The sequence below is a fragment of the Streptococcus sp. HCA-5024 genome, assembly GCF_037890265.1.
Classification (GTDB): Bacteria; Bacillota; Bacilli; order Lactobacillales; family Streptococcaceae; genus Streptococcus; species Streptococcus lingualis.
Genome location: NZ_JBBKBR010000005.1, coordinates 57672 through 105951 on the forward strand (window position 1 = coordinate 57672; position 48280 = coordinate 105951).

At 42.1% G+C, this 48280-nt stretch carries 41 protein-coding genes and 5 tRNA genes (1 of these 46 running past the window's edge); 10 read left to right on the plus strand and 36 right to left on the minus strand.

The annotated features are described in order from the left end of the window. From WKT08_RS08205 to pbp1b, 8 genes are all read right to left on the minus strand, one after another. Nucleotides 1-235 carry the 5' portion of a glycosyl hydrolase family 8 gene (locus WKT08_RS08205; RefSeq protein WP_049472876.1) on the minus strand. It extends 869 nt beyond the left edge of the window, so 235 of the gene's 1104 nt are visible here — the first part of the coding sequence; its start codon is at nucleotides 233-235; the stop codon falls past the left edge of the window. 8 nt (nucleotides 236-243) lie between these two features. After that, complete coding sequence (locus tag WKT08_RS08210) at nucleotides 244-1554, minus strand: glycosyltransferase family 2 protein (protein ID WP_045758996.1); 1311 nt, start codon at nucleotides 1552-1554, stop codon at nucleotides 244-246. Beyond that, nucleotides 1547-1687, minus strand: a complete 141-nt coding sequence (locus tag WKT08_RS08215; RefSeq protein WP_003009749.1) for a hypothetical protein — start codon at nucleotides 1685-1687, stop codon at nucleotides 1547-1549. Before WKT08_RS08215 ends, WKT08_RS08210 begins: the two co-directional genes overlap by 8 nt. Before the next feature lie 9 nt (nucleotides 1688-1696). Beyond that, nucleotides 1697-2485 carry a hypothetical protein gene (locus tag WKT08_RS08220; RefSeq protein WP_155168051.1) on the minus strand — a complete coding sequence of 263 codons (789 nt, stop codon included), beginning with the start codon at nucleotides 2483-2485 and terminating at the stop codon, nucleotides 1697-1699. Further along, the gene (wecB, locus tag WKT08_RS08225) at nucleotides 2486-3640 is read right to left on the minus strand and encodes a non-hydrolyzing UDP-N-acetylglucosamine 2-epimerase (protein ID WP_340281329.1); all 1155 of its coding nucleotides are present in this window, start codon (nucleotides 3638-3640) and stop codon (nucleotides 2486-2488) included. Between the two features lie 321 nt (nucleotides 3641-3961). After that, on the minus strand, nucleotides 3962-7615 hold the full coding sequence (gene rpoC / locus WKT08_RS08230) for a DNA-directed RNA polymerase subunit beta' (protein WP_340281331.1): 3654 nt from the start codon (nucleotides 7613-7615) through the stop codon (nucleotides 3962-3964). Between the two features lie 159 nt (nucleotides 7616-7774). After that, nucleotides 7775-11344 (minus strand): DNA-directed RNA polymerase subunit beta, encoded by a 3570-nt coding sequence (gene rpoB, locus WKT08_RS08235; protein WP_201087783.1) that lies wholly within the window; start codon nucleotides 11342-11344, stop codon nucleotides 7775-7777. A gap of 351 nt (nucleotides 11345-11695) precedes the next feature. Then, nucleotides 11696-14152, minus strand: coding sequence for a penicillin-binding protein PBP1B (gene pbp1b / locus WKT08_RS08240; protein ID WP_182448482.1), 2457 nt, complete (start codon nucleotides 14150-14152; stop codon nucleotides 11696-11698). 182 nt (nucleotides 14153-14334) lie between these two features. Between pbp1b and tyrS the strand changes: the two genes are divergently transcribed. Continuing rightward, nucleotides 14335-15591 (plus strand): tyrosine--tRNA ligase, encoded by a 1257-nt coding sequence (gene tyrS / locus WKT08_RS08245; protein WP_003004779.1) that lies wholly within the window; start codon nucleotides 14335-14337, stop codon nucleotides 15589-15591. Between the two features lie 62 nt (nucleotides 15592-15653). Here tyrS and WKT08_RS08250 read toward each other — a convergent pair whose 3' ends face one another. From WKT08_RS08250 to WKT08_RS08270, 5 genes are all read right to left on the minus strand, one after another. Then, nucleotides 15654-16067 (minus strand): DUF3021 domain-containing protein, encoded by a 414-nt coding sequence (locus tag WKT08_RS08250; RefSeq protein WP_070448823.1) that lies wholly within the window; start codon nucleotides 16065-16067, stop codon nucleotides 15654-15656. Between the two features lie 9 nt (nucleotides 16068-16076). Then, complete coding sequence (locus tag WKT08_RS08255) at nucleotides 16077-16532, minus strand: LytTR family DNA-binding domain-containing protein (protein WP_070589762.1); 456 nt, start codon at nucleotides 16530-16532, stop codon at nucleotides 16077-16079. Nucleotides 16533-16550: 18 nt separating this feature from the next. Next, complete coding sequence (locus WKT08_RS08260) at nucleotides 16551-17393, minus strand: ABC transporter permease (RefSeq protein WP_070589760.1); 843 nt, start codon at nucleotides 17391-17393, stop codon at nucleotides 16551-16553. Further along, nucleotides 17393-18259 (minus strand): ABC transporter ATP-binding protein, encoded by an 867-nt coding sequence (locus tag WKT08_RS08265; protein ID WP_003009725.1) that lies wholly within the window; start codon nucleotides 18257-18259, stop codon nucleotides 17393-17395. Before WKT08_RS08265 ends, WKT08_RS08260 begins: the two co-directional genes overlap by 1 nt. A 124-nt stretch (nucleotides 18260-18383) precedes the next feature. Continuing rightward, nucleotides 18384-18701, minus strand: a complete 318-nt coding sequence (locus WKT08_RS08270; RefSeq protein WP_150905136.1) for a winged helix-turn-helix transcriptional regulator — start codon at nucleotides 18699-18701, stop codon at nucleotides 18384-18386. A gap of 87 nt (nucleotides 18702-18788) precedes the next feature. Between WKT08_RS08270 and WKT08_RS08275 the strand changes: the two genes are divergently transcribed. Further along, nucleotides 18789-19106, plus strand: coding sequence for a YciI family protein (locus WKT08_RS08275; protein ID WP_150905134.1), 318 nt, complete (start codon nucleotides 18789-18791; stop codon nucleotides 19104-19106). A gap of 107 nt (nucleotides 19107-19213) precedes the next feature. Further along, nucleotides 19214-20068: a putative RNA methyltransferase gene (locus tag WKT08_RS08280; RefSeq protein WP_155199245.1), complete on the plus strand. Its 855-nt coding sequence runs from the start codon at nucleotides 19214-19216 to the stop codon at nucleotides 20066-20068. 84 nt (nucleotides 20069-20152) lie between these two features. On the opposite strand, the gene WKT08_RS08285 is transcribed toward WKT08_RS08280, so the two are convergent. The 12 genes from WKT08_RS08285 to WKT08_RS08340 form a co-directional block, all read right to left on the minus strand. Continuing rightward, entirely contained in the window at nucleotides 20153-20716 is a 564-nt protein-coding gene (locus WKT08_RS08285) for an NAD(P)H-dependent oxidoreductase (protein ID WP_014712763.1), read from the minus strand. Next, complete coding sequence (locus tag WKT08_RS08290) at nucleotides 20716-21309, minus strand: TetR/AcrR family transcriptional regulator (protein WP_340281343.1); 594 nt, start codon at nucleotides 21307-21309, stop codon at nucleotides 20716-20718. The genes WKT08_RS08285 and WKT08_RS08290 overlap by 1 nt, the downstream gene beginning before the upstream one ends. 197 nt (nucleotides 21310-21506) lie before the next feature. After that, complete coding sequence (locus tag WKT08_RS08295) at nucleotides 21507-22811, minus strand: response regulator transcription factor (RefSeq protein WP_201090018.1); 1305 nt, start codon at nucleotides 22809-22811, stop codon at nucleotides 21507-21509. Nucleotides 22812-22821: 10 nt separating this feature from the next. Next, a complete protein-coding gene (locus WKT08_RS08300) occupies nucleotides 22822-24468 on the minus strand; it encodes a sensor histidine kinase (protein ID WP_340281346.1) in 1647 nt (548 codons plus the stop codon). Nucleotides 24469-24470: 2 nt separating this feature from the next. Then, nucleotides 24471-25082: a YesL family protein gene (locus WKT08_RS08305; RefSeq protein ID WP_021154271.1), complete on the minus strand. Its 612-nt coding sequence runs from the start codon at nucleotides 25080-25082 to the stop codon at nucleotides 24471-24473. 171 nt (nucleotides 25083-25253) lie between these two features. Continuing rightward, nucleotides 25254-26735: an ABC transporter substrate-binding protein gene (locus tag WKT08_RS08310; protein ID WP_003009706.1), complete on the minus strand. Its 1482-nt coding sequence runs from the start codon at nucleotides 26733-26735 to the stop codon at nucleotides 25254-25256. 79 nt (nucleotides 26736-26814) lie between these two features. Beyond that, the gene (locus tag WKT08_RS08315; RefSeq protein ID WP_003004100.1) at nucleotides 26815-27747 is read right to left on the minus strand and encodes a carbohydrate ABC transporter permease; all 933 of its coding nucleotides are present in this window, start codon (nucleotides 27745-27747) and stop codon (nucleotides 26815-26817) included. A gap of 13 nt (nucleotides 27748-27760) precedes the next feature. Continuing rightward, the gene (locus WKT08_RS08320) at nucleotides 27761-28690 is read right to left on the minus strand and encodes an ABC transporter permease (protein WP_003009701.1); all 930 of its coding nucleotides are present in this window, start codon (nucleotides 28688-28690) and stop codon (nucleotides 27761-27763) included. 227 nt (nucleotides 28691-28917) lie between these two features. Then, nucleotides 28918-30798 carry a beta-N-acetylhexosaminidase gene (locus WKT08_RS08325; RefSeq protein ID WP_151190953.1) on the minus strand — a complete coding sequence of 627 codons (1881 nt, stop codon included), beginning with the start codon at nucleotides 30796-30798 and terminating at the stop codon, nucleotides 28918-28920. Beyond that, nucleotides 30792-31661, minus strand: coding sequence for an ROK family protein (locus WKT08_RS08330; RefSeq protein ID WP_049503820.1), 870 nt, complete (start codon nucleotides 31659-31661; stop codon nucleotides 30792-30794). The genes WKT08_RS08325 and WKT08_RS08330 overlap by 7 nt, the downstream gene beginning before the upstream one ends. Nucleotides 31662-31747: 86 nt before the next feature. Beyond that, a complete protein-coding gene (locus WKT08_RS08335; RefSeq protein ID WP_340281352.1) occupies nucleotides 31748-34393 on the minus strand; it encodes an alpha-mannosidase in 2646 nt (881 codons plus the stop codon). A 76-nt stretch (nucleotides 34394-34469) separates the two neighbouring features. Continuing rightward, the gene (locus WKT08_RS08340; RefSeq protein ID WP_340281354.1) at nucleotides 34470-35750 is read right to left on the minus strand and encodes a glycoside hydrolase family 125 protein; all 1281 of its coding nucleotides are present in this window, start codon (nucleotides 35748-35750) and stop codon (nucleotides 34470-34472) included. A 215-nt stretch (nucleotides 35751-35965) separates the two neighbouring features. Between WKT08_RS08340 and WKT08_RS08345 the strand changes: the two genes are divergently transcribed. Then, nucleotides 35966-38041, plus strand: a complete 2076-nt coding sequence (locus WKT08_RS08345) for a GH92 family glycosyl hydrolase (RefSeq protein WP_340281356.1) — start codon at nucleotides 35966-35968, stop codon at nucleotides 38039-38041. Nucleotides 38042-38230: 189 nt separating this feature from the next. Here WKT08_RS08345 and WKT08_RS08350 read toward each other — a convergent pair whose 3' ends face one another. The 5 genes from WKT08_RS08350 to WKT08_RS08370 all read right to left on the minus strand — a co-directional run bounded on the left by WKT08_RS08350 (nucleotide 38231) and on the right by WKT08_RS08370 (nucleotide 42374). Further along, nucleotides 38231-38788 (minus strand): DUF6287 domain-containing protein, encoded by a 558-nt coding sequence (locus WKT08_RS08350; protein WP_151191539.1) that lies wholly within the window; start codon nucleotides 38786-38788, stop codon nucleotides 38231-38233. Nucleotides 38789-38926: 138 nt separating this feature from the next. Further along, nucleotides 38927-40432 carry a zinc ABC transporter substrate-binding protein AdcA gene (locus WKT08_RS08355; protein ID WP_340281359.1) on the minus strand — a complete coding sequence of 502 codons (1506 nt, stop codon included), beginning with the start codon at nucleotides 40430-40432 and terminating at the stop codon, nucleotides 38927-38929. 2 nt (nucleotides 40433-40434) lie between these two features. Beyond that, entirely contained in the window at nucleotides 40435-41238 is an 804-nt protein-coding gene (locus WKT08_RS08360; RefSeq protein ID WP_003009676.1) for a metal ABC transporter permease, read from the minus strand. After that, nucleotides 41231-41935, minus strand: coding sequence for a metal ABC transporter ATP-binding protein (locus WKT08_RS08365; protein ID WP_003013743.1), 705 nt, complete (start codon nucleotides 41933-41935; stop codon nucleotides 41231-41233). The genes WKT08_RS08360 and WKT08_RS08365 overlap by 8 nt, the downstream gene beginning before the upstream one ends. A gap of 1 nt (nucleotide 41936) precedes the next feature. Further along, entirely contained in the window at nucleotides 41937-42374 is a 438-nt protein-coding gene (locus WKT08_RS08370; RefSeq protein WP_003004547.1) for a zinc-dependent MarR family transcriptional regulator, read from the minus strand. A 647-nt stretch (nucleotides 42375-43021) separates the two neighbouring features. Here WKT08_RS08370 and WKT08_RS08375 point away from each other — a divergent pair. Continuing rightward, entirely contained in the window at nucleotides 43022-43348 is a 327-nt protein-coding gene (locus WKT08_RS08375; RefSeq protein WP_049510269.1) for a DMT family transporter, read from the plus strand. 163 nt (nucleotides 43349-43511) lie between these two features. Here the strand turns inward: WKT08_RS08375 and WKT08_RS08380 are convergent, their stop codons facing one another. Further along, nucleotides 43512-43958: a helix-turn-helix transcriptional regulator gene (locus tag WKT08_RS08380; protein WP_000287814.1), complete on the minus strand. Its 447-nt coding sequence runs from the start codon at nucleotides 43956-43958 to the stop codon at nucleotides 43512-43514. Between the two features lie 319 nt (nucleotides 43959-44277). Between WKT08_RS08380 and WKT08_RS08385 the strand changes: the two genes are divergently transcribed. From WKT08_RS08385 to WKT08_RS08405, 5 genes are read left to right on the plus strand one after another with little or no spacing between them, the layout of a single operon-like run. Further along, nucleotides 44278-44751 carry a hypothetical protein gene (locus tag WKT08_RS08385; protein WP_000182279.1) on the plus strand — a complete coding sequence of 158 codons (474 nt, stop codon included), beginning with the start codon at nucleotides 44278-44280 and terminating at the stop codon, nucleotides 44749-44751. Between the two features lie 40 nt (nucleotides 44752-44791). Continuing rightward, nucleotides 44792-45988 (plus strand): replication initiation factor domain-containing protein, encoded by a 1197-nt coding sequence (locus WKT08_RS08390; RefSeq protein ID WP_004182182.1) that lies wholly within the window; start codon nucleotides 44792-44794, stop codon nucleotides 45986-45988. 2 nt (nucleotides 45989-45990) lie between these two features. Then, a complete protein-coding gene (locus WKT08_RS08395) occupies nucleotides 45991-46377 on the plus strand; it encodes a hypothetical protein (RefSeq protein WP_001096844.1) in 387 nt (128 codons plus the stop codon). A 59-nt stretch (nucleotides 46378-46436) separates the two neighbouring features. Further along, nucleotides 46437-46631: a DUF3173 domain-containing protein gene (locus WKT08_RS08400; RefSeq protein WP_000598356.1), complete on the plus strand. Its 195-nt coding sequence runs from the start codon at nucleotides 46437-46439 to the stop codon at nucleotides 46629-46631. Nucleotides 46632-46634: 3 nt separating this feature from the next. Further along, a complete protein-coding gene (locus WKT08_RS08405; RefSeq protein ID WP_004182166.1) occupies nucleotides 46635-47768 on the plus strand; it encodes a tyrosine-type recombinase/integrase in 1134 nt (377 codons plus the stop codon). 73 nt (nucleotides 47769-47841) lie between these two features. On the opposite strand, the gene WKT08_RS08410 is transcribed toward WKT08_RS08405, so the two are convergent. The 5 genes from WKT08_RS08410 to WKT08_RS08430 form a co-directional block, all read right to left on the minus strand. Continuing rightward, nucleotides 47842-47925: transfer RNA gene (locus tag WKT08_RS08410), tRNA-Leu, on the minus strand. 10 nt (nucleotides 47926-47935) lie between these two features. Next, nucleotides 47936-48007 (minus strand) — tRNA-Gln (locus WKT08_RS08415). A gap of 16 nt (nucleotides 48008-48023) precedes the next feature. Beyond that, nucleotides 48024-48096, minus strand: a tRNA-His gene (locus WKT08_RS08420). 12 nt (nucleotides 48097-48108) lie between these two features. Then, a tRNA-Trp gene (locus WKT08_RS08425) sits at nucleotides 48109-48179 on the minus strand. A gap of 6 nt (nucleotides 48180-48185) precedes the next feature. Beyond that, nucleotides 48186-48266 (minus strand) — tRNA-Tyr (locus WKT08_RS08430). Between the last annotated feature and the right edge of the window lie 14 nt (nucleotides 48267-48280).

Genomic DNA, 48280 nt, shown 5'->3' on the forward strand with positions numbered 1-48280 from the left:
CAGTAATGAGCATTCCATAACTTTGTGCCTCGGATAACACTACTGTTTGATTGCTATCATTGGTGGTTCGAACATAGGATTCTTTCCCTTTTGAAACAACAAAATGCTCATTCCACTGATGATAAATTCGATTTCGCATCTCCACTTTACTTCTCGTTCTCGCTAAAAACAAGGTCAAACAGAAAATGCAAAGGATGACTAGAAACCATACATATCTCATCTTTTTCGTTTTCATAATTTCTCCTATCCTGCGAATCGTTTTGTTTTAACCCATTTGGTTTCTTTCCGGTGCAATAGTTTATCCATCACAATCGAAGAGATGGCATCAATCGACACAATGATAAACAGTTGAGAATAGGTGAAATAGGCAGCCAAGGCCAACCAAATTTGCTTGGTAGTGGCTTGACCAAATTGTGAGGCAAGAGCCACATTAATCTGAAGCAGATAAAGCCCAATCATCAAGATCCAATTGAAGAGCATCAATTGCGCAATGTAGATATTTTCAGAATCAAAGGCAAATGGAATTTGCACACCTGGCACCACTGTATGGATACACATGGCCAGAATATTGGCAAAAAAGATCAAGTCCGATAAGACGATGGCCGCATTAAACCAGAAGAAGACACAGGAATAGTTGGTCACTTCCAACTTCACGCGCCAATTTCCCTTACCAAATAAATGCTTGAAGTTGGAAAGAACCACTTCATAATTCCCTTTGGCCCAACGTTTCCGTTGCATATAGTAACTCTTCAGAGTCTCTGGCTCTTGTTGGAAAGCTTCTGAATTATAGGCTAGCGCAATCAACTTCCCACTTTGCATAATCTTGAAGGAAATATCCGTATCCTCAGTCAAGGCACCGTTTTTCCATCCTCCAATACTCTTGACAAATTCGGTTTGAATAATGAAGTTAGTTCCTGGAATCCGTCCAATCTTAAAGAGATGCCACATGCCCACATGATGAACCCGTTGGGTGACAACAATCTCTTGGTTGATACAGCGGGTCAAAAAGTTTTGATTGGCATTCCGCGTTTTATTGCGGCCGAAAGAAGCCACATGACGTTCTGGATCTTTGAGGACTTCTTTCACAAGGAAATAAAGGGCGTTCTTTTCAGGCATGGCATCTGCATCATAAACACAGATATAGTCTCCAGTCGCCATCGCCAAAGCGTCATTTAGCACACCGGCTTTCCCACCTGTCCCACTTCGATTGATAATGGTCAAATCACGTCCTGCATACTCTGGCAATGCTTTAACCGCCAAACACTCTTCATAGGTGCGATCGGAACAATTATCCGCAAAGAGCAGTAATTCAACACGATCATGTGGGTAGTTCATATCAAGGATCGCTTTAGCTGTTTGTGCAATGACCACATCCTCATTATGGGCGGGCACGACAATGGTCACTTTTGGATAATAAGGAAGCGGATCCGTATTGACACGAAAATCACTGTGTTTAAACCAAAAATGAACGGCTGAAAAGAGGATTACTAAGCCCCAGGCTAAGGACAACCAAATCGAAATCAAGGCAATAATCATCACAATTTGACTAATCATGGTCCACCGCCTTAAAGTTTTTATTGACACGGTGGTAAATCACCGTATAAGCTACAAATAATACAATAAAGCACAAGGCAAAAAATACACTAATGCCTACAGCTATATTAAAAAATATATTTGTAAGAGACATGTTTTCCTCCTAATATTCCACAATAATATCTGTTTCAAGTTGACGTTTTAAGTAACGAATCATTTCTTTATAGCGATGGTATTTGGTTCGATTGGATTGATCCACTACAAGAAATCCTGACTGAAATTGGATGCCCTGAACCCCATCTTCTCCTTGGAAAACCAGTCCTTCCAACTGTGGTTTTAAGACCGTCATATAATCGCTCTTCAGATCCCGCTCGCTATCAGAAGATAAGATCAAGAAATTACCGTCTGATACATAATACAAGCTTTCATTTGGCTTCAGATGATGCGTTAACAAATAGTTGATTTGGTTTAAGGTCCGATTGTACTCTCTCGGTTGCAATTGGAAGAACAATTCCTCGTGCGACCAGTGAATGAGCAAGGCCTGAATCGTATCATTGGTTTGTCCGCCATAAGAAGCGATGCGGTTGCGGTAATCTGCGTAAGCTTCTGCCTCTTGATCCTTCACTTTTGCAATCTCTTTAAAGAGGTGATAGCGAATTCGGGTCAAGATTCCAATCAAGATCGGAAAACTAAAGAGCAAGAGCAAGGCTTGATGAAATGGGATATAGACAACACCCGCCACCAAAAAGACAATCCCAAGGGCAAATGACAACAGGATGGTCCATGTCAACAATAAATCCGATAAAACAATAGCAGCAAATAATCCTAAAACAAAGAATAATCCTTCTTCAATCAGAATCTCTCTTGCAAAAAACAAGCAGTAAAGTAAAAGAAGTACTTCGAAAACAATCAAAATCAGCAACCATCTACTTAACTTTTCCGTTTTTTTCATTTATTCTTTCTCTCCCTCATGAAATTCTTCGGCAGCCTCTCCCTGGCCAAAGTAATGTTTAATGGCTTGTACGATTCGCTCAGAAGCTCTTCCATCCCCATAAGGATTTCGCGCATTCGCCATTTCTAGATAAAGATGTTCATTGGTTAAGAGCTCTGTCATCGTCGTTTTGACGACATCAGGATCCGTTCCAACTAATTTCAAAGTTCCCGCTTTGACCCCTTCTGGGCGTTCCGTTGTATCGCGTAATACCAATACCGGTTTTCCTAATGATGGCGCCTCCTCTTGCACCCCACCTGAATCCGACATGATAAAGTAACTTCTCGAAGCTAAGTTGTGGAAATCTAGTACATCTAGAGGCTCAATGAGGTGGATCCGATCATGATCTCCTAATAGATCGTTTGCCGCCTCTTGGACCGCTGGACTAAGATGCACTGGGTAAACCACTTCAATAGTCGGTTCTTGATCCACCATTTCTCTCAGAGCCCCAAAGACCGCTCGCATAGGTTGGCCTTGATTTTCTCTTCGATGCATGGTGACCAGGATGACTTTTTTAGCTGGATCCAATTGATCCAGTACTTCGTGGTGATAGTCCTCTTGAACCGTTAGTTTCAGCGCATCAATAGCAGTATTTCCTGTCACCACAATAGAGGATTCCGGATGATTTTCTTTTAAGAGATTGGCCTTACTTTCGCCCGTCGGCGCAAAATACAGATCCGCTAAATCATCCGTCATTTGACGGTTCATCTCTTCTGGATACGGAGAATATTTATCAAAGGTTCTCAAACCAGCTTCGACGTGACCAATGCGGACTTGATTGTAAAAGGCAACCAGACTCGCCGCAAAGGTAGTAGTCGTATCTCCATGGACGAGCACCATATCCGGCTTTTCTTTTTTGATAACTGGATCTAATTGATTCAGAATTTTAGAGGTAATGTCTAATAAGGTCTGACTTTTCCCCATAATATCCAAATCGTAATCAGGTACGATGTTAAAGGTTTCTAAAACCTGGTCCAACATTTGACGGTGCTGAGCAGTGACCACTGTGATGGTCTCAATAACCTCCTTTTGTTTTTGTAACTCCAGCACCAAAGGGGACATCTTGATGGCCTCCGGTCGCGTCCCAAACACAACCATAATTTTCAATTTTCCCATAAACTTCTCCCGTTGACATGCATGTAATTCAACATTTTTTTAAATTGTGTACATCTTTTTTCATTCTACCGCCAATGACTTTAAATGTCAAACCGATTTTGGGTTTTATAAAGAAATTACTAATAGTTAGTCATTTTATTATTTTGGTGTTTAGAATACATATCCATATAATCACTAATTGTAAGTATTTACAGCACGACTTTTACCGGGCTAATATTTTTGGTAAAAAAATAATTCAATAATTATACAATTATTTTTCAAATAATAAATTTTTATAATTTTTTCAAAAAAAGCCGGAACTTGTAGTTCCGACTTATTTTCTTATTTTTCTACGACTTCAGCTGTTTGAACTTCATCGACTGTTCCATCTGTTAATGGCACTTCTTCGATGATTTCAACTTCATTGACTGCTTGTGGTTCCAAGTTACGGTAACGAGCCATACCTGTACCTGCAGGAATAATCTTACCAATGATAACATTTTCCTTAAGTCCAAGGAGATGGTCTTTCTTACCACGGATCGCTGCGTCAGTAAGGACACGAGTTGTTTCCTGGAAGGAAGCCGCTGACAAGAAACTGTTGGTTTCAAGAGAGGCTTTGGTGATTCCCATAAGGACTGGACGTGCAGTCGCAGGAACTCCACCAGAGATAAGGACATCCTTATTAGCATCTGTAAAGTCTGTGATATCCATGAGCGTACCCATGAGAAGGTCTGTATCTCCTGGATCCATGACACGTACTTTACGAATCATTTGACGCACCATTACCTCGATGTGTTTGTCGCCGATTTCTACCCCTTGGCTACGGTATACTTTTTGTACTTCCGCAAGGAGGTAAGTTTCAACTGACAAGACATCACGTACAGCAAGGAGACGTTTTGGTTGAATAGATCCTTCTGTCAGAGCATCACCACGAGAGACTTGATCTCCCACTTCGACTTTCATGCGGGCAGTGTAAGGGACAACATATTCGCCCTCACCAGTTGCTCCGCTAACAAAGACTTTCTTGGTCCGTGTAGAAGCATCTTCTTCGATGGCTGTGACTTCCCCTTTGACCTCAGTGATGACCGCTTCCCCTTTTGGATTGCGGGCTTCAAAGATTTCTTGGACACGAGGAAGACCTTGAGTGATATCGGTATTTGAGGCAACCCCACCCGTGTGGAAGGTACGCATGGTCAACTGTGTACCAGGTTCCCCGATAGATTGGGCAGCGATGGTTCCGACTGCTTCACCCACTTCAACCGCATCACCAGTCGCCAAGTTGATACCATAACAGTGACGGCAGACACCATGGCGGGTGTTACATGTAAAGACAGAGCGGATAGTGACTTCTTCCACACCAGCTTTGACAATTTCACGTGCTAGGTCTTCTGAAATCAAGGTATCTGGACCAACGATGACTTCACCTGTTTCAGGATGTTTAACAGATTTCTTGGTATAACGACCTGTCAAGCGTTCTTCGAGTGGCTCGATCATTTCCTTACCATCAGTAATGGCACGGATCACAAGTCCACGGTCTGTTCCACAGTCATCTTCACGGATAATGACGTCTTGGGCCACGTCAACCAAACGACGAGTCAAGTAACCTGAGTCGGCTGTCTTAAGGGCCGTATCGGTCATCCCTTTACGGGCACCGTGAGTTGAGAAGAACATTTCGAGTACTGACAAACCTTCGCGGAAGTTTGAAAGGATTGGCAATTCCATGATCCGTCCGTTTGGAGCGGCCATCAAACCACGCATACCGGCAAGCTGCGAGAAGTTTGAGATGTTACCACGGGCTCCAGAGTCCATCATCATAACGATTGGGTTCTTCGGATCTTGGTTATCCACCAAGCGTTTTTCCAACTTCTCACGGGCTGCACGCCATTCAGCTGTAACGGCATTGTAGCGTTCATCATCTGTGATCAAACCACGACGGAATTGTTTGGTGATTTGTTCCACACGTTTGTGAGATTCTTCAATGATTTCTGCCTTGTCTTCAACGACCGGAATATCGGCAATCCCCACTGTCAAACCAGCAAGGGTTGAATGATGGTAACCTAAGTCTTTCAAACGGTCCAAGAAAGCAGACGTTTCAGTTGTACGGAAACGTTTGAAGATTTCGGCGATGATATTTCCAAGATTTTTCTTCTTGAATGGAACGTTTAATTCCAATTTCTCAATCGCTGATTTGACATCTTGACCAGGCTCCAAGAAATACTTAGCTGGAACACCTTCTGTCAAGTTAGCATTATTAGGCTCTTGAAGGTATGGAAGCTCTGCAGGCATGATATCGTTAAAGAGAATCTTACCAACAGTTGTCAAGAGAATCTTGTGTTGTTGTGCTTCTGTCCAAGGTTTGTTCAAGCTATCCGTCGCAATTCCGACACGTGTATGCAAGTGAACATAGCCATTGCGAAGGGCCATCACGGCTTCATCACGGTCTTTAAAGACCATTCCTTCACCTTCACGACCAGCTTCTTCCATCGTGAGGTAGTAGTTCCCCAATACCATATCCTGAGATGGCGTAACGACTGGTTTACCATCTTTAGGGTTCAAGATATGCTCAGCAGCCAACATCAAGATACGAGCTTCTGCTTGAGCTTCTTCTGAAAGCGGTACGTGGATGGCCATTTGGTCTCCATCGAAGTCGGCATTGTAGGCTTCACAGACAAGGGGGTGCAAGCGGAGGGCTTTCCCGTCAATCAAGACAGGTTCAAAGGCTTGGATCCCCAAACGGTGAAGGGTCGGTGCGCGGTTCAAGAGAACTGGGTGTTCTTTGATCACTTCTTCCAAGATATCCCAGATACGTTCATCTCCGCGTTCGACCAAGCGTTTTGCAGCTTTAACATTTTGTACGATATCGCGTGCAACGATTTCACGCATGACAAATGGTTTGAAGAGCTCGATGGCCATTTCACGTGGCACACCACATTGGTACATTTTCAGAGTTGGACCAACGGCGATAACGGAACGTCCTGAGAAGTCCACCCGTTTACCGAGCAAGTTTTGACGGAAGCGTCCTTGTTTCCCTTTGAGCATGTGGCTCAATGATTTGAGTGGACGGCTACCTGGTCCTGTGATTGGACGACCACGACGACCGTTGTCGATCAAAGCGTCAACCGCTTCTTGGAGCATCCGTTTTTCGTTTTGCACGATGATACCAGGGGCATTCAATTCTAACAAACGAGCCAAACGGTTGTTCCGGTTAATTACCCGGCGATAAAGGTCATTCAAGTCAGAGGCAGCAAAACGGCCACCATCCAATTGGACCATCGGACGAAGATCTGGTGGAATAACGGGAAGGATGTTGAGGACCATCCATTCTGGCTTGTTGCCAGATTTGTAGAAGGCGTCCAAGACATCCAAACGACGCACAGCCTTCACACGTTTTTGACCAGTTGCAGTCTTCAATTCTTCTTTCAAGAGAGCAATTTCAGCTTCCAAATCCACTTGTTTCAAGAGGTCTTGGATGGCTTCTGCCCCCATCTTAGCTACAAAGGAACCTGGTCCGTATTCACGCAAGCGTTCACGGTATTCACGTTCCGTCATGATGGATTTGTGCTCAAGTGGAGTATCTTTTGGATCGATCACCACATAAGCTGCGAAGTAGATGACTTCTTCAAGGGCACGAGGACTCATATCCAAGGTCAATCCCATACGAGAAGGGATTCCTTTGAAGTACCAGATGTGTGATACAGGTGCTTTCAACTCGATATGCCCCATGCGTTCACGACGAACTTTCGCACGTGTTACTTCAACCCCACAGCGGTCACAAACGATCCCTTTGTAACGGATTCGTTTGTATTTCCCACACGCACATTCCCAGTCTTTTGTAGGTCCAAAGATGACTTCATCAAAGAGACCTTCGCGTTCTGGTTTCAATGTACGGTAGTTGATTGTTTCAGGTTTCTTGACCTCTCCATAAGACCATGAACGGACCTTGCTTGGAGAAGCTAGGGTGATTTGCATACTTTTAAAACGATTTACATCAACCACTATTTCTTACCTTTCCTTGTTTTCATACTTGTTTTATTTGGATACAGCTTAGGTGGGGGAAGAAAGGAAACTTTCTTGCCACCGCCTTGTGTCTGTATCTTGTTATCGAATCATCCTGTCAGAAGCATTGGTTGCTCACAGGACAATCATTTTTACTGATTATTTTTCTGATTCTTCGGCATCAAAGGCTGCTTTTGCTTCCTTGGCTGCTTTTTCACGTGCTTTTTCAAGGTCATCCACATGAATCACATCATCGTCTTCGCCTTCATCAAGGTCACGAAGTTCCACTTCTTGATCATCTTCATCCAAGACACGCATGTCAAGACCAAGAGATTGCAATTCTTTGACAAGAACGCGGAAGGATTCTGGTACACCTGGTTTTGGAATTGGTTTACCTTTGGTAATCGCTTCATAAGCTTTCAAACGTCCGTTGACATCATCTGACTTGTAAGTCAAGATTTCTTGAAGGACATTTGATGCACCATAAGCCTCAAGGGCCCACACTTCCATTTCCCCGAAACGTTGTCCACCAAACTGAGCTTTCCCTCCGAGTGGTTGTTGGGTAACCATTGAGTATGGTCCGACTGAACGGGCATGGAGTTTATCATCAACCATGTGGTGAAGCTTGATCATGTACATGACACCGACAGAGACACGGTTGTCAAACGGTTCACCAGTACGTCCATCGTAAAGAATGGTCTTGGCATCGCTATCCATACCAGCTTCTTTCACAGTATCCCAGAGGTCTTCTGAGCTTGCTCCATCAAAGACTGGTGTTGCAATGTGAATACCCAAGTTACGAGCTGCCATACCAAGGTGAAGTTCCATAACCTGACCGATATTCATACGTGATGGCACCCCAAGAGGGTTCAACATGATATCAACTGGTGTACCGTCTGGAAGGTAAGGCATATCTTCAACTGGAACAATACGAGACACAACCCCTTTGTTTCCGTGACGACCGGCCATCTTATCTCCGACGCGGATCTTACGTTTTTGTGCAATGTAAACACGAACCAACATGTTGACACCCGATTGTAATTCATCACCGTTTGCACGGGTAAAGATCTTAACATCGCGAACGACTCCATCTCCACCGTGAGGTACACGGAGTGATGTATCACGCACTTCACGAGATTTATCCCCAAAGATAGCGTGAAGGAGACGTTCTTCAGCAGAAAGGTCTTTTTCACCTTTCGGTGTTACCTTACCGACAAGGATATCGCCTTCTTTAACCTCAGCACCAATACGGATAATACCTGTTTCATCCAAGTCACGAAGAGCATCTTCCCCGACGTTCGGAATTTCACGGGTAATTTCTTCAGGGCCTAACTTGGTATCGCGTGTTTCTGATTCGAATTCTTCCAAGTGAACAGATGTGTAGACATCTTCTTTCACCAAGCGTTCGCTCATGATAACAGCATCCTCGAAGTTATACCCTTCCCAAGTCATGTAAGCGACGATTGGGTTTTGACCAAGGGCCATTTCCCCTTTTTCCATCGATGGACCGTCAGCGATAAAGTCACCTTTTTCAACGGTTTCACCAACTTTAACCAGAGTACGTTGGTTGTAGGCGGTACCTGAGTTTGAACGACGGAATTTTTGGATATGGTAAACATCAAGAGATCCATCTTCCCGACGAACTTCTACCTTGTCCGCATCTGCATAGGTAACTTTACCATCATGTTGAGCAATGACTGCAGCTCCTGAATCATGGGCTGCTTGGTATTCCATACCAGTACCCACATAAGGGGCTTTTGGATCAATCAATGGAACAGCCTGACGTTGCATGTTGGCACCCATGAGGGCACGGTTGGAGTCATCGTTTTCCAAGAAAGGAATACATGCTGTCGCAACGGCAACTACTTGTTTTGGAGATACGTCCATGTAGTCGACTTGATCAGATGGGAACTCTTGGTTGTTACCACGATGACGTCCCATAACGATCGGCTCAGCAAAGCCACCTTTTTCGTTCAACTTAGAGTTGGCCTGAGCGACGATGTACTCATCTTCTTCATCGGCTGTCAACCAAACGATTTCGTTGGTCACCACACCTTTTTCACGGTCCACTTTACGGTATGGCGTTTGGATGAAACCATATTTGTTCAAGTGTCCATAAGATGACAAGTTGTTGATCAAACCGATGTTTGGTCCTTCAGGTGTTTCAATTGGACACATACGACCATAGTGGGTATAGTGCACGTCACGCACTTCATATCCGGCACGGTCACGTGTCAAACCACCAGGCCCTAAGGCAGACAAACGACGTTTGTGAGACAACTCAGAAAGCGGGTTGTGTTGGTCCATGAACTGTGACAATTGGGAAGAACCAAAGAATTCTTTAATTGCTGCAGTTACTGGGCGGATGTTGATGATTTGTTGTGGTGTCAAGACATCGTTATCTTGTACAGACATCCGTTCGCGAACGTTTCGTTCCATCCGTGAAAGTCCAAGACGCACTTGGTTGGCAAGCAATTCACCAACGGCACGAATCCGACGGTTTCCAAGGTGGTCGATATCATCCACGCGGCCAATACCTTCTGCAAGGTTCAAGAAATAGCTCATTTCTGCCAAGATGTCAGCTGGAGTCACAATCCGTACTTTGTCAGATGGGTTAGCATTTCCGATGATGGTGACAACACGGTCTGGATCTGTCGGAGCGACAACTTTGAATTTTTGCAATTCTACTGGCTCTGTCAAAACAGCAGCATCATTTGGAATGTAGGTGATTTTGTTCAAACCGTTATCCAATTGTTCTGAGATGCTGTCGATCACATCGCGCGTCATGACAGTACCAGCTTCTACAAGGATTTCCCCTGTTTCAGCATCTACCAATGGTTCTGCGATTGTTTGGTTCAACAAGCGATTCTTGATATTGAGTTTCTTGTTGATCTTGTAGCGACCAACTGGTGCCAAGTCATAACGACGTGGATCAAAGAAACGAGCTACCAACAAGCTACGTGAGCTTTCCGCTGTTTTTGGTTCACCTGGACGAAGACGCTCGTAGATTTCTTTGAGGGCTTCATCTGTCCGTGAATCCATTGGATTTTTGTGGATATCTTTTTCAATGGTATTGCGAACCAATTCGCTGTCCCCAAAGATATCGATGATTTCATCATCTCCAGAGAATCCAAGAGCACGCACAAGAGTTGTAAATGGAATCTTACGTGTGCGGTCGATACGTGTGTAAGCAATGTCTTTTGAGTCAGTTTCAAGCTCTAACCAAGCCCCACGGTTAGGGATAACAGTTGATCCATAACCAACCTTACCATTCTTGTCCACCTTATCATTGAAGTAGACACCTGGTGAGCGGACCAACTGAGATACGATAATCCGTTCTCCACCATTGATGATGAAAGTTCCCATCTCCGTCATGATTGGGAAATCACCAAAGAAAACTTCTTGGGTCTTGATTTCACCTGTTTCTTTGTTGACCAAACGGAAGGTCACAAAGATTGGTGCTGAGTAGCTGGCATCGTGGATGCGCGCTTCTTCAAGCGAATACTTAGGTTCGCGGATTTCATAACCCACAAATTCCAATTCCATTGTATCCGTGAAGTTTGAGATGGGAAGCACATCTTCAAATACTTCCTTCAAGCCATGATCCAAGAAATCTTTGAATGAGTCTGTCTGGATTTCAATCAAGTTTGGTAAATCAAGAACCTCTTTGATTCTTGAAAAACTACGACGGGTCCGATGTTTCCCGTATTGAACGTCATGTCCTGCCAAAGTTTTTAGCTCCTTTTTCCATACTAGGATAGCTTGGTAAAATGACTTTCACCACCTATCCGGTTTTAACTACAATTGTGTGATTTGCATCACGTGAAGAGCTGTCTCTTCACCTCATTCGTCGCTTTTTGTAATTTTTAGAAAAATTAAATTTGTGTAACAAACTAGGATTTTTCTGAAAAATAGGCACAAAAAGAGCAGCTAAATCGACTTATTCAAGTAAGATTTAACTGCTGTAAGCTCTTATTTGGACAATATTTCAAATAAAGCACACGACAAATTAGTTATCACTATTATACCGTTTTTTGCTCCAAAAATCAAGGCTTTCTCTAGGTTTTCTACTGGATCAGACTAGCGTCGATTGCCACGATTTGAGCTGTTTCGATTTGAACTATTGCTTGATGAACTATTGGTTGTCGAATTGTTCTTATTATTCGACTGATTTCCACTGCTATTACCGAGAATGGCCGCCCAAGCACTTTGATAATCGCTATCCGATCCCCCGATGGCAAAGCGGTATTGAGTAGTTGGCGCTCCGTTTTTGGCCCAAAGACTCGTCACCGTTTGACCGCTCACATCGATATCCCGGCCATTGACATTGACGCGACCCGGTCTTTCACCCGTCGATTTGAGCACTTCAGAACGGATCACACTCTTATCGAGAGTGAATTTATCCTGAATTCCGAAGAGACTTGGATCTGCTTGGTAGATCGCATTCGCCAACTGCGCCATGTATTGGGCATTGTTGTTGTATCCAGTCAAGGTCTGCATGGAAGCATTGTTGTCATGGCCAATCCAACCTCCTAAAGAAACATTAGGGGTGGACAACATGAGCCACATATCTCCATTTGAGTTAGTGGTACCGGTTTTTCCAATCCAGTCTGCACCTGCCAGCGTTGGGTTGACTTGGCTAATCCGTGACTTAAAGGTCGTTGTTGCACCAGACGTAATAACCCCGCGCAAGAGATCCTGCATAATCGTTGCCGTTGCTGGAGAGTAAACACGAACAGGATCTGCCTCGTGCTTGTAAACTACATCTCCATCTCGATCAATGATTTGCTCTACCATGTAGCGTTTGAGGTAGTTCCCATTGTTAGCAATGGTTTGGAAACCATTGGTATGTTGGGCAACAGTGACCTCAATTCCTCCCCCCATTGGCAGGCTTTCAATGCCATATTCAGGGATATCATAGCCCATTTTCTTCATGTAGGATGGGACATCCACACCCTTTTCACGAAGGGTCCGGTAAGTCCAGTAAGCTGGAATATTCCATGAGGTATTGAGGGCCTCACGGAGATCCATCATCGCTGTTCCTCGGCTATCCACGTGCATGATCGGCTCACCACTTGAGAAATTAGTCGGATAGTTAGAAAGGATGCTATTGCTTCCCATCAAGCCTTGGTCGATGGCAATCCCATAGGCCAACAGCGGCTTGATAGTAGACCCTGGGGAACGCTCTGTATCAAAGGCATGGTTGTTTTGGTTGCCGTCAAAATTCCGTCCACCGATAAATCCTAAAACGGCACCCGTTCGGTTGTCCATAAGGACATTCCCAACTTCTACAAGACCCGTCCCATCATCCAAGACGCTTCCAAAATTCGCTACCGCGGCCTGCATCGCATTGTGAACCGGTTTGTTAATCGTGGTTTGAATGGTGTAGCCACCTTCGCGCAACTCGCTCTCAGCTAATTCTTGGTAAGCCTTGACGGTTTCATTATTTTTCAAGTCTTGCTTGGTGACATTGTCTCGCTTGATCAAGTAATCATACATGGCCTCTTTTGCTTCTTCCATGGCTTGGAAGTAGAGGTAGTCATGCGGTGTTTTCTCGATGCCATCTGGAGCCATGAAGTCTTTGGTCAAGTCGTACTGAGCATAGGTCTCGTAGTCTTTTTTCGACAAGGCTCCCGTCCGGTACATATTGAACAAAACGTCTTTGGCACGCGCCAAACCTAACTCGAGGTTTTCCTTGCTCTTTAGGCTACCGTCTGCAGCATAAGGAGAGTAGACAATCGGACTTTGTGGCAAGCCAGCGATAAAGGCCGCTTGTGGAACGGTCAAGTCTTTGGCAGAGACGCCAAAGATTCCTTGAGCTGCAGCTTCCACACCCGCAATATTTTGTCCCCGATTGTTTCGTCCAAAAGGCGAAACATTTAAGTAGGTGGTTAGGATTTCATTTTTATCCATTCCCCGCTCTAAAGCCAAGGCATCGACAATCTCTGTCGCCTTACGAGTAAAGGTTGGAGCGTCTCCCACGACTTGCTGTTTGATCAACTGCTGGGTCAGGGTTGATCCCCCACTTGAGGAACCCACGCCGGCTACAGATCCAAGTGTTGCCCGAAGAACGGCTTTAGGTACAACCCCCTTGTGGCTTTCAAAATTCTCATCCTCAGTAGCGATCACAGCCTTCTTGACATTATCCGAAATGGCGTCTCCTGCTACTGGCGTACGGATCAAATCACTGTCCACTTCTGCAATCAAGCTCTTATCGGAATAAGTCAGTTTTGAAACACTGCTGACGTTTCGGACCTGCTGGACCAATTCTTCTGTCTTTGGAACCTTGACGTTACTAAAGAGGCTCGCCGCATAACCAATCCCGATCCCTGCGCCAAATAAAAAGAGGCACACGAACAGGGCGATCATGACATCCCACAAGAGTTTGAGGGTTCGTAAAAAGGTCGCAAAAATATCACCGACAGACCAGCTACTTTCCTCATTTTTTTCCTTATTCGGAGTTTCTGTATACATATTTGCAAAGAATTTTTGAATCTTCGTCCAAAATTCTTGCAGCTTCTCTTTTAATTGATTCACTGATTCTTTCTCCTTGTTCCCTATATTATAGCAGATTAGGCCCTTTGTTTTCAATCACAAGAGCGTAGAAATCGTCACTCAATCTTCTTGAGTAAGGTCAAGAAAATGATGGAAACCATTGCCATTTCCGTGGTTTATGGTAGAATAGAGAAATGAATAAACTTATAAAGGAGAAAAGACACATGCACATTTTTGATGAGCTAAAAGAGCGTGGTTTGGTATTTCAAACGACGGATGAAGAAGCCTTGCGCAAAGCACTGGAAGAAGGTCAGGTTTCTTATTATACTGGTTATGATCCAACTGCTGACAGCCTTCACCTTGGTCACTTGGTTGCCATCTTGACGAGCCGTCGTCTTCAACTAGCCGGCCACAAACCTTATGCGCTCGTTGGCGGTGCGACTGGTCTCATTGGAGATCCGTCCTTCAAAGATGCTGAACGTAGTCTCCAAACAAAAGAAACTGTACAAGAATGGGTTCGCTCCATTCAAGGGCAATTGTCTCGTTTCCTCGATTTTGAAAATGGTGACAATAAAGCCGAAATGGTCAACAACTACGATTGGTTTGGAAGCATTAGCTTTATTGACTTCCTTCGTGATGTCGGAAAATACTTTACAGTCAATGCTATGATGAGTAAAGAATCTGTTAAAAAACGGATTGAAACAGGGATTTCTTACACAGAGTTTGCCTACCAAATCATGCAAGGCTATGACTTCTACGTCCTCAACCAAGAACACAATGTAACCCTTCAAATCGGTGGATCTGACCAATGGGGAAACATGACAGCTGGTACTGAGTTGATGCGTCGTAAAGCAGATAAAACTGGTCATGTTATGACCGTGCCTTTGATCACAGATGCAACTGGTAAGAAATTCGGTAAATCAGAAGGCAATGCGGTCTGGCTCAATGCAGACAAAACATCTCCATACGAAATGTACCAATTCTGGATGAATGTGATGGATGCGGATGCTGTGCGCTTCTTGAAGATCTTCACTTTCTTGTCACTTGATGAGATTGAAGAGATCCGCAAACAGTTTGAGGCCGCTCCTCATGAACGCTTGGCTCAAAAGATCTTGGCGCGTGAAGTGGTTACCCTTGTCCACGGCGAAGAAGCCTACAAGGAAGCCCTCAACATCACAGAACAACTCTTTGCAGGAAACATCAAAAACCTTTCTGTCAAAGAACTCAAACAAGGCCTTCGTGGTGTGCCAAACTACCAGGTCCAAGCAGAAGATAACCTCAACATTGTTGAACTCTTGGTCACAGCTGGTGTGGTCAATTCTAAACGCCAAGCCCGCGAAGATGTTCAAAATGGAGCTATCTACGTCAACGGCGAACGCATCCAAGACCTTGACTATGTCTTGAGCGATAGCGATAAATTAGAAAATGAATTGACCGTTATCCGTCGCGGTAAGAAAAAATACTTTGTTTTGACTTATTAAGAAAGTAAAACCACGAAGTTTGGTATGAACTTCGTGGTTTTCTTATACACTTTTTTCTGGGACTATTTCCCTTTTCTGCGATGCAACAAAGCTTGGTTGATTCGTTGAGTTTTTTTATGGAGTTGCCAAATCTGGTAAAGCCAGATCAGACCGTAAATGGCTAGAAAGATCAACCAAGGAATAGGACTCCGTAAGGCTGCCCCCCAGCCAAAAAATAAGTAGGTCAATGCTAAGATGGTAGCTGTCACAACTAAATGCAAGGCTACACGCAAACTATAGGTCAAAAACTCTTCTTCCTCAAGAATGAACGTCAAGACCCCCATTGTCCCACTCATCAAAAAGATCGCTAGGATGTTGCGGACATTTACAGCGGGATAGACGATGTTGGGATAGACATGGGATAATAACACCAAACACAAATAAAAGAAGGATCCTGTCCTCATACCAGATACAAAATAAGCTATAACTCGTTTCATCACTTTCTCCTATACCCCTAAATAATCCATCAAGGATTTGACATATTTCCGACTGACACTTGATTTTACTCCACGTGTCAGTTTAGCCATCATATTGCCTGAAAAACTATCCGATAGCGATTCCAAATGGTCGATATTCATCACCGCGTGGCGGGATATCTGTAAAAAATTACGACGATTAATCCGATGTTGAAAATTTGTCAAAGTATCTCTTACGGTAAACGTTTTGTCTGTCGTATAAATGGTTAGCTGATTCTTATCAATCTCGGCTAAAATAATGTCATCAATTTTCACCATGATCAAATGATCATCTGTTTTGATAGGAATCACTACTTGATTCACTGTCGAAAACTGTTCGAGATAGTCCATCACCTCTCGTGCTTGATCGGATAATTGCTTAGCTTGAATGACTACACGGGGGTTGTTTTCTGGGATATCCTGTTTTTCCTCAAAACGAATCTTCATTCCTACTCCAATTCTCACTTACTTTCTTTTATTCGATCTTTTTGCTAAGGAAACCCAAATCCCCAAAGCTAGAAGAATACCACCTAACACTATAAGGTATGTTTGTTCCTTTGTCAATAAGGCTTGCCATTTGAGCTGAACGCCCATTTTTTCTTGAAATTCTCGAAGAAGATCATCTCGCCCCTTAAAGGCTTCGCTCACTGCTTCTTTCATGAGTACTTGTCGATAAAGTGCAGCAATATAAGTTGCTGGAGTACATTTCATTAGTAGTTGTGCAAAATCAGGTAGAACACCTAAAGGTACATAAGTCCCTACCAAAAAACCAGAAGCTGTACCCACTATGGTCGAAAACTTCCCAAGACTGTCTACGGAATGGAAAAAATAAACAAAAATGGCATTCACTAAACTAGAAAGCAGGCTACTAAGCAGCATGATGAGGAGCACTTCAGGTAATAAAGACAGTGCTGGAACTTCTCTAAAATAGCCACACATCAGCACATACATAAGGACTTGCATGAAAAAAGAGATGATGATTGCACTTGCTAAATATGAAGATGGTAACCGCCACTTCCCTTGATCCGATAAATAAAGATCCTGATCTACTTGATGTTCACGGTCCTTTACCGACTGAGTCAGGGCAGCCAGACTTGTCGTAATCCCTGTCACAGCCAGCGTCCCACTCATTAACCAATTATTTAACACAGGACCTCTATTGGGGAGCTGAGCCCAAGCATCTGTTAGATTTTTTTGAAGAAAAATAATATAGAGAACAAAGGAAATCAAGGCTCCCAACAGGGAGAAGAAAACTCCTGAACGATTTCTGAAGTACAATAAAAAATTTCGCTTTAGTAAGGCTAGCATTAGCGAACCTCCCTTCCTGTAAGTGCAATAAAGGCATCATCCATGGTCCCTGGACGAAACTCAAAATGGGCTAGATTATCTCTAACTTGCGCCAGGTAATCAATGGCTTCCCTTTCACTCTTGGGTTGAAAAACATATTCTAATGATCCCTGTTGTTCTACTGACATTCCTGAATTTTTAAGACTTTCTATCTGCTGCATCTCCTTGAAACGAATCTTCAAGATGTTTTTTGCATACTGACTCTTAATATCTAGTGCTGATCCCTGAGCAATCACTTTCCCATGGTCCACAATATAAATCTGATCAGCTTCATCTGCCTCGTCAAGATAATGCGTGGTCAAAACAACAGTCATTCCCTCTTCCCTCTGCAATTGATAGAGCAAATCCCAAATAGACTTCCGAGTTTGGATATCCAAACCTGTCGTTGGTTCATCTAAGAACAAAAGGTCTGGACTGTGTAGTAGAGCACGCGCAATGTCAACCCGACGCTTTTGGCCACCTGAAAGCGTTCCGTATTTCTGCTTTTGGAAAGCTGATAGGCCTAGCCGACCAATGAGATCAGACACACGATCGGGTTTTAAGCCTTTATACTGTTTCGCACGAATGGTCAGATTTTCCCTAACCGTTAGCATCTCATCTAAGACACTAGTCTGGAAGACCACACCAATTTTAGTACCTGGTTCATAGATGATTTCACCTTGCGTTGGTTGTTTCAAACCAATCAACATGGAAATCGTTGTTGATTTTCCCGCCCCATTTGGTCCTAGAATCGCATTAAAGGTTCCCTTTTCAAACTGTAAATGAATATTGTTTACGGCTAAATGATTTCCATATCGTTTACTGATGTTTTTAGCTTGTAATATCATGTTCTCTCTCCTTTTGATAGAACCAGTCTAGCAAAAAAGCCGTTTAAAAAACGGCTTTTGGGGATAAGTGGTTAAAATGAAGAGATGAGTGGCGAGATAGAAGAAATTAAAATGAGGGAAAAATTCATTGCAACCATTCTTTTCCCCATTGATTCAAGTCCTTTAAAATCGGCATCAGTGATTTGCCTTTTTCTGTCAGCTCATATTCTGTATGGAGTGGCATCGTTTCAAAATCATATTTCTCAACCAATTGGTTCTCTATTAAAACGTCTAAGCCACGTGTCAAACTGATAGTTGTTATCCCTTCAACTTCTCTTCTCAATTGATTGAAACGAACTCTCTTATGCTTGTTTATAACCCATAATATATTCATCCTCCATTTCCCACCAACCACATCTAAGACTCGAGACATACTACAGTTCCAATTTTTATTTGTTAACATTTTTTCTCCTTACAAAAATGTGCCTACTATTCAGGTAGTTTGTAAAGTATTATAATCTATTTATCATTTATTTTAAAGGAGTCACTTATGTTTATTGTAAACCTTACCTATATCAAGCCCCTTGATGAAGTTGAAAAACACTTAGAAAAACACATAGATTTTTTAAATCAGTATTATACAAAAGGTCTTTTTATCGCATCTGGAAGAAAAAATCCAAGAACTGGCGGTATCATTCTCATGAGAGCAAAAAATAAAGATGCTGTCCAAGAAATCATTGCACACGATCCATTCTATCAAAATGAGATTGCTCAATATGAGATCATTGAATTTGAAGCAAGTAAGTATTGTCTAGAATTGAAAACCCTCCTCAGCGATCCATTGGACGAAAATGAGGAAATTAAATAAAGAGACTCAAGGTCCATTCAATACCGCGTAGAACCGTTAAAAAAGTGTGACTTAGTCCCATTACAGCATCGGTTGCTATCTAGAGGCTCTTTTGTTACACTACTAATATGAATACACCGATCAAACCAAAATTACAACGATTTCAAACAGCCACTGCCTTTGCCTGTCCCATCTGTCAATTGGACCTAGAACTTGTGGGGACCAGTTTTAAATGTCCCAAGGGCCATTCTTTTGATTTGGCGAAATTTGGCTATGTCAACCTGGCTCCCCAGATCAAGCAATCAAAGGACTATGACAAAGAAAATTTTCAGAATCGCCAGCTGATCTTAGAAGCAGGGTTTTATGAGCCGATTCTAACAGCGATCGGACAAAAAATTCCGACCAGTGATGCCAGAATTCTAGATATCGGTTGCGGAGAAGGTTATTACTCCCGAAAGCTACAAGAAGCCTATCCCAAGGCTACTTTCTATGCCTTTGATCTTTCAAAGGAATCCGTACAACTAGCTGCCAAGAGTGATGCTAGCTGGAAGGTCAATTGGTTTGTAGGAGATTTGGCTCATTTACCCATTCAATCTAAGAGTATGGAGGTCATTTTGGACATCTTCTCCCCGGCTAATTACGCTGAATTTGAACGTGTCTTAAAGACAGAAGGGGTGATCATTAAGGTCGTCCCAACCTCTTCTCATCTAAAAGAAATTCGTCAGTTGGCCCAAGATCAATTGACCAAGCAATCTTACTCCAACCAGGAAATTTTGGAGCATTTTGAAGACCACTGCCAGATCCTCTCATCCGAAACGGTCAGCCTCACCAAGAGTTTAACTCCTGAAGAACGCCAGGCGCTCCTCGCCATGACCCCTCTTCTATTTCACGTAGACCAAGAAAAAATCGACTGGACCCAACTCACAGAAATCACCATTGAGGCCCAAATATTGGTTGGGAAAATCAAGATACAAAGAACGTAAAATGAAAAGTAAAAAGGCTGAGACAAATCGTCTCAGCCTTTTACTCATCTTCTGCATGCTCTGTCATGACTTGTAAAGCACTTTTTAAATTCTTTTTGCTATTTGTGCGATTTTTTCGAGTTCTTCTTTCCGTTGACGATCACTCATATATTCCACTCGTGTAACTTGTGTCACTTTAACCGGTTTAATACCACAGGGTTTCAAGATTTGGGATTTTAGAACCTTTGCGTAGTCTTGAGAAAAAGGAAGAAAAATTTTTGGCGTATTATGCGTCGTAATGATCCACGCTTTTCCATCTAGTTGCCCCACCGGACCTCGAGGTCCATTCTGATAAGCAAAACCTGCAACAAAAACACGATCAATAAAACCTTTTAAAATAGCTGGCATTCCACTCCACCAAGTAGGGAAAATAAAAATCAACTGATCCGCCCAACTCAATAAATCTCTATACGGTTTCATGTCTTCATTATGCTGTAAATCTCTCCTTTTATGCCTTTCATCAAAACGTAAAACCGGATCAAAGTTTTCTTTATATAAGTCTACTATTTTAACCCTATGCTCTGGTGCTAAATGCTTTTGCACAGTTTGAAGGATTGATGCATTATAACTTGTTTCATTCGGATGTGAATAGATTATTAAAACATTCATCAGCTATCTCCTTTTATATAAATATCAAGCATCGTTCTGACGGTCTTTTGAACATCATTTTCTTTAAAGCTTTCTCCAACGGGACTCCTTACCAATAGAGCCAAACCAGCAATAAAACTCCAAAAATGGATCAAAATTTCTGCGTCACTACTAGAAAGATTTTCCTCATCTTTAAGTCTTAACGCTACCGACTTAAAATGTTCAAATCCTGGTAAAGAGGAGTTGACTGAAATAGTTTCCTGGGATAACTCCATATAGTTATATGGAAATTTGATAAATAATGCTTCAAATAGATAGGTTTCCTCTTGGGCAAACCTTACAAAGTTACAGCCCATCAGAGTTAGTTGAGTTCTTGCATCTATGGAAGTATCAATCCCTTGTATCATATTTTTCAAAAAGAACATTGATAAGTGTTCCATAACCACTTGAATATATCTATCTTTACTTCCAAAATGCTTATAGGGAGCTCCATGAGTCACCCCACATTTTTGAGCTATTGTACGCATAGACATCCGGTCAATCCCGTTAGTTCTGATTTCTTCAATGCCAACCGAAATTAACTTTTCTTTCAGTTCTTCCGTATTCCGTTTCATTTGACCACCTTCCCTTATCAAAGTATACGTCGTCTACTTTTTATAAAGTATACACTGTCTACTTATATTTGTCAAATAAAAAAATACTCAAAACTTAGCTTCATAGTCTCTGACCTTCTGTTATGTACTCACCTAAGGAAAGTTTCTAAGAAGACGTTGTCTTCAATCAAAAGGCTGAGACAAATCGTCTCAGCCTTTTACTCATCTTCTGCCTGCTCTGTCATGACTTGTAAGCGATAGGTTTTAGGCGATTTCCCACAGAGTTTACGGAAAACCTTGTAGAAATAGCCTACATTACTGTAACCAACTTTATAGCAGATATCTTCAATACTGTCATTGGTCGATAAGAGGAGCTGCTGGGCAGCCTTAATCCGCTGTTTGTTGAGGAGTTCTGCGAACGTTGCATTGGTTTCTCGTTTAATCAATTGGCCTAAATAGACTGGATTGATAAAGAGAGCCTGACTGATGTCCTTGAGCGACAGCTCTTTTTGGTAATCACGGCTAATCACTTGGAGGACGCTCGCTACATTTTCGTTCATCCGATAGTGGGATAAGAAACGGGACAACTCTTCCTGGATAAAGCTAATCATCTCGCTAAAGGTAGCAGCTTCTTGGACTTTCTTGACCACATCGGCCAAATCATCTCCTTGCAGGTATTCAAATAAATGAAAGACATCCATCAAAAATTGGATAAAGAGTTGCTTGGTCAGCGAAACCTTAGGTGTCTTCTCAAGGATCATTTTTTCCAACCAATCCAGTTCTTCTAAGATCTGTTGGATATTTCCTTGCATGATCACCCGGTAGGCCGGTTCGTAGTAATGGAAGATCTCTTCATCTTGATTGAGAGGGGTCGCTCCATAAAAGAGACTCCGCTCCACTAGGTCCTTAAATTGATGGAAGTGCTCCTTATAAGGTGGCTCAAAGGCCTTCTCAATCATAGCTTCTTCTTCTTGCTCTGAGATAAAGAGTTGAAGATTTTGCCCGAGAACTTGGTAAGACGAGCTGATAAAGCCTTTTTTCTCCTTAGCAACCCCAATCCACAGTGAGTTTCGTCCTGCGATATACCGACAAAACTCTTCCTCAGAGATATCATCGTGAATCAAGCGGTTGGCCAACTCTTGGCTTGGTTGCTGGATTTGGTGCTGGATTTTTTCTAGGATATTGCCCATCTCCACCTTATTGACCGGTTTGAGCAGGTAGTCTGCCACGCGCAAATTGAGGGCTGTCTTGACATATTCAAAATCCTGATAGCCTGACATAATGATAAAAGCAGCATCTGGTATCAAATCCTTCATCTCTGCAATCATCTGAAGTCCGGTCTTTCCAGGCATATTGACATCCGTGATCACCACATCCACCGGATGCTCTCGTACATAATCAAGGGCCTGGTCTGCATCTTCTGCAGTTGCGACCACTTCCATATTCCAGTGGTCAAAGGGGATTAATTTTTTTAACCCTTCTGTAATCATATACTCATCGTCTACTAATAAGACTTTGTACATTCTGTCTCCTTTATTCATCTTGAATGGTTATCGTATAGGTCACTCCATGGTTAGGTTGGGAGAAGACTTGGATATGGTAGCGATCTCCAAAATAGAGTAGCATGCGTTCATGAACATTGACAATTCCGATGGACTGCCGCCCACTCTTTTCTTCGATTTCTGAGCGTGGATTGCGATTGGCTAGCATCTCTTGAATTTTTTCTAGCTGTTCTTCTTCCATCCCGCGCCCATTATCACTGATCAGGATCATGACTTGCCCTTCTCCTTGCAAGACTTTGACACTAATCACATTGTCCTTGCGTTTGTGATCCACTCCATGCGCAAAATAGTTCTCGACCAAAGGCTGGATGGTGAATTTTGGAATCTTCATCTTTTCCAAGCCTGGATCGATCTTAAAGCCATAGGCAATCGATTTTGGATAACGCACCATACAGAGGTAGCTGTATTTGCGACAAAATTCGAGCTCATTTTCAACTGTCGTCACTCGCTCATCTGAGATATTGTTGCGCAAGAGACTACTAAACTCATAGATAATATCACCCAATTCATCCTGCTCTTGCATGACGGCGTACATCCGGATAAATTCCAGTGTATTGTACATGAAGTGGGGATTAATCTGGGCTTGTAGGGCCCGCATATTGGCATCTTTTTGGCTGAGCTGTAGCTGATAGATATCCCGAATATTCTTATCCATATTGTCTAACATGGTATTGATCATATTACCAATAACCAGCAGTTCTTGGTCCTTGGTCGAGGTATCAATCCGTCGTTCACTATCGCCTTGACTGATCTGATTCATGGTATCAACCAAATCGAGGACTTGACGCCGGTAATTTTTGAAAATCTGCCGTAATAACAAGTAAAGGATCAAGAAAATCAGGAAAGCAATGGAGAGAAAAGTGGTCAGGTTAGCTAGACCCTTTTTGACCAGATAACTTTCAGAAACAGCCACATCCACCTTGTAGCCATAGATCGTGCTACGGGTTTGCCATTTAACATCTTTTGATTGCCCCTTATCCCCTTCATGGTACATCTCTTTCCCAAAGGGAGTGAAGATCCGCACAGCGATCGGAAGATCGCCTCTGGCATTATCAATCGCTGCTGTCAATATTTCTTGGTCCAGCGTCATATAAGCGATCCCAACTCCAGCACCCGTAGTCGGATCTGTCAAAGTAACTGGAATAGCTGTCGCAGGAGCCTTGTAATGGTCCGCCGATACTTGCTTGCCTCCCTGTGATTGCCGGGTAGAGACAAATACCGTCTTGTAATCAGACAAGGTGACATCGATGCCCTCGATGTTTTTATTGCTCAAATAGAGGCTGTCAATATTCTTATGTAGGGACAATTGGATATACGAAGGGAATTGGGCATTCAATCTCCAAGTCTCATACTCCGATGGTGACAAGGTAAAATAGCGATAAACTCCTTCTAATTTTGCAGGGTTCTCAACGAGGCTACGCCCTTCTTGTGTGACCCGTTGATAAGAGGTCTCGAGATCCGTCGCCACTTCGGTTAAGACCCGTTGGGCGATCCGGTCGGCTTCAGCTTGCTGGTTTTTCCAAGAGATCCCCGCAATAACCAGGCCCATAATGGTCAAAATGACCACCATGACATAGGCGTAGAATTTTAAAAGCGTACTTAACCAGATTTTTTTCATCGTTAGGATACCAATTTTTCGTGGATGTTTTGATAAACAGGGTCAAAGATATCATTGACAAAGAAATGCCATACACCGATCAAGACGAAAAAGAGAAGGGCTGGCATATAGTAGCTAATGACGCCAAGTAGCGCAGTTCCAAGGATGAACTTCAGAACCGGACGAATGTCCAGCAACATTCCGATCAAACTGAGCTTGATACTATTGGCATAAGAGAGATCGAAATGAACTTGCAATTTCAAATAAACGGCGTAAGCTAGAGGCGCAACCAAGAGGAAAACCAGATTAAACAAAAGAACCAAAATTTGGAAGAAATTCAAGTGAGGAATCTGGATCATGAGGTACATGCCATAGAGAAGAACCCCTTCAATGGCAAAGAAGGTATAAAAGACTTGATTAGCCGGGCGTAGATTTTCTTTGAAGAGTTCCCAAGCGCGTGACCAATGATAGTCCTTGTAGGTCATGCCATTTTCCGCATAGAGGCTCATGATAGTGGCACTAGCGGGTCCTACTCCTAGCAGAACACCCCCACAGATCGTCAAGACCCAAAAAATCCCTGTTACCAGCATGGCAACATAGACTCTCGTAAAAATGAACTCGATGATTTTTCCCATCATTCAGCCTCTTTTCCAATTAGTGATTCTATTATACCATAAAAATAAAACGCTTTCCCCCTATTTGCATTGGTAAATTGAAATATTGATTTTCATTTACAAGATTCATTTTCATAAAGACACAAAAAGGCTCTGGAGATCCCTCCAAAGCCTTTTTCGAACTACCTGTTCTTATTTTTTAGAAGCAAGGAATTCGTCGTATTGTTTTTGCATTTCGTCAAGCACTTTTTGGTAAGCACCTTCTGATTTCAATTTTTCAAGCATCTTAGGAACTTCTACTTCAGGATCCACAGTACCAGTATTGATAGCACCTGCGAATTGGTTCAAAGTATTTGTAAGAGCAGTGATTTCTGATTTCACTTTATCTGTGTTAAAGATGAAGCCAAGTGCTGGAGATTCTTTTGCAGTTTCCAAGTCTTTCTTAGATTGTGCAATTTGTTCATCTGTTACGTTTTCGTTGATGTAAAGAATCCAGTTGTTACCAGTGTTCCATCCAGACATGTGAGTGTTTCCGTTGTAGCCATCCAAGACTTTGACACGGTTTTCTTTGCCGGGAACTTTTTCCCAGTTCTTGCCTTCTGGTCCATAAACAAGGCCGTTCAAGAGTTCTGGATCAGTGTTCAAGAGATTCAACACTTCCATTGCTTTTTCTTTGTTCTTAGAGTTGTTTGAGATAACAAAGTTAGCTACTTGAGTAGTATTGTTCTTCTTGTACAGTTCAGTAAATGGTTTGATTTCGATCTTACGGTTTGCTACACGAGAAAGCAAGCTGTTACCGTAGTCAGCTGGCCCTACTGTTTCTTCACGAACCAACCATGTATCTTGAGAAAGATCATAACCAGTGTCGCTCGTTGCTACGTCTTTTGGAATGTATCCTGCTTCGTAGTATTTGTGAAGAGTCTTCAAGTTTTCTACATAACGAGGAATTGTGTAACGGTCAACGATCTTAGTAGTGTCACCTTTCAAGTCAACAACGAATGGAAGTCCATCAACAGCCACATAGTCAAAGTCATCTGAAGGTCCACCGTAGCTCTTGTTCATTGCAAATGGAACAACGTTTGGATCTTTTTCTTTGATGGCTTTCAAGACTGGTTCAAGAGAAGCATAGTCTTTCACGTTTGAAACGTCGATACCATATTTTTCAAGAAGTGGTCCGTTAAATGCAAAGTTTTGAGAAGATGCAACGTTAGCTGCTACTGGAACAGCATAGATCTTGCCGTTTACAGTGTTCCCTTTGATGTAAGCTGGGTCAAGTGCTTTGTAAAGGTCTTTCCCTTCTTTCTTGTACAATTCTGTCAAGTCAGCATAAGCACCTTTTTGAGCGTTAATGACATAGTTATTAGCAAAGGCAATATCATAGTTTTCACCAGATGAGATGATAACGTTCATTTTTTGTGCATAGTCACCCCAACCAAGATATTGGATATCCAATTTTGCGCCAACTTTCTTTTCAATGATCTTGTTGGCATTTTTAAGAAGAACATCCAAGTTATCTGGTTTATCACCGATTTGGTACATCTTGATGATTGGTTTACCGTCTTCAGTTGTTGCAGACTTCTTGTTGTTCCCTGTAAGGTTTCCACAAGCAGCAAGAGTAGCTCCAAGAGCGATGACACTAGCAGATGCTAACGCGTATTTTTTCCAATTTTTCATAAGAAAAATCTCCTTTATGTTATTTTCTTTTTAGACTAAGTTATGAGTTGAAAATCCTGCTGATTTTCAATAAACGATGTTATTCTTTCACACCACCGATGGTCAAGCCTTTTACAAAGTAGCGTTGGAAGAATGGATAGAGAATGGCGATTGGCACTGTTGCCACAACCACCATGGCCATACGTCCTGTTTCCCGTGGGATGGATTGTACAGCTCCTGCCAATTGGCCGGATACCCCGACGTTTTTAGCGATGTAATCCATATTGTTTTGGATTTGCATCAAGAGGTATTGCAATGGGTAAAGGTTGTCACTCTTAATATAGAGGAGGGCGTTGAACCAGTCATTCCAGAACCCTAAAGCGGTGAACAAACTGATGGTCGCAATCCCTGGAAGAGACAATGGCAAGCAGATTTGGAAGAAGATCCGTGTTTCACTTGCCCCATCGATCCGAGCGGATTCAAGGATAGCTTCTGGAATGGTCCGTTTAAAGAAGGTCCGCATCAAGATGATGTTAAATGGACTGAGCAACATTGGGATAATCAAAGCCCCGATGGTATCACCTAACTGCAAGAGTTGAGTGGTGACAATGTAGCTTGGAACCAACCCTGCACTAAAGAGCATACTAAGGAGTGAAAATACGGTAAAGAACTTGCGGTATTTAAAGGTACTCCGTGAGATAGCGTAAGCATAAGTTGTGGTGATAAAGACATTACATGCTGTTCCCACAATGGTCACAAACAAGGTAATGAAGAGGGCTTGCAAGATTTTGTCTTTGAACTGTACCAAGAAGAGGTAACCATCAAATCCAAATTTTGCTGGCCAGAATTGGAAGCCATGGACTGCCAAACTTTGTTCGTCTGTCAAAGAGATCATGACAACGAAGATGAAGGGAAGCACACAGGTCAAGCCGACCAAGGTCAACAACAAGGTAAAGAAGAAGTTGCTCTTCTTACTGAAAGAATGGATCCCGACATTATCAATTTTTTCTTTTTGAATGGTTGATTTTTTCATACGATCCTCCTTTCTAGAAGAGAGCGGCATTCTTATCAATGCGACGGGCAATGATATTTGAGATTAACACAAGAACCAGCCCGACTACCGATTGGTAAAGACCGGCTGCTGCTGTCATCCCGATATCCCCTGACTTGGTCAAACCGTTGTAGACATAAACATCAATAACGTTGGTTACACTATAGAGAGCTCCAGCATTATGCGGGATTTGGTAGAAAAGACCGAAGTCTGCGCGGAAGATATTTCCGACTGCAAGAATGGTCAAAACCGTAATCAAGGAAGACAACTGAGGAATGGTGATGTTGCGAATGCGTTGCCACTTAGACGCACCATCCACGGTCGCTGCTTCATAGTAAGTTGGGTCAATTCCCATGATGGTTGCATAATACATGACACTGCTATAACCAAAGCCTTTCCAGATTCCTAAGAAGAGGAGAAGCGCTGGCCAGATCCACAATTCCGAATAGAAATTGATGGCTTTCATACCAAATGAAGTTAAGATGTGGTTGACCAATCCTTTGTCCACGTTAAGGAAGGCATCGGTGAAGAAGCTGATGATAACCCATGATAGGAAGTATGGGAAGAGCATGGAGGTTTGAAGCACCTTGACCACTCTTTTTGATCTCAACTCACTAAAGATGATGGCGATCCCAACGGAAACAATCAATCCTAAGAAGATGAATCCTAAGTTGTACAATACCGTGTTTCTTGTAATAATGTAGGCATCTTTGGAACTAAAGAGGAACTTGAAGTTGTCAAAGCCAACCCACTTACTCTTCATGACACTGTCAATGAAGCCCTCTCCTGTGATATGATAGTCCTTAAATGCTACGATATTCCCAAAAACCGGAATATAGAAGAATAAGATTAACCACGCTGCACCAGGTAAGACCATTAAAAGAAAAATGAAATTTTCTCTCAGAGTCCTTACAAACTTTTTCATTTAACTCCCCCCTTTGAGCCTTGAGCGTGTTTATTTGCTTTGGTAGCGTTTACATCACCTATTATAAGATAGCCCATTTACATTTTCAAACTCCTAATTATAGAAAAAATTCTACAAATTTATGACATAACTTTAAAAAAAGAGTAGAAAAGGGTGATCGTAAAGACAACTCTTCTTCTACTCCTATCGACCGCGGATGAGATTTCTGTCATCCGACTTGGCATTTTTTACGTTGTATAAATGGTTGAGACAGTCGCAATAGTATGCCACTGATTAGCCGTTGTGGCTGCGAAGTCCTGATCTCCGTAGAAATCGTTGAATGGCAAGATCTCTACTTCTAGTTCATCGATACGAGAGATTTCGCCTGCTAGGTAGTTTTCAATCCGACTTTCTGCTCGCTTGATGCGCTGCAAGAGTCCACCCATACGAATGTCCACGGTATCCAAGCCAAAGACCTTGTTTTCTTTCAGCCATTGGTGGCTAAAGAGAGCATGGAAGTGTTCAATCTGGCTTCTAAGGTTTGGCAATTCTTCCCGAGCGATTTGTTGCAAGCTCTCTTTATCACCTGCTTGATAGGCCTCACGGATGCGTCGTCCTACATCGACCTTGCTACTTAAAATAGCATTCAACTGAGCCTGGGTTTCAAAGAGATAGGCGTAGACACCCGCTTTTTCTTTAATGTCAGAAAGAATCTCAGCTGCCTTGGCAAAGTGGAGCTTGTCCTGTTCAGGTGTCATGTGCTTGTCAAGGATTGGGCAGAGAACATCCTGGTAAAAAACATAGCGGTTCGGATTAATCCCACTGAGATTGTCTGGTAGGTCTGGCAAAAGGTTGGCAAGATCCAGTTGCATAAAGTCCTCAACGGATAGCCCTGTATTGGTCTTGAAGTGAGCAGATAGACGCTCTAAATCATTGCGATAGCTGAGCTCCGCCCAGATTTGTAAGCTTGGGAGGATTGAGAACTGGGCTGTTTCACCACCATTGTCCCCCCAGCCCGTCACAATGACTTCTTTGATCTGGTTGGCACGGCAAGCTTTATTGGCTTCTACTGCAATGAGACGGCTGAAATGGTTGTGGGGCGTAAAACCAATCCACTTCCAAGCACCACCAGCAAAGGCGATATCCTGGCTAATCTTGTGGTGATTCCGGAAGTTACGGTTGTATTTTTCTTCGCTATCCTGATAGTAATCCCAGTAAACCAAGGTGACACGGTCTTTGAGTCGGTCTAGATAAACACGTGTTTCCTCTGGAATTTCCACCTCACGGTCATACTGGCCATCTGCTGACATGAGCTTGAAGAACATATCACTCCACATCTGGCAGTGGAAACCGTACTTGTCTGCAATATCCAGTACGCGCTCCAAGTGTTGGCACATGAGGAGACTCCGATCCACCACACCGTTCAAGATGAGGTAACGTCCCAAACCAACCAGGTGAGCTTCGTCCATCCCGATATTGACCTTGCGAGTTTGTAGTTTAGACAACGTTGCAAACATACCGTCAATCAGGTCGTAGACTTTTTCTTCGCCAATGAGGAGGATATCTTCTACATCGCGGAGTTGCTGCACTTCCTTGACACCCCATTTGACAAAGGCTGATAAATGGGCCAAGGTCTGGATACAAGGGACAAAGGTCATGTCAAACTGCTGGGCATAGGATTCGATCTCCTGCAACTCTTCAGCAGCATAAGCTCCACGGAAATAACCAAAATAAGGTTGTCCTTCAATCTGATAAGTGTCTTCCATGTAGAGCTCAAAAGTTGAATAACCCATAAGAGCTAAGACCTCAATCATCTGCTTGGCAGATGCGACATTGAGCACGGCATTGCGCGAACAGTCCGCCATATAGGCTAAATCTTCATAGGCCGCCTGCTCTTCAATCTCTACCTTGTCCCCTTCTGCTAAAGCTGTTGCCAGCACAGATAAGGCACGGTAGAGCTGATGAGGTTTACGGTAGGTCAGTTGATACTGCCCCTTCTCACCCTTGATAGAGATAGAAGCTTGGTCAGACTGAGCGACTGCCACTTCTACATCTGGTAGAGAAATGTGATTTTTTAATACTTCGATAGATTGGGCTTGTTTGGGACTAAGTCCTGTAAAAGTTACCATTGGTTTTCCTCCTGTAACCAGTTCACAAGGGCACCGTAGAGATTGGCATCTGCCTGATAGGTGCAAGCTTGAATCACTGGAGCAATTGTATATTCTTCATAAGTTTCGACAAAAGCATCTACTGCTTTTTGCACCCCTTTGATAAAATCAGGGTTCTGACTGATAGAGCCACCCAGACTAATCACATCTGGATCAATCAAGTACTGGATATTGAGCAATCCTTGAGCAAGATTACGATTCATGCGCTCAATAGCTTCTTGGCAAAGGGCATTGCCTGCTGCCGCCTCTTGGTACACCTTGCGGCCATTCCAGTCAGACTGACCAGATTTTTCAATCACATAGCGAACCATGTTTCCTGTAGAAGCGAGTTGCGACCAGTTGTTGAGTTTTTCTGCAGGCTCGATGGTTGTCATATAGCCAAACTCACCGCCCAAACCATGACGTCCACGGTGAAGCTTACCATTGATAATCATGGCTCCACCGATTCCTGTACCAATCACGACACAGGCTGCATTTTCAATCTCAGGATGAGCTAGGAGTTCACTCAGTCCAACACAGTTGGCATCATTTTCTAGATGGACAGGTAGCTTATGATGAGAAAGTGCCTCATACCATGAAAAACCATGGATATAAGGAATGGCACTGATCCCCTCAATCACCCCTGTTTCTTGGTTAACAGCCCCTGGCACGCTCATAGCAATTCCACGGTAGTCCTGTTCTGATAACCGTTGATCCAACCAAGCTAGCAACTCTTCCAGAGTCTCTGGCGTTGGGGTGCTGGCCTTATCTAAAATCTTTCCATCCGGAGTGAGACTAGCAAACTTAATCCCAGTCCCTCCGATATCGATCGTTGCAATGGTCATTGCTTTTACCTGTAAAAAGGAGCGAGAAAAGCAGTCGGTTCTTACTCTTTTCGCTCCTCCTTTCTTTTTATGTTATCTTTTTGAAATTAGATTTCTTCTTTTTTGATCAATTCTGTACGAATTTCTTGTGGCGCCAATAAACCTGTATGGACCGGATACGGTTGTTCCAGAAGATCGACAACCGTTTGTTGTCCTTCTGACACGCGCACATTTTCTTGGCTCATGTTGTAATAGCGAAGGATGTAACCTTCTTCATTTTCTGCTACCTTAAAGGCTGTTGGACAAACCTGAGGATGTGTCAAGGCTGTATGCTTGAGTAAGCTACCAGATGCTGCTACACTTCCTTCTTGTTTTTCAACTTGAAGGCTGGTTATCGGTGTCTGCAAAGCTTTCGCTCGGCGATAAGCGGAGAAGCGCCCCTGAGCTTGATGGCATTCTACTGCATATTCAACCTCAAAGTCCCGCAAACATTGTGCTTCTGGTGTTGGGAAATAGCCCCAGTCACCAAGTTCACCGGAAGCACGGAGAAGGGTTACAGCTATCGTATCGTCTCCAAGGATTTCGTATTCATGTAATCCTTTATTGGCCACTGTTACCCCTTTGACGTCATCATACAAGCTGACAAAGGCTTGTTGGTGTTGGGGATTTTCAGGATTTTCCCAAGAAGCAGCCGGTTTATTTGGCCGTGTCACAACTTCATAAATACTTTCAGAATCGTTGCTTGGACGCGTATTGTGAGTCTTGACCAGGAGACGGATGCGGTGATCCTTGGCAGTATTGGTAAAGCGCGTCTTGAAGCGAATTTGTGGATCATCTACAAAGATGGTCATCTCTGTTTCAAGAGAGATGGTTGTCAGCTCTTCTGAGCGGCTTGCCTTGCGGTTCATAAACTCGATAATGCCTCTTTGCTCCGCATCCAATTGTTCATCCGCGCTGACCGGGATCGTCAGGTCATGCTTGAGCAAGATTTTGGCATAGCGAGCATTGTTTTCCAAGACCTCATAAGCTGTTAACTCCGCATAGATCGGCTCTGTCCCTTTTGGTTGGAAGTAGATATATTCATTTCCAATATCCCCACGATCTTCAAAGCGAAGGAAATCCTCATAAGCCTCATTGGTCGTTTTATCATAGAGGGTCAAGCCATCATCGATACTAAGGGTTACAAATGGCGTATCGATCACCCCATTCTGGAACAGACCATCATGATGAGGTGCTTTGCCTTCCAAGAGCTGGAAGGTCGTCCAAGACAAGGCTGCCAAATGAACTGGAACCGTCACGCGCACTTGACGCGCGATATAGGGTTGACGGAATTTATCCTTAGGCAGGGTATAGCCAAAGCTTGCTCCCAAGTCCTCAATCTCTGCTTCTACAAGATGCCCATCTAAATCTTCTACGTGGTAGTCTGGCAAGCTCAAAGCGGCCATTTTCTTGAAGCCTTCTGTCGGATGTAATTCCTTAAATGGACAAACTGCTACATCGACAATCGTGCTGACGGTGTCCACCTTATTGTGCAAGCCAGTATTGATGACCGTAAAGAGGTGCTCACTCTGGGCTTTTTGAGTTGCTAGTTTGCCTTTCCATTCGTTGAGAAGGTTGGTCTTGACAAAGTTTCCAACTTGGTTGACCTTGGCAAAACGAACTTCCATCTCACGGTGAACATCATCTATGCTACATCCACAAATACTATCGTGTGGCGCATTTTGTAAGAGTGTCTTCCAAGCATAGGTCAATTGATCCTTGTGGTTGTGCCCACCAGTAATGATGGTCAAAGGTTCCACCACTTGCTCGAGCAAGTTGCTGTTTTCTTGGAAGGCTTGTTTGAGGTAAATACGTGAAGAAGATGTATTAGCAAGAGTGTACCAACCATCGGTTTCCTGACTGGTCAATTCTCCCGTAACTGTAGATAATTGTTCAGGAAGCGCACTTTCCACTGCTTGCATATATTCATCAAAGGAGCTATGAATAAAGGTCACGTCAGGGAACAGTTCGTTGGCCACGCGAATAGCTTCACTCAAGTTTCGTTGAACCGGTTGGTGGTCGCAACCGTTCATCATCAACCATTGGTTGGTGGAGGCATAGTCACGAACGTCTGCCAATTTTTGTTTCCAGAAAGCCAAAGCTTCGTCTTTATCCACTGGAATTTCGTTCCCGTTACTGTACCAGTTGGCAAAGAGAATACCAAGTACGCGACTACCATCTGCCCCTTGCCAGTACATTTCAGAAAATTGAGAGGTGAATTGCTCATCTTCGAGGACTTGGTTGTCAAATCCGATTGGCTTCACCCCGCGCCCAAAGGCTGCTACGTGAATGCCTGATTTTTGAAGGATTTGAGGTGCTTGCCCCATATTTCCAAAGGTATCTGGGAAGTAGCCAATTTGAGTTGATTTGCCCCATTTGGCACATTCAGCTTGTCCAATCAAAGTATTGCGGACGTTGGCTTCACTGGAGATCAAATAATCATCCTGCAAGATATAGAAAGGACCAATCTTAAGCTTGCCCTCGTCGATATAACGTTGCACCTTGTCACGGTTTTCAGGGCGAATTTCTAAATAGTCATCAAGGACGATGGTTTGGCCATCCAAGTGGAAGCTCTTGAATTCAGGGTCATTTTCAAAGAGATCAAACAGATTATCAAATAGTTCCACCAACTGCATCCGGTGGCTTTCAAACGGTAGATACCACTCACGATCCCAGTGGCTATGAGAGATGATATGTACAACAACATTTTCCATGAGTAAAACCTCATTCTAACTTAAATTTAAAAATATATTTTTGATTCTTTCCCAGAATCTGTTAAGCGACAGCTCATTAGCGAATATCCAAGTAATCCAAGACTAATTCACAGAACATCATGTTGGCCCAAGAGAACCATTCACGCGAGTATTTAGTTGGATCATCTACATGGAAACTTTCGTGCATGACGCCCGTGCCTCCATCGCAGGCAACCAACTGGTCCAGCAAATGTTTTTTCTCAGCTTTATCTGTCGTTGTCAATCCTTGAATGGATAAAGCAATCGGCCAGATATAGCGATAAAACGTATGAGAACTTCCTAGTCCACTTGCGTACTTCCCTTCATAGAAGTAGGGATTTTCAGGGCTCAAAATCGTCCGACGAGTAGCTTGGTAGACCTCATCGTCAATGGCGCAATATCCCAGATAAGGAGCTGCCAACAAGCTTGGCACGTTTGGATCATCCATGATACTAGCATTTCCCAAACCGTCTACTTCAAAAGCATAGATCTTCTCGCCCTTGCTGTTAGTCGTGTAGGCGTAGTTTTCGATCCCTTCTTGAATCTCCGCTTGCAGGCGTTTGGCATCTGCAATGATCCTTTCACTATCGGCTAGATTCAAGTCTGCAAAGATTTCTTGCACATAACCCAAGACAACCACTGCGAACATATTGGACGGAATCAAGTAGCTATACTGACAGCAGTCATCACTTGGACGAAAGGCTGACCAGGTCATCCCTGTCACGGAGAAATCTGGCCCAAAGCCGTCATTTACCAAGGTATCTTCCTTACGATCGGTATCACGGACGAAACGGTATGGTGAGTTTTTGTGGTCTTGCTCCACTGTCCAGAGATGAAGGATTTCCTTGGTCGCTGTGACAAAGGTTTCATCAAATTGGCTAGTCTCACCAGTTTCCTTCCACAGGAGGTAAGCCAATTGCAAGGGATAGCAAAGCGAATCCACTTCATACTTGCGCTCCCAAATCCAGCCATTCAAATCGGTGTGGTCGGTCTTGTGGTGGCCTTTCCAGTTCTCCTCAATATTAAAAGAGTTAGCATAGGGATCCTTGAGGATCAAGGTCATCTGGCGTTTGACCAAACCAGCAATGGTCTGGCGCAATTGGGGATCTCTTTTAGCCACATGAAGATAAGGTCTCAATTGAGCCGTTGAGTCACGCAGCCACATAGCTGGGATGTCCCCTGTTAACACAAAGGTTGAACCATCTTCTAAAATTTCAACTGTGTTGTCCAAAGTGTCTGTATAACAACGTTCAAAGACATCCACCCACTCCGGGTACTCCTTAGCTCGCTCAGCCACTTGATTCAACCATTCTCGCACAATTTCTTTTGAATAGGTCATTTATTTTCCTCACACGTATCGATTCTTTCCTATTCAGTATAAAAGATTTCAAATGGGAAATACATACGCAAACTATAGCCCTTTTTCTACAAAATTTTCCATTTGATAAAAACGCTATCATATTTGACAACACTTTGATACAATGAAGGAAATACCACCGCGTGTTCCAAGAAAAATACAGATCATTTAAGGTTGATGAAGAAAAAGGAGACAAGATGCGCACACATTGCCAGACCATCGATACCCGTTGGGGAAGCGATAATCATCCCTACTATTCCCACGGAAACACCCTCCCTTATACAGGAGTCCCTTTTGGGATGAACTACTTCCTTCCTCAGACGACACACGAACAAGGGGCTTGGTTTTTCAACCCCAATCTCCCTATTTTTCAGGGATTTCGCCTCACCCACCAGCCTAGTCCTTGGATAGGAGACTACACTTGGTGCCTCATCACGCCCATCACGGGGGAAATTGCAAGTTCCGACCTCTTCCGTCGCCAAAGCAGTTATTCGATGAAAGAAGCTATTTTCCAGCCCCACTACCTCCGTATTTTTTCGGAACGTTATCAGATTCAAAGCGAGCTGGTTCCAAGTCGCTACGGGGCTGTCATGCGCTTTCGAGCACCAGAAAAGCTAACACTCTGCTTTCATGCAGCAAAGGAACTAGAGGACTTGACTCTGACAGACCAAACCTGCCACTTCCACATTCTGGATCAGGCCCATACCGCAGATACTTTCTACTCTTTCTTTCTCCAGTGGCAATTTAGCCAGCCGATCGAGAACGTCACTCATATCGATCAAGATCTTTTTCTCACCTTTTCTAGCAATGAAGTGACCGTCCAATTAGGAACTTCTTATCTGTCCCAAGACATGGCTCACAGCCATCTTCCCAACCCTTCCCTAGAGGAAGCTAAAAAAGAAGCAGCCGATCAATGGAATCAACTGCTAAAACGAATTGAAGTAAAAGATACCGGAGGGCGTGACCAAGCCTTTTTCGATCATTGCCTTTACCGACTCCTCCTTTTCCCTCAAACCTTTTATGAAACAGATAGCAAGGGAAATGACTGGCACCTGGATGTTGCCCATCAGGAAATCAAACCAGGAAAAGCTTATACGAATGTCGGATTTTGGGACCTCTTTCGGACCTCTTTTCCGCTCTTTAGCCTTGTCTACCCCGATTACTACCGTCACTTTCTCGAAGGATTTTTAAATACATACAAGGATACTGGTTTTCTACCAAAATGGTTGGCCCCAGATGAACGAGGGATGATGCCAGGTACTCTCATCGATGGCGTCTTTGCGGATGCTGTCACAAAAGGGATCGCACCAGACCTGCATGAAAATATGCTGACAGCTATGCTCCAGACGGCTCAAAAAACTGATCCTCATCAACATTTTGGTCGCCATGGCAATGAAAGCTACAAGGCCCTTGGCTACCTACCCGATGATTTTCACGAAAGTGTGAGCCACAGCCTAGATTATGCCTATAGTGATTTTTGCATTGCTAGCGTTGCCAAGCAATTGGGGCATACAGAAACAGCCACTCGGTATGCTGCTTCCAGCCTCTCCTACCGAACATTGTACGATGCCCAAACAGGCTTCATGAGAGCACGATCCACCAATGGAAACTTTAAAGAACCCTTCTCTCCTACCAGCTGGGGAGGAGATTATGCAGAATGCTCTGCAACGCAGGCTACTTTTGGAGCCTTACACGACCTCTCCGGCCTGATAGAGCTAATGGGCGGTAAAAAAGCCTTCACCCAACGACTGCTGGATCTGGCCAATCAAAGACCTCAATTTGACGTAAGAGGATATGGCTATGAAATCCACGAAATGAGTGAAATGGCCCAAGCCCCATTTGGGCAGATTGCCATCTCCAATCAACCCAGCTTTCACATTCCCTACCTCTTCCGTCACAGCCTTCATCCCGAATACACCAATCTCCTGATCCACCAGATCCGTTCCCAAGCTTTCCATCAAGATTTCCAAGCTTATCCAGGTGATGAGGACAACGGTAGCCTATCGGCTTGGTACATTTGGTCGGCCCTTGGACTCTATCCAACCTGCCCAGGAAAACCAATCTATGATCTGGGCCTTCCTCTCTTTAAAGAAGTCCTTCTCCATCTTCCCAAGCAAGAGCTCAAGATTTGCGCCAACTCACACACTGCAGGCGCCTATTTCATCCAAAAAGCCCTATTAGATGGCAAAGAGAAACAAGAGGTTTCCCATCCAGATTTCCTTGAAGCCCAATTGCTCCAGTTTGAGCTTTCTTGGCTTCCCCCACATGCATAAGAAAAAGAGGCTGGGACAAAAGTCCTAGCCTCTCAATTATTTTTGGATTGTTGAGCAAGACGCAGTGGTTGAGTGGGCTCTACTACGCTGATTTCATCAGCTTTTACAGCCCTACTCAACTGTGCGGAGGTGGGACGACGAAATCGAATTCTAACGAATTACCGATTTCTGTCCCACTCTCTTTTTCCATTATTCATCTCCTACATGATAGTAGATCGAGCCTTGTTCCCCAAAACTAGCGATACCAACACCAGACCACAAGCGGTTTTTAGAGGCATCTGATGTATCCTTAAAGACCACTTGTCCTTGATCATCGACCTGATCACCAATGGTTACTCCCGCAGGAATATACTCCAACAAGAAGCCCCCATCACGACCACCATAGATACCTTCTGAGGCGGTTCCATAATCTGTCAAAGAAGCTCCGTAGCCTTCTAACTCTTGTGATACCAACCCTTTGTCGTTAAAGACCAGCTTATTTCCTTTATCATCTTGCCAGACCCCAGCAATACTGCTGTAATCTCCATTTACAATCGCTTCAAGATCCATTTTCTTCACTTCTTTTTTCTCTTCTTTTTTTTCTTTCTCCTTCACTTCCGAACTAGAAGCAGCCGTCTTTTTGACCTCAGAAGAGGTCGTCGTTTGACTAGAAGAAGCCGGTGATTTTTTACTCACCCTCTGCTGCGAACAAGCTACCAACAGGACCACACTGAGAAGACTCACAAGAATTGCACCAACTTTTTTCATTTAAAATTCCCCATACATTTTTTAATTTAAAGCCCTTTCATTGTAACGTATTTTCAAGCATTTGACAAGTTTCACTCCCCATTTTTAATCAAAAAGAGACCGGGATAATCAGTCCTAGTCTCTCTTTTGATACAGCTCTTAATGAGCCAGCATTTCCTGTGCCACTTCTAAACCAGATAAGTTCGAAGGATAATAAGTTGGCCAATTTTCCAACTCATCATAAAGCGCTTCTTGACTCTTTCCTCCATGGAAAATGTGGAAGTGAGCTGCCTTTACCGGAGTAATTTCATGGTCACTAAATTGAACATATTTGAAGTCTCCCGCATCGCTCTCCTTGGCTTCAAATAGATAACGAACACCACGATTCCCCTTCTTATAAGTCAAAATGTGCTTACCTACGTATTTATAAGTATATTTCTTAGAAGATCCTTTTTGATAAAACTCCATTGAATCCTTATCAATCTTAATCCGATCAATATCTGTTTGGTAACCCTTGGTATAATATTCCTTATACTCAGCAGCAGTCATGGTTGGATTTAATTTTGCCTTATAATCAAAGACCTGATCCAAAGTTCCATCTTGCAAGTATGGATAAACTGATTTCCAATCACCCGCATAATTTTCCAAGCTACGATCCTTCACTTGACTATCCTCGAAATAGCCCTTTTGAACTGTCTTAGCATCTTCCTCATGTTCCGGTTGAATATCCTTACCAGCTTGTGACGTTGTTTTCTCTAGCGCCTTCAGATTCTCCTTCATAACAGACACGTAGTCTTCGCCATCTTTCATTTCTTGATCCGTCAGGCTTTCCAAAGGATTTAAGACAGCCAACTCAACACCAGCTTCAGAAGACAAGGTTTTCGCCAAGGACTTAGAAGCATTTTCCTCAAAGTAAATGACCTTGATCTCATTTTTCTTGATATACTCTGTCAATTCACGCAATCGTGCAGCAGAAGGCTCGCTATCAGGTGAAATCCCTGAAATGGCCACCTGGTTTAAGCCATAATCCAAGGCCAAGTAACGGAAAGCCGCGTGTTGGGTTACAAAATTCTTTTGTTTCGCATCTTTCAAGCCATCCTGATAAGCTTGATCCAAGGCCTGTAATTTCTTTAGATAGGCTTGGGCATTTTTCTCAAACGTCTTTTTCTTATCTGGATAAGCTGCCACCAATTGATCACGAATCGACTCTACCATCTTCATGGCACGATGTGGAGAGAGCCAAAGGTGAGGATCATATTCATGATGGTGTTCTTCGCCCCCTTCGTGTTCATGTTCCTCTTCCAATCCAGGAAGCAAGACCATGCCCTTGGTAGCATCGATCACTTTGGTCTTCTTATCCTTCATTGATTTCAAAAGATTTGGAACCCAGGTTTCCATGTTTTCATTTTCATAGACGAAAACATCCGAATCTTGAATCATAGCCCGCCCCTTTGCAGACAATTCATATTCATGAGGCTCTGATCCCGCTCCAATGAGCAGGTCTACCGTTCCTTCATCTCCGACAATATTTTTTGTAAAATCATAAACAGGATAAAAAGTGGTCATCACTTTTAATTTCCCATTTTGACTCTGACTTTTGCTACAAGCTGCCAAAACAAGGGTCAAAGCCACTAACAATAACCAACCAAATTTTTTAAAGTTCATATCTACTTCCTCAAACGTGATCCAAGATTCACAAGCAAGAACAGTGCCACAAATAAAAGCGTGATGCTGGCACTCGCTGGTGTATCTGCAATATAAGACAAAATCAACCCACTAAACATCCCGATAAAACCAATGATGACCGCAATCAGCATGACCCCACGGAAGTTCTTCCCTAATTTCAGCGCAATACTAGCCGGTAAGACCATAATGGTTGAAACCAATAACGATCCTGCTGCAGGAATCATTAAGGCGATAGCAACCCCCGTTACCACATTAAATAAAATGGACATAGTCCGGACAGGAAGGCCATCTACGAAGGCCGTATCTTCATCAAAGGTCAAAATATACATAGGCCGCAAGAATAAGGCCGTCAGCACTAATACAACGAAAGCAATCACAAACAAGGCGATCACCTGTTCATCTGTAATGGTTAAGGTAGAACCAAACAAATATTGATCCAAGCTCATCGAGCTTTTCCCACCACCACGCATCAGTACCAAAGCTAGGGCAAGACCAGTGGACATTAGAATTGCCGTCCCAATCTCCATAAAGTCCTTAAATAAGGTCCGCAAATACTCAAGAAAGACCGCAGCAATAATGACAATGATCATAGTCGAGAGCGTCGGAGAGATCCCAAGAAAAAGTCCAAAAGCGACACCCGCAAGAGAGACGTGACTCAGCGTATCACTCATCAGACTCTGCCGTCTTAAAATCAAGAAAATCCCTAATACAGGAGAAAAAAGACTCATGGCAACCATAGCCAACAAGGCCCGCTGCATAAAATCATACTGGAATAAATCAAGCATGGTCACCCTCCCCTTCAGTATCATGGACATTAAAACATCTCCAAGGAGAGCTTTGGTCACGAACCAAATGAATATTCCGATCCGCAAACTGGTTAACCTCTTCAGGATCATGTGTAATCATCAAGACAGATTTTTGATGGTGATGCGCACTATGATGCATTAACTCATAAAAATCACTCTTTGTCGTCGCATCCATCCCTGTTGTCGGTTCATCTAAAACAAAGATATCCGGATCTGAAGCAAACATCCGAGCAATGACGGCCCGCTGTTTCTGACCACCAGACAAAGAACCAATCGCCCGATCCTTGAACTCCAGCATCCCAACAGATTCTAAACTCTTTAGAATATGCTTTTCATCGTGCTCATTCAACTTTCGAAACCAGCCTTTACGAGGATACCGACCTGACTTCACAAATTCATAAACCGTACTTGGAAACCCTGCATTAAAACTAGCAATTTGTTGCGGCAAATAAGCAATCCTTAACTTCTTTCCCTTAACATTCGTCTTTGAAATCTCAACAGTCCCAACCTTGGGCTGTAAGATGCCAAGGCTAGCCTTAATCAAGGTTGACTTAGCAGCGCCATTCTCGCCAGTCAGCGTAACAAACTCTCCACTATCTAAATAGTAATTGATCCCTTCCAGAACCGGTTCTCGATCATAATAGAACGATAAATTTGAAACCGTAATATACCTCAAACTATAACTCCTCTTCCAATAAATCTAAAAACCGCGAAATGACCCCTTGCTCATTCTTAGTAAACTTCGACAAGACATCCTCATAAGTGTGAAGGGTATGCTGATGGTGGTGCTGATGCTCTAAGGCAATCGGCTTACCAATCTCAGTTAAGCGGTAATAGAGAACCCGTGCATCATTTTCATCGCGATAAGTCTCCAGCATCCCCTGACTTAATAAGGGCTTCACAGCCTTCGTGATCGCTGCCTGACTAACATTCAATTTCTTTGCTAAGACAGAATTGGTTAGAGCTTCATCAGCAACCAGCATCAAAATATGTTCCTGAGTGTTGGTTAATGAAACACCACTTGTACAAGAACCAACTAAAATCTCATGTTGATTCTCAGATAATAATAAAATAGAATTTAAAAAACGATCGATTTTATTTGCAACTTCAGACAAAATAAACTCCTTCTAATTCACTAACAGAAACTTTACCGGTTAATTATATCACAAAAAAGAAAAAAAATAAACAAAAAAAGGAGTAAAACTCCTTTTATAATCTATACCGGCGGCCGGGGTCGAACCGGCACGTCCTTGCGGACACTGGATTTTGAGTTCCATAACTCCATTATTTAAATCTTACAACCCTGATTTAATAGGGTTTTAAGCCTTTTGAATCTTGCAAAATAGACTCATTTTTCAAATTTTAGTAACTTTTTGGTAACACTCCATACCTTATCGTTCTAAGAGCATCATCAGAGAATAGACGATATGTCCCAACAGGTTATATTCATCCAGAGGTATTCAAGACACTTGTACGATTAACAGTTAATGTAATCATTTTATTTTCTCCTTTAATTAGGGTAAGTGTTTTTTATTATTTTAACAAAAATAACTCTTTAGCCCAAGAATTTGATAATTCATTTTCTAACAAAACTTTTTTTTAAATCTATCTTATGATATACTAAACTTATCAGCTATTGGTTCTGAAAAAGTGTCTGCCACAGTTTTACTACAAATTCTCATGACTTGTGCCAAGATTTATAAAAAACGGATAGCTATAATAGCTCTTAGAGCAAAAACATGACATATAGGAGGTTAAAGACATGTCATACTTTTATCTTTTTATCGCCATTGTAGGAGAGATATTGGGAACTAACCTTTTGAAATTATCAGACGGTTTTACAAAGCCTATTCCAACCGTTTCTGCCCTACTTAGCTATGGCGTTTGTTTCTATTTCTTATCACTAGCAATGCAAAAAATTCCTGTAGGAATAGCTTATGCAACATGGTCAGCTGTCGGTTTAGTTTTGATAACCTCTATCGCAGTAATGATTTTCAAAGAAACACTAAATGTTTATAGCATTATCGGTTTAATTTTGATTATCATTGGTGTTGTCATGGTTAACTTATTAGGAAATGCAGGACATTAATAAAACCGGCTCTATACTATTTGTAGTGGGTAAATCCCCTATGGATATTATGGAGCCTATTTTGTTGTAGAAAAAAAGTTCCATAAGAACTATAATGAAAAGCTAGAATTCTGTCAATATTTTGGACACATTTTGGGAGGGAATTTTGAAGACTAGCGTCCTCCTAATTTTCCCAATAAGTTTTAACTTCTTCAAAAATCTTATTCAAAAGTTCTGCATCTTTTTCTGACAACTGATTTTTTTCTATAACTCTATCTTTTAGTTCTGTTGCCTTTATTTTATTTCTTGCCACCGAAACTGCTATTGAATGTTTCAAAATATCAAACTCATCCTTTGAAAAGTTTGCAATATTGGTAAGATCTAATTGTTCTAGAGGTAAACTACTGATAATTGAATAAGGTTTTTGTCCCAGCAAATAATCTGTAGTAGTCCCAAAGATATTTGCTAATTTCACAACGAATTCTAATCCTGGTTCTAACGTTCCATTCTCCCACCGAGAATATGTCCCTTGTTGAACTCCAATTAATTCCGATATTTGTACTTGAGTTAACTTTTTTGATTTTCTGAGAGTTTTTAACCTCTCTGAAAATTTATAATCCTCTGTATACATAATTCTCCTATAGATATTCTTATTCGTATATTTTAGCTTGACAAAATATTCTAAACGGTATAAAATAGAATTATTCCATAAGGAATATTTATTTTGAGATTGAATATTCCATTGAGAATATTATAGCATAAAAGGAGGTAAAAGCGTATGTAACTAGTAGTCGATTTAAAAAATTTTAATAAAGGAGGTAGGATTCGACAAAATAAAAAATCTTGAAACAAATGTGCCGTTCGTTCCAAGATCAAAACATATTATGTAACAATTATACCACAGAAAACTCTTCAGTTGCACAAGAAAATTTCGGAGGTTTCACAAAAAGATGACCAATAAAGAGTTAGTCAATCAAATTTCTGGCCTAAACTCTACCTCTACTCTTAAAAATTGGATTCAACTGATTAAAGAGATAAGTGGCAAGGAATTTAAGAAAATTAAAGTTCCTATCAGTAGAAATCCCAGAACTCATCAATTAAGTTATACAGTTGCCTATGATTTTACAGACGAAGACCTTAGACAATTTCAAAAGTTAGCTAAACTAAAACTTGAAATAGGTCTAAAAGAGGCTATACAAGCCGTATTTGGGAGTCTAGCAGACAATGAACATGAATCCCTAAACCAAGTAATAGATGAGCTCTACGATGAACTGAGCGCCTTAAAACAGGAATTTAAGCGAGAAATGCGACTGATAAAAATTGAGAATTCCAACCTAAAAAAGAAAATCCAAGATATTGAAGAGTCGATGCAAACCGGCTTACTAGGGTTTGTTAACAAGAGGTCAAAAAATAGGTTCGGCTAATAGCGAGTTTTCGGCTGAGCCATGAGGCAGAAAGCCGAAAATGAGCGTAGATGCGGACGGACCATTTTTGACCGATAGGGTGTGTAGTAACACCACCCTCTGCAAGTTAGGTGTACCATCGAAAAAATTCAGTATTACCAAGGGTTTTGGAGATTTTAAGGGTGGCAAAATTAGGCAAAAAGTTGAATCAAAATCTATGGCAAAAAATGAGCATTTACGTTCTGTATTTGACTGGATTCAAATTCAGTTTGATAAGACTGAATTTTCGCCAAAAGAAATAATCGAAGATATCCTATTTCTTGACTTTGACCTATTTATTGAGAATAAGGGGAGCCTTAAATACTATAACTATGATAGCCAGCTTCATTATGGGAATATCCGTATCTACTATGGATCGAAAGAGTCGTCCTACATGCTTGTCATGTCAGGACAGGCACTAGAGTTCTATAGAGATATGGTATTAGATCCAAATAGTCTCTCCGAAAGACAGTTTCTGAACAACCTCTACTACAATTACATTCATTTTTCAGTAAGACGAATTGATATTGCAATAGATGATTTTAATGAAACACCCTATTTCACTCCTAATCAACTTCTAAAGATTTGTCAGAAGAAACGCTTTCTATATGGAAAAAGCACCTACTACAATACCTACGGAGATGAAACGATCGGTCAGACCTTATATTTAAGAAAACCCAATGATGATGAAAGACTTAGAATTTACGATAAGCGCTTAGAACAAGCTGAAAAGCTCGGGATCAGCAAGCGGTATATAGAAAATTGGATAAGAACTGAGTTAGAACTTAGGAAAGCAAAAGCTCACTACTTCATTCAAGAATGGTTGCATTCAGAAATAGATCTTCTTAACTTTACCAAGGGATACCTCAAAGAAAAAGTGAGGTTCTATAGTGATAGTCACTTCTCAAAACCTTTGAGATCTTGGGAAAAGTTTTTAGGTCACTCAAAACCTGTCTCTATCATTATTTCAAAACCAAAGACAGAACTAGAACAAAAATTAGAATGGTTTACCTATAAAGGTTCTGGAGCTATTCTAAAAGCGTATAAATTTCTATACGACAATAACTTACTGCATGAGTATGAGAAATCTAACTATCTCGCACTCAACAATATGGAATATCCACCAGATTTAGCAAGTGGATTAATAGAAAGGGCAATTCTCTTTAAAAGAGAAGATTTAATCCCTACAATCAAAGAAAATATCAAAAGGAGAAATTAAATATGGCAAAAATGCTCTCACAAAATGACTGGAATTTCAATAACATTGGAACAAAATTTGAATTGGATGAAGTCATTCCAAAATTTGAAACGGAAGTCCGAGCAGATGCAAACGGAGAAATTATCAAAAACCGAGATGGTAGCGAAAGACGTTTTAATACCGATAAAATCATTGGTTGGAAATACAATGTAACGATCAAGGATGGACAATTCAAAAAGAAATCAACCCAAGTCTCAGTAGACAATCCAGAAGCTTTAGTCGATAATGACTATATCCAAGCAATGGATCAAGTACCAGTTACATTTGACAATTTACAAGCTACTATGATTAGTTCAACGATGTATTACAAGGCGGATGCTATCCATTTAGTAGATGTAAAACAAAAATAAGTATAAGACAAGGGGAGTTAATCCTCCCCGTACTTAATCTAATTAGAAAAGGAGAGCACATGATTAAAACTGTAACAAAAGATGACCTTATCGAACTTGGATTTGCTCCAGGAACTGCAAGAAAGATTATCCATACTGGCAAATTACTATTAGTGAATCGTGGTTTTAATATCTACGATAACAAACGGATTGGTACAATTCCAGCCAGTGTCGCTGAAGAACTACTAGGAATTGAACTCCAGAAAGAAGCATAATGAATGACTATTCGTAAAACTAAAAGTGGTAAATGGACTGTTGATGTTTCTAACGGTTTCCACCCAGTCACACAAAAAAGAATACGTATTATTCGTAAAGGATTAAAATCTAAAAAGGAAGCCCTAGAACTTGAACAACATATTAGAGTTGTAGAATTAAAAGAAAAACAATTTGACTTTGTAGTAACAACGGATATGTTATTCGACTTACTTGAAGAAGATGATTTGAAAAATGGCAGAAAAGTAAGCTACACAAGTACACAAAGAAATAATTATGAGCGTCATATTAAGCCATATTTTAAAAATACAAATTTAAATAAATTAACGTATGACCATATATTCGAATTTCGTGAATACCTAAAAACAAAACCTAAAAAACAAAATGAAAATGAAGTTTTAAGCTATAATACAATTAATAAGGTTCTGATTCTACTTAAAAAAATTTTTGATACTGGTATAAGAAAATCACTCATTGATAAAAATCCAGTTAAGAATCTGAGAAAATTACCAATTAGGAAGCCTGATATTAAATTTTGGAGTATAGAAGAATTCACGAGATTTAGAGGACTTATTCGAGATGATGAAATAAGTTATGACCTGTTTTTCGTAATTGCTTTCTTTACTGGAATGAGAATGGGAGAAATCCTCGCATTGAACTGGAATGATATAAATCTTTTAACAAATACGATTTACGTTACCAAAACGGTATACTTTGTTAATAATACAAGCTACATTAATACAACAAAAACACGATCAGGAACTAGAAATATAACAATAAATCAGAAATTAGCAGAAATGCTAATAGATTGGAAAGTAAAACAAAAAGAAAAACTTGAGGAATTTACGAAAAATACTGAAGAACTTCAAATAATACAGAGTACACCAATATCAATTACAAAAAATATGATTGATAAGAAGTTTAAGCAAATACTAGAAAGGGATAAAGATTTAAAGAAAATAAGAATTCATGATTTAAGACACTCTCATGCATCATTACTTATAAATCAAGGAGAAGATTATCTTGTTGTCAAAGAAAGATTAGGACACGCATCTATTACAACAACAATTGATACTTATTCTCATTTGTACCCTAGCAAACAGAAAACATTGGCTAATAAACTTGATGATTTATTTTAAAATGGAAAAAATTGGTAACTCAACAAAAACAGAGAAAAAAAGACAAGGTCCGAAAACCTTGTCTTTTTTACTATACCGGCGGCCGGGGTCGAACCGGCACGTCCTTGCGGACACTGGATTTTGAGTCCAGCGCGTCTGCCAATTCCGCCACGCCGGCATAAATTTAACTGGGGTAGCTGGATTCGAACCAACGCATGAGGGAGTCAAAGTCCCTTGCCTTACCGCTTGGCTATACCCCAATAATAATAATAAATAGGCGAGTGATGGGGATCGAACCCACGCATGCCAGAGCCACAATCTGGTGTGTTAACCACTTCACCACACCCGCCATAATTATTAACACGGGCAGTAGGAATTGAACCCACACTGAAGGTTTTGGAGACCTTAGTTCTACCTTTAAACTATGCCCGTAAAGGATGGAAGGGGAGGGATTCGAACCCCCGAACCCGAAGGAGCGGATTTACAGTCCGCCGCGTTTAGCCTCTTCGCTACCCTTCCTGATTATTGAATTG

What these genes read in the sequence shown, in the direction of transcription:
- WKT08_RS08285 (WP_014712763.1), bottom strand. Translation starts at nt 20,716, where the DNA reads ATGAATGTTTTAATAATCTATTCACATCCGAATGAAACAAGTTATAAT.
- WKT08_RS08275 (WP_150905134.1), top strand. Translation starts at nt 18,789, where the DNA reads ATGTTTATTGTAAACCTTACCTATATCAAGCCCCTTGATGAAGTTGAA.
- WKT08_RS08330 (WP_049503820.1), bottom strand. Translation starts at nt 31,661, where the DNA reads ATGACCATTGCAACGATCGATATCGGAGGGACTGGGATTAAGTTTGCT.
- WKT08_RS08220 (WP_155168051.1), bottom strand. Translation starts at nt 2,485, where the DNA reads ATGAAAAAAACGGAAAAGTTAAGTAGATGGTTGCTGATTTTGATTGTT.
- WKT08_RS08380 (WP_000287814.1), bottom strand. Translation starts at nt 43,958, where the DNA reads ATGTATACAGAGGATTATAAATTTTCAGAGAGGTTAAAAACTCTCAGA.
- WKT08_RS08300 (WP_340281346.1), bottom strand. Translation starts at nt 24,468, where the DNA reads ATGAAAAAAATCTGGTTAAGTACGCTTTTAAAATTCTACGCCTATGTC.
- WKT08_RS08260 (WP_070589760.1), bottom strand. Translation starts at nt 17,393, where the DNA reads ATGCTAGCCTTACTAAAGCGAAATTTTTTATTGTACTTCAGAAATCGT.
- WKT08_RS08250 (WP_070448823.1), bottom strand. Translation starts at nt 16,067, where the DNA reads ATGAAACGAGTTATAGCTTATTTTGTATCTGGTATGAGGACAGGATCC.
- WKT08_RS08360 (WP_003009676.1), bottom strand. Translation starts at nt 41,238, where the DNA reads ATGCTTGATTTATTCCAGTATGATTTTATGCAGCGGGCCTTGTTGGCT.
- WKT08_RS08295 (WP_201090018.1), bottom strand. Translation starts at nt 22,811, where the DNA reads ATGTACAAAGTCTTATTAGTAGACGATGAGTATATGATTACAGAAGGG.
- WKT08_RS08270 (WP_150905136.1), bottom strand. Translation starts at nt 18,701, where the DNA reads ATGTTAACAAATAAAAATTGGAACTGTAGTATGTCTCGAGTCTTAGAT.
- WKT08_RS08265 (WP_003009725.1), bottom strand. Translation starts at nt 18,259, where the DNA reads ATGATATTACAAGCTAAAAACATCAGTAAACGATATGGAAATCATTTA.
- WKT08_RS08345 (WP_340281356.1), top strand. Translation starts at nt 35,966, where the DNA reads ATGCGCACACATTGCCAGACCATCGATACCCGTTGGGGAAGCGATAAT.
- wecB (WP_340281329.1), bottom strand. Translation starts at nt 3,640, where the DNA reads ATGGGAAAATTGAAAATTATGGTTGTGTTTGGGACGCGACCGGAGGCC.
- WKT08_RS08280 (WP_155199245.1), top strand. Translation starts at nt 19,214, where the DNA reads ATGAATACACCGATCAAACCAAAATTACAACGATTTCAAACAGCCACT.
- WKT08_RS08290 (WP_340281343.1), bottom strand. Translation starts at nt 21,309, where the DNA reads ATGAAACGGAATACGGAAGAACTGAAAGAAAAGTTAATTTCGGTTGGC.
- WKT08_RS08310 (WP_003009706.1), bottom strand. Translation starts at nt 26,735, where the DNA reads ATGAAAAATTGGAAAAAATACGCGTTAGCATCTGCTAGTGTCATCGCT.
- WKT08_RS08375 (WP_049510269.1), top strand. Translation starts at nt 43,022, where the DNA reads ATGTCATACTTTTATCTTTTTATCGCCATTGTAGGAGAGATATTGGGA.
- WKT08_RS08350 (WP_151191539.1), bottom strand. Translation starts at nt 38,788, where the DNA reads ATGAAAAAAGTTGGTGCAATTCTTGTGAGTCTTCTCAGTGTGGTCCTG.
- WKT08_RS08255 (WP_070589762.1), bottom strand. Translation starts at nt 16,532, where the DNA reads ATGAAGATTCGTTTTGAGGAAAAACAGGATATCCCAGAAAACAACCCC.
- WKT08_RS08215 (WP_003009749.1), bottom strand. Translation starts at nt 1,687, where the DNA reads ATGTCTCTTACAAATATATTTTTTAATATAGCTGTAGGCATTAGTGTA.
- WKT08_RS08355 (WP_340281359.1), bottom strand. Translation starts at nt 40,432, where the DNA reads ATGAACTTTAAAAAATTTGGTTGGTTATTGTTAGTGGCTTTGACCCTT.
- WKT08_RS08385 (WP_000182279.1), top strand. Translation starts at nt 44,278, where the DNA reads ATGACCAATAAAGAGTTAGTCAATCAAATTTCTGGCCTAAACTCTACC.
- tyrS (WP_003004779.1), top strand. Translation starts at nt 14,335, where the DNA reads ATGCACATTTTTGATGAGCTAAAAGAGCGTGGTTTGGTATTTCAAACG.
- WKT08_RS08405 (WP_004182166.1), top strand. Translation starts at nt 46,635, where the DNA reads ATGACTATTCGTAAAACTAAAAGTGGTAAATGGACTGTTGATGTTTCT.
- WKT08_RS08320 (WP_003009701.1), bottom strand. Translation starts at nt 28,690, where the DNA reads ATGAAAAAGTTTGTAAGGACTCTGAGAGAAAATTTCATTTTTCTTTTA.
- WKT08_RS08335 (WP_340281352.1), bottom strand. Translation starts at nt 34,393, where the DNA reads ATGGAAAATGTTGTTGTACATATCATCTCTCATAGCCACTGGGATCGT.
- WKT08_RS08340 (WP_340281354.1), bottom strand. Translation starts at nt 35,750, where the DNA reads ATGACCTATTCAAAAGAAATTGTGCGAGAATGGTTGAATCAAGTGGCT.
- WKT08_RS08210 (WP_045758996.1), bottom strand. Translation starts at nt 1,554, where the DNA reads ATGATTAGTCAAATTGTGATGATTATTGCCTTGATTTCGATTTGGTTG.
- WKT08_RS08390 (WP_004182182.1), top strand. Translation starts at nt 44,792, where the DNA reads ATGAGCGTAGATGCGGACGGACCATTTTTGACCGATAGGGTGTGTAGT.
- WKT08_RS08400 (WP_000598356.1), top strand. Translation starts at nt 46,437, where the DNA reads ATGATTAAAACTGTAACAAAAGATGACCTTATCGAACTTGGATTTGCT.
- WKT08_RS08395 (WP_001096844.1), top strand. Translation starts at nt 45,991, where the DNA reads ATGGCAAAAATGCTCTCACAAAATGACTGGAATTTCAATAACATTGGA.
- WKT08_RS08315 (WP_003004100.1), bottom strand. Translation starts at nt 27,747, where the DNA reads ATGAAAAAATCAACCATTCAAAAAGAAAAAATTGATAATGTCGGGATC.
- WKT08_RS08305 (WP_021154271.1), bottom strand. Translation starts at nt 25,082, where the DNA reads ATGGGAAAAATCATCGAGTTCATTTTTACGAGAGTCTATGTTGCCATG.
- WKT08_RS08325 (WP_151190953.1), bottom strand. Translation starts at nt 30,798, where the DNA reads ATGGTAACTTTTACAGGACTTAGTCCCAAACAAGCCCAATCTATCGAA.